The organism is Streptomyces sp. NPDC006309, assembly GCF_040613095.1.
GTDB lineage: Bacteria > Actinomycetota > Actinomycetes > Streptomycetales > Streptomycetaceae > Streptomyces.
On sequence record NZ_JBEXRO010000031.1, the window covers coordinates 1 to 56,824 of the forward strand.

The 56,824-nt window shown below is 73.6% G+C and carries 50 protein-coding genes and 2 pseudogenes (1 of these 52 cut by a window edge); 29 read left to right on the forward strand and 23 right to left on the reverse strand.

Annotation, left to right across the window (positions count from 1 at the left end):
- Together ABZ117_RS29915 and coxB are read right to left on the reverse strand one after the other, a co-directional pair.
- Nucleotides 1-263, reverse strand: a pseudogene (locus tag ABZ117_RS29915) (cytochrome ubiquinol oxidase subunit I); the annotation flags it as partial.
- On the reverse strand, nt 260-1,219 hold the full coding sequence (gene coxB, locus ABZ117_RS29920; protein WP_356825137.1) for a cytochrome c oxidase subunit II: 960 nt from the start codon (nt 1,217-1,219) through the stop codon (nt 260-262). The gene coxB and the pseudogene ABZ117_RS29915, both read right to left, overlap by 4 nt.
- A 328-nt stretch (nt 1,220-1,547) precedes the next feature.
- Between coxB and ABZ117_RS29925 the strand changes: the two genes are divergently transcribed.
- Nucleotides 1,548-2,930, forward strand: coding sequence for an aminotransferase class V-fold PLP-dependent enzyme (locus ABZ117_RS29925; RefSeq protein WP_356825139.1), 1,383 nt, complete (start codon nt 1,548-1,550; stop codon nt 2,928-2,930).
- A gap of 1,151 nt (nt 2,931-4,081) precedes the next feature.
- Here the strand turns inward: ABZ117_RS29925 and ABZ117_RS29930 are convergent.
- A complete protein-coding gene (locus ABZ117_RS29930) occupies nt 4,082-5,056 on the reverse strand; it encodes a carbohydrate kinase family protein (protein WP_356825141.1) in 975 nt (324 codons plus the stop codon).
- 130 nt (nt 5,057-5,186) lie between these two features.
- On the opposite strand from ABZ117_RS29930, the gene ABZ117_RS29935 reads away from it, so the two are divergent.
- Nucleotides 5,187-5,396, forward strand: coding sequence for a hypothetical protein (locus ABZ117_RS29935; protein ID WP_356825143.1), 210 nt, complete (start codon nt 5,187-5,189; stop codon nt 5,394-5,396).
- 265 nt (nt 5,397-5,661) lie between these two features.
- Nucleotides 5,662-7,173 (forward strand): hypothetical protein, encoded by a 1,512-nt coding sequence (locus tag ABZ117_RS29940; protein WP_356825145.1) that lies wholly within the window; start codon nt 5,662-5,664, stop codon nt 7,171-7,173.
- A 91-nt stretch (nt 7,174-7,264) separates the two neighbouring features.
- Here ABZ117_RS29940 and erpA read toward each other — a convergent pair whose 3' ends face one another.
- Complete coding sequence (erpA, locus tag ABZ117_RS29945) at nt 7,265-7,621, reverse strand: iron-sulfur cluster insertion protein ErpA (RefSeq protein WP_121789178.1); 357 nt, start codon at nt 7,619-7,621, stop codon at nt 7,265-7,267.
- Nucleotides 7,622-7,926: 305 nt separating this feature from the next.
- Here erpA and nadA point away from each other — a divergent pair, with 305 nt between their 5' ends.
- A complete protein-coding gene (nadA, locus tag ABZ117_RS29950) occupies nt 7,927-9,111 on the forward strand; it encodes a quinolinate synthase NadA (RefSeq protein WP_356825147.1) in 1,185 nt (394 codons plus the stop codon).
- Nucleotides 9,112-9,178: 67 nt separating this feature from the next.
- Here nadA and ABZ117_RS29955 read toward each other — a convergent pair.
- The 5 genes and pseudogenes from ABZ117_RS29955 to ABZ117_RS29975 form a co-directional block, all read right to left on the reverse strand.
- Nucleotides 9,179-9,717, reverse strand: a pseudogene (locus ABZ117_RS29955) (efflux RND transporter permease subunit); the annotation flags it as partial.
- A gap of 102 nt (nt 9,718-9,819) precedes the next feature.
- On the reverse strand, nt 9,820-10,500 hold the full coding sequence (locus tag ABZ117_RS29960) for a response regulator transcription factor (protein WP_356825149.1): 681 nt from the start codon (nt 10,498-10,500) through the stop codon (nt 9,820-9,822).
- Nucleotides 10,497-11,714: a sensor histidine kinase gene (locus ABZ117_RS29965; RefSeq protein WP_356825151.1), complete on the reverse strand. Its 1,218-nt coding sequence runs from the start codon at nt 11,712-11,714 to the stop codon at nt 10,497-10,499. Before ABZ117_RS29965 ends, ABZ117_RS29960 begins: the two co-directional genes overlap by 4 nt.
- A gap of 701 nt (nt 11,715-12,415) precedes the next feature.
- Complete coding sequence (locus tag ABZ117_RS29970) at nt 12,416-12,694, reverse strand: hypothetical protein (protein ID WP_356825153.1); 279 nt, start codon at nt 12,692-12,694, stop codon at nt 12,416-12,418.
- 32 nt (nt 12,695-12,726) lie between these two features.
- Nucleotides 12,727-13,518 carry a PspA/IM30 family protein gene (locus tag ABZ117_RS29975; protein ID WP_356825155.1) on the reverse strand — a complete coding sequence of 264 codons (792 nt, stop codon included), beginning with the start codon at nt 13,516-13,518 and terminating at the stop codon, nt 12,727-12,729.
- Between the two features lie 246 nt (nt 13,519-13,764).
- On the opposite strand from ABZ117_RS29975, the gene ABZ117_RS29980 reads away from it, so the two are divergent.
- The 3 genes from ABZ117_RS29980 to ABZ117_RS29990 all read left to right on the forward strand — a co-directional run bounded on the left by ABZ117_RS29980 (nt 13,765) and on the right by ABZ117_RS29990 (nt 16,339).
- The gene (locus ABZ117_RS29980; protein WP_356825157.1) at nt 13,765-14,394 is read left to right on the forward strand and encodes a DUF3043 domain-containing protein; all 630 of its coding nucleotides are present in this window, start codon (nt 13,765-13,767) and stop codon (nt 14,392-14,394) included.
- 77 nt (nt 14,395-14,471) lie between these two features.
- Nucleotides 14,472-15,209 (forward strand): class I SAM-dependent methyltransferase, encoded by a 738-nt coding sequence (locus ABZ117_RS29985; protein WP_356825266.1) that lies wholly within the window; start codon nt 14,472-14,474, stop codon nt 15,207-15,209.
- 56 nt (nt 15,210-15,265) lie between these two features.
- Complete coding sequence (locus tag ABZ117_RS29990; RefSeq protein ID WP_356825159.1) at nt 15,266-16,339, forward strand: trypsin-like peptidase domain-containing protein; 1,074 nt, start codon at nt 15,266-15,268, stop codon at nt 16,337-16,339.
- Nucleotides 16,340-16,372: 33 nt separating this feature from the next.
- Here the strand turns inward: ABZ117_RS29990 and ABZ117_RS29995 are convergent, their stop codons facing one another.
- Nucleotides 16,373-16,582, reverse strand: a complete 210-nt coding sequence (locus tag ABZ117_RS29995; RefSeq protein WP_121789169.1) for a hypothetical protein — start codon at nt 16,580-16,582, stop codon at nt 16,373-16,375.
- A gap of 79 nt (nt 16,583-16,661) precedes the next feature.
- On the opposite strand from ABZ117_RS29995, the gene ABZ117_RS30000 reads away from it, so the two are divergent.
- Complete coding sequence (locus ABZ117_RS30000; RefSeq protein ID WP_356825161.1) at nt 16,662-17,864, forward strand: bifunctional adenosylcobinamide kinase/adenosylcobinamide-phosphate guanylyltransferase; 1,203 nt, start codon at nt 16,662-16,664, stop codon at nt 17,862-17,864.
- A gap of 12 nt (nt 17,865-17,876) precedes the next feature.
- Here the strand turns inward: ABZ117_RS30000 and ABZ117_RS30005 are convergent, their stop codons facing one another.
- Nucleotides 17,877-18,860 carry a class I SAM-dependent methyltransferase gene (locus tag ABZ117_RS30005; protein ID WP_356825163.1) on the reverse strand — a complete coding sequence of 328 codons (984 nt, stop codon included), beginning with the start codon at nt 18,858-18,860 and terminating at the stop codon, nt 17,877-17,879.
- Nucleotides 18,861-18,993: 133 nt separating this feature from the next.
- Here ABZ117_RS30005 and cobT point away from each other — a divergent pair, with 133 nt between their 5' ends.
- The 3 genes from cobT to ABZ117_RS30020 all read left to right on the forward strand — a co-directional run bounded on the left by cobT (nt 18,994) and on the right by ABZ117_RS30020 (nt 22,854).
- Entirely contained in the window at nt 18,994-20,172 is a 1,179-nt protein-coding gene (gene cobT / locus ABZ117_RS30010; protein WP_356825165.1) for a nicotinate-nucleotide--dimethylbenzimidazole phosphoribosyltransferase, read from the forward strand.
- Between the two features lie 140 nt (nt 20,173-20,312).
- Nucleotides 20,313-22,109 carry a phosphatidylglycerol lysyltransferase domain-containing protein gene (locus ABZ117_RS30015; RefSeq protein WP_356825167.1) on the forward strand — a complete coding sequence of 599 codons (1,797 nt, stop codon included), beginning with the start codon at nt 20,313-20,315 and terminating at the stop codon, nt 22,107-22,109.
- A gap of 10 nt (nt 22,110-22,119) precedes the next feature.
- Nucleotides 22,120-22,854 carry a hypothetical protein gene (locus ABZ117_RS30020; protein WP_356825169.1) on the forward strand — a complete coding sequence of 245 codons (735 nt, stop codon included), beginning with the start codon at nt 22,120-22,122 and terminating at the stop codon, nt 22,852-22,854.
- Here ABZ117_RS30020 and ABZ117_RS30025 read toward each other — a convergent pair.
- The gene (locus ABZ117_RS30025; protein ID WP_356825171.1) at nt 22,794-23,558 is read right to left on the reverse strand and encodes a hypothetical protein; all 765 of its coding nucleotides are present in this window, start codon (nt 23,556-23,558) and stop codon (nt 22,794-22,796) included. The two genes, ABZ117_RS30020 and ABZ117_RS30025, sit on opposite strands and share 61 nt — an antisense overlap.
- Nucleotides 23,559-23,654: 96 nt before the next feature.
- Here ABZ117_RS30025 and ABZ117_RS30030 point away from each other — a divergent pair, with 96 nt between their 5' ends.
- The gene (locus ABZ117_RS30030; RefSeq protein WP_356825173.1) at nt 23,655-24,440 is read left to right on the forward strand and encodes an adenosylcobinamide-GDP ribazoletransferase; all 786 of its coding nucleotides are present in this window, start codon (nt 23,655-23,657) and stop codon (nt 24,438-24,440) included.
- A gap of 75 nt (nt 24,441-24,515) precedes the next feature.
- Here ABZ117_RS30030 and ABZ117_RS30035 read toward each other — a convergent pair whose 3' ends face one another.
- Nucleotides 24,516-26,552, reverse strand: coding sequence for a hypothetical protein (locus tag ABZ117_RS30035; protein WP_356825175.1), 2,037 nt, complete (start codon nt 26,550-26,552; stop codon nt 24,516-24,518).
- Nucleotides 26,553-26,892: 340 nt separating this feature from the next.
- Here ABZ117_RS30035 and ABZ117_RS30040 point away from each other — a divergent pair, with 340 nt between their 5' ends.
- From ABZ117_RS30040 to ABZ117_RS30075, 8 genes are all read left to right on the forward strand, one after another.
- The gene (locus ABZ117_RS30040) at nt 26,893-28,437 is read left to right on the forward strand and encodes a leucyl aminopeptidase (protein WP_356825177.1); all 1,545 of its coding nucleotides are present in this window, start codon (nt 26,893-26,895) and stop codon (nt 28,435-28,437) included.
- 299 nt (nt 28,438-28,736) lie between these two features.
- Entirely contained in the window at nt 28,737-30,125 is a 1,389-nt protein-coding gene (gene lpdA / locus ABZ117_RS30045) for a dihydrolipoyl dehydrogenase (RefSeq protein ID WP_356825179.1), read from the forward strand.
- Between the two features lie 60 nt (nt 30,126-30,185).
- Nucleotides 30,186-32,042, forward strand: coding sequence for a 2-oxoglutarate dehydrogenase, E2 component, dihydrolipoamide succinyltransferase (sucB, locus tag ABZ117_RS30050; RefSeq protein WP_356825181.1), 1,857 nt, complete (start codon nt 30,186-30,188; stop codon nt 32,040-32,042).
- A 181-nt stretch (nt 32,043-32,223) separates the two neighbouring features.
- Nucleotides 32,224-32,847, forward strand: coding sequence for a GntR family transcriptional regulator (locus tag ABZ117_RS30055; RefSeq protein WP_356825183.1), 624 nt, complete (start codon nt 32,224-32,226; stop codon nt 32,845-32,847).
- 259 nt (nt 32,848-33,106) lie between these two features.
- A complete protein-coding gene (gene aceE, locus ABZ117_RS30060) occupies nt 33,107-35,809 on the forward strand; it encodes a pyruvate dehydrogenase (acetyl-transferring), homodimeric type (RefSeq protein ID WP_356825185.1) in 2,703 nt (900 codons plus the stop codon).
- Nucleotides 35,810-36,023: 214 nt separating this feature from the next.
- A complete protein-coding gene (locus tag ABZ117_RS30065; RefSeq protein WP_356825187.1) occupies nt 36,024-37,010 on the forward strand; it encodes a WYL domain-containing protein in 987 nt (328 codons plus the stop codon).
- A gap of 56 nt (nt 37,011-37,066) precedes the next feature.
- Complete coding sequence (locus ABZ117_RS30070) at nt 37,067-37,585, forward strand: DUF4240 domain-containing protein (RefSeq protein WP_356825268.1); 519 nt, start codon at nt 37,067-37,069, stop codon at nt 37,583-37,585.
- Nucleotides 37,586-37,863: 278 nt separating this feature from the next.
- Entirely contained in the window at nt 37,864-39,048 is a 1,185-nt protein-coding gene (locus ABZ117_RS30075) for a MarP family serine protease (protein ID WP_356825189.1), read from the forward strand.
- Nucleotides 39,049-39,094: 46 nt separating this feature from the next.
- Here ABZ117_RS30075 and ABZ117_RS30080 read toward each other — a convergent pair whose 3' ends face one another.
- Nucleotides 39,095-39,580 (reverse strand): GNAT family N-acetyltransferase, encoded by a 486-nt coding sequence (locus ABZ117_RS30080; protein WP_356825191.1) that lies wholly within the window; start codon nt 39,578-39,580, stop codon nt 39,095-39,097.
- 74 nt (nt 39,581-39,654) lie between these two features.
- Between ABZ117_RS30080 and ABZ117_RS30085 the strand changes: the two genes are divergently transcribed.
- On the forward strand, nt 39,655-40,551 hold the full coding sequence (locus ABZ117_RS30085) for a TIGR01777 family oxidoreductase (protein ID WP_356825193.1): 897 nt from the start codon (nt 39,655-39,657) through the stop codon (nt 40,549-40,551).
- 181 nt (nt 40,552-40,732) lie between these two features.
- Nucleotides 40,733-42,106, forward strand: coding sequence for an NAD(P)/FAD-dependent oxidoreductase (locus ABZ117_RS30090; protein ID WP_356825195.1), 1,374 nt, complete (start codon nt 40,733-40,735; stop codon nt 42,104-42,106).
- A gap of 18 nt (nt 42,107-42,124) precedes the next feature.
- On the opposite strand, the gene ABZ117_RS30095 is transcribed toward ABZ117_RS30090, so the two are convergent.
- On the reverse strand, nt 42,125-43,600 hold the full coding sequence (locus ABZ117_RS30095; protein WP_356825197.1) for a regulator: 1,476 nt from the start codon (nt 43,598-43,600) through the stop codon (nt 42,125-42,127).
- A 239-nt stretch (nt 43,601-43,839) separates the two neighbouring features.
- Between ABZ117_RS30095 and lipB the strand changes: the two genes are divergently transcribed.
- The 4 genes from lipB to ABZ117_RS30115 all read left to right on the forward strand — a co-directional run bounded on the left by lipB (nt 43,840) and on the right by ABZ117_RS30115 (nt 46,934).
- Nucleotides 43,840-44,637 (forward strand): lipoyl(octanoyl) transferase LipB, encoded by a 798-nt coding sequence (lipB, locus tag ABZ117_RS30100; RefSeq protein ID WP_356825199.1) that lies wholly within the window; start codon nt 43,840-43,842, stop codon nt 44,635-44,637.
- Nucleotides 44,638-44,726: 89 nt separating this feature from the next.
- Complete coding sequence (lipA, locus tag ABZ117_RS30105; RefSeq protein WP_356825201.1) at nt 44,727-45,692, forward strand: lipoyl synthase; 966 nt, start codon at nt 44,727-44,729, stop codon at nt 45,690-45,692.
- Nucleotides 45,693-45,957: 265 nt separating this feature from the next.
- Nucleotides 45,958-46,155: a hypothetical protein gene (locus tag ABZ117_RS30110; protein WP_356825203.1), complete on the forward strand. Its 198-nt coding sequence runs from the start codon at nt 45,958-45,960 to the stop codon at nt 46,153-46,155.
- A 77-nt stretch (nt 46,156-46,232) separates the two neighbouring features.
- Entirely contained in the window at nt 46,233-46,934 is a 702-nt protein-coding gene (locus ABZ117_RS30115) for a DUF4191 domain-containing protein (protein ID WP_356825205.1), read from the forward strand.
- 155 nt (nt 46,935-47,089) lie between these two features.
- Here ABZ117_RS30115 and ABZ117_RS30120 read toward each other — a convergent pair whose 3' ends face one another.
- On the reverse strand, nt 47,090-48,283 hold the full coding sequence (locus ABZ117_RS30120) for a ferritin-like protein (protein ID WP_356825207.1): 1,194 nt from the start codon (nt 48,281-48,283) through the stop codon (nt 47,090-47,092).
- A gap of 193 nt (nt 48,284-48,476) precedes the next feature.
- On the opposite strand from ABZ117_RS30120, the gene ABZ117_RS30125 reads away from it, so the two are divergent.
- Together ABZ117_RS30125 and ABZ117_RS30130 are read left to right on the forward strand one after the other, a co-directional pair.
- Nucleotides 48,477-49,559, forward strand: a complete 1,083-nt coding sequence (locus ABZ117_RS30125; protein ID WP_356825208.1) for a right-handed parallel beta-helix repeat-containing protein — start codon at nt 48,477-48,479, stop codon at nt 49,557-49,559.
- 43 nt (nt 49,560-49,602) lie between these two features.
- Entirely contained in the window at nt 49,603-50,667 is a 1,065-nt protein-coding gene (locus tag ABZ117_RS30130) for a methyltransferase (RefSeq protein ID WP_356825210.1), read from the forward strand.
- Nucleotides 50,668-50,743: 76 nt separating this feature from the next.
- Here the strand turns inward: ABZ117_RS30130 and ABZ117_RS30135 are convergent, their stop codons facing one another.
- The 7 genes from ABZ117_RS30135 to ABZ117_RS30165 are packed head-to-tail and all read right to left on the reverse strand — an operon-like array spanning nt 50,744 to nt 55,980.
- Complete coding sequence (locus ABZ117_RS30135) at nt 50,744-51,076, reverse strand: TcmI family type II polyketide cyclase (protein WP_121789139.1); 333 nt, start codon at nt 51,074-51,076, stop codon at nt 50,744-50,746.
- Between the two features lie 21 nt (nt 51,077-51,097).
- On the reverse strand, nt 51,098-51,577 hold the full coding sequence (locus ABZ117_RS30140; RefSeq protein WP_356825212.1) for an SRPBCC family protein: 480 nt from the start codon (nt 51,575-51,577) through the stop codon (nt 51,098-51,100).
- A gap of 1 nt (nt 51,578) precedes the next feature.
- Nucleotides 51,579-51,836 carry an acyl carrier protein gene (locus ABZ117_RS30145; RefSeq protein WP_356825214.1) on the reverse strand — a complete coding sequence of 86 codons (258 nt, stop codon included), beginning with the start codon at nt 51,834-51,836 and terminating at the stop codon, nt 51,579-51,581.
- 54 nt (nt 51,837-51,890) lie between these two features.
- Nucleotides 51,891-53,135 (reverse strand): ketosynthase chain-length factor, encoded by a 1,245-nt coding sequence (locus ABZ117_RS30150; RefSeq protein ID WP_356825216.1) that lies wholly within the window; start codon nt 53,133-53,135, stop codon nt 51,891-51,893.
- Nucleotides 53,132-54,400, reverse strand: a complete 1,269-nt coding sequence (locus ABZ117_RS30155) for a beta-ketoacyl-[acyl-carrier-protein] synthase family protein (RefSeq protein WP_356825218.1) — start codon at nt 54,398-54,400, stop codon at nt 53,132-53,134. Before ABZ117_RS30155 ends, ABZ117_RS30150 begins: the two co-directional genes overlap by 4 nt.
- The gene (locus ABZ117_RS30160) at nt 54,397-54,861 is read right to left on the reverse strand and encodes a cupin domain-containing protein (protein WP_356825220.1); all 465 of its coding nucleotides are present in this window, start codon (nt 54,859-54,861) and stop codon (nt 54,397-54,399) included. Before ABZ117_RS30160 ends, ABZ117_RS30155 begins: the two co-directional genes overlap by 4 nt.
- A gap of 33 nt (nt 54,862-54,894) precedes the next feature.
- Complete coding sequence (locus tag ABZ117_RS30165; protein ID WP_356825222.1) at nt 54,895-55,980, reverse strand: SchA/CurD-like domain-containing protein; 1,086 nt, start codon at nt 55,978-55,980, stop codon at nt 54,895-54,897.
- Between the two features lie 201 nt (nt 55,981-56,181).
- Between ABZ117_RS30165 and ABZ117_RS30170 the strand changes: the two genes are divergently transcribed.
- On the forward strand, nt 56,182-56,824 hold the start of the coding sequence (locus tag ABZ117_RS30170) for an FAD-dependent monooxygenase (protein ID WP_356825224.1). The gene runs 1,004 nt beyond the window's last position; 643 of the gene's 1,647 nt are visible here — the first part of the coding sequence; the start codon lies at nt 56,182-56,184; its stop codon lies beyond the right edge, outside the window.

A 56,824-nucleotide genomic window follows, 5' to 3' on the forward strand; every position in this document is an offset into this window, starting at 1 on the left:
GTGAACGCCTGGTTGAACTGCTCGTTCGACATGATCTGGAGGCCCGGCCGGGCCAGCTCGGCGCGCATGAGCAGCGCCATCACGCCACCGATCAGGAAGAACGCGAACGACGTCGCCAGATACAGCGTGCCGATCGTCTTGTGATCGGTGGTCGTGAGCCACTTGATGACGACTTCGCCGCGGCGCTGGCGCCGGACCGGCAGCTCGTCCTCATAGTGGGACCCTGCTGCCGCGGCACCCTGGGGTTCGTTGAGGATGCTCACAGGATGTTCGACTCCCGGTTCTTCTCGTGGGTCGTCTGCTCGATGCCCGCGGGAATGTAACCGGTCTGCCCCTTCTTGACGAGGTCCTTGAGGTGCTGCTCGTAGCGCTCCGGAGAGACGACCTTCACGTTGAACAGCATGCGGGAGTGGTCGACGCCGCACAGCTCGGCGCACTTGCCCCGGAAGGTGCCCTCCTTGTTGGGAGTCACCTGGAAGGCGTTGGGGTGGCCCGGAATGACGTCCTGCTTCATCAGGAACGGCAGCACCCAGAACGAGTGGATGACGTCACGCGAGGTCAGCACGAAGCGGACCGTCTTGCCCTTGGGCAGCCACAGCGTCGGGCCGGGATTGCCGTTCTGCGGGTTGCGCGTACCGGGCGTACCGGCGTCGTAGACACCACCGGCGTGCGCCGGGAAGTACTTCTTGTACCGGTCCGGAACGCCGGCCAGGTTCGCGTCGGTCCGCGCGTCACCGGTGGAACCGGGGACATCGGCGATGTAGTTGAAGCCCCAGCTCCACTGGTAGCCGACCACGTTGACCGTGACGTCGGGCTTCTTCGACATGTCGAGGAGCTTGGACTCGTCCCGGGCCGTGAAGTAGAAGAGCACCGAGATGATGATGATCGGGACCACTGTGTAGAGGGCCTCGATCGGCATGTTGTACCGCGTCTGCGGAGGTACTTCGATCTTCGTGCGGCTGCGCCGGTGGAAGAAAGCACTCCACAGGATCAGGCCCCACACCAGCACGCCGACGGCGAGCGCGGCAGCCCAGGATCCCTGCCACAGGGAGAGGATCCGCGGAGCCTCTTCCGTGGTCGGGGTGGGCATGCCAAGGCGGGGGAAGTCCTTGTATGTGCAACCGGTTGCGGTCGCCAGGACCAGGCCCGCGGTCAGTGCCTGCAGCAGCTTCCGCCGCATCGGGCGCCGCGGCGAGCGGTCGGAGCCGTTGGGACTCACGTAGCGCCTTCCCGAGAGTCTCGCCCGCGCGGTCGGCTGCGGCCTTCTCGCTGGTCGGTCGCCGCCCTGCGTCGGGCAGGGGTTTGGATGTTTATGCGGACCAAACCCTAGCCGACGCCCTTCGGGGGTTCGCGGGGAGGGGGGCATACGCGCCGCCTGTCACTCCGACGGGGTGGAACCGGGTGCCTGATAGCCCGGGGTTGTCGCGTTTTGGGGCACCCCCGCGAAGGGCGTCGTGGCTGCTCACGCCGCGCGGCGGGCCCTTGTTCGGGCACGGCCGCGCGCCCCTGCGGCGGGCCGTGCCCGGACCACGTTCTACCGTGGCTGTGTGTCCTACTTCGACGCCGCCTCGGCCGCCCCGCTCCATCCCGTGGCCCGCCAGGCCCTGTTGGCCTCGCTGGACGACGGCTGGGCCGATCCCGCCCGGCTCCACCGGGAGGGACGCCGGGCGCGGATGCTGCTGGACGCCGCCCGGGAGGCGGCTGCCGAGGCCGTGGGATGCCGGGCGGACGAGGTCGTGTTCACCGCGTCCGGGACCCGGGCCGTGCACAGCGGGACGGCGGGAGCGCTGGCCGGACGGCGCCGGGCCGGACGCCACCTGATCGTGTCCGCGGTCGAACATTCCTGCGTCCTCCATTCGGCGGACGTGTTCGAGGCGGACGGGGGTACGGTCACCCGCGTGGCCGTCGGCCGGACGGGAGCCGTCGACCCGTCGGCCTTCGCCGCCGCGCTCCGCCCGGACACCGCGCTGGCCTGCCTCCAGTCGGCCAACCACGAGGTGGGCACCGTACAGCCGGTGGCCGAGGTGGCCGAGGCGTGCCGGGCGGCCGGGGTGCCGCTGCTGGTGGACGCGGCGCAGTCGCTGGGCTGGGGGCCGGTCGCGGGCGACTGGTCGCTGCTGGCGGCCAGCGCGCACAAGTGGGGCGGGCCGCCGGGCGCCGGGCTGCTCGTCGTGCGCAAGGGCGTGCGGTTCGCCGCCCAGGGGCCGGTGGACGAGCGGGAGTCGGGCCGGGCTCCCGGCTTCGAGAACCTCCCGGCGATCGTGGCGGCCGTGGCCTCGCTGCGCGCGGTACGGGCCGAGGCGGCCCAGGAGGCGGTACGGCTGCGGGAGCTGACGGAGCGGATCCGGGCGCGGGTGCCGGAGCTGGTGCCGGACGTGGAGGTGGTCGGCGACCCCGAGCATCGGCTCCCCGGGATCGTCACCTTCTCCTGCCTCTACGTCGACGGTGAGGCGCTGCTGCACGAGCTGGACCGGGCGGGCTTCTCGGTCTCCTCCGGCTCCTCCTGCACCAGCAGCACGCTGACGCCCAGCCATGTGCTGAAGGCGATGGGGGTGCTGAGCGAGGGGAACGTCCGGGTCTCCCTGGCACCGGGCACGGCGGAGGCGGACGTGGAGCGCTTCCTGGCGGTGCTGCCGGGGGCGGTGGCCGGGGTGCGGGAGAAGCTGGGGGCACCGGCTCCGGCTCCGGTGACGGCCGTCCGGGCGGCGGAACTCCTCGTCGACGCGCTCGGCAGGCGGTGTCCGATCCCGGTCATCGAGCTGGCCAAAGTGATCGGGGACGTACCGGTGGGCGGCACCGTACGGGTGCTGTCCGACGACGAGGCGGCCCGGCTGGACATCCCGGCGTGGTGCGAGATGCGCGGCCAGGAGTACGTCGGCGAGGAGCCGGCACAGCGGGGCACGGCGTACGTGGTCCGCCGGGTGAGCTGAGGGGGGTTCCGGGCGCGCGGTTCCGGGGAGCTGTCCCGGGGGCACGGTTCCGGCGGCGCGGTTCCGGCGGCGCGGTTCCGGGGGGGCGGTTCCGGGAGCGCCGTTCCGGGGAGCTGTCCCGGAGGCGCGGTTCCGGCGGCGCGGTACCGGGGGCGCGGCACCGGGGAGCTGTCCCGGGGGCGCGGTTCCGGGGGCGCCGTTCCGGGGAGCTGTCCCGGGGGCGCGGTTCCGGGGAGCTGTCCCGGCGGCGCGGTCCGGAGGGCGATCCCGGGGATGCGATCCCAGGGGGCGCCGGCCGTGGGGGCGGCCCGAGATGGCCGTATTCGGGAGCACCGTCTCGGGGGCGCCGTCCCAAGGGCGCCGCTCCCGAGGGCGCCGTCCCCGAGGGCGCCGTCCCCGAGGGCGCCGTCCCAAGGGCGCTGTCCCAAGGGCGCCGTCCCGGGGGGGGCGGCCCGAGGGCGCCGTACCAAGGGGTGTCGGCCCGAGAGGGCCCTATCCGGTAGCACCGTCCCGGGGGTGCCGGTCCGCAGCAGCGGCCTGGGGGTGCTGGCCCGGGGGCGCCGTCCCCAGGTGCCGGCCCGAGGGGCGGCCCGAGGGCGCCGTACCCGAGAGCACCGTCCCGGGGATGCCGCCCCGGGGTTGCTGGCCCGGATGTGCCGCCCCGGAGGCGCCGTCCCGGGGTTGCTGGCCCGGGGTGCCGTCCCCAGGGGGCGGCCCGAGGGCACCGTCCCAAGGGCGCCGTTCCCGAGGGCGCCGTTCCCGAGGGCGCCGTCCCGAGGGCGCCGTCCCAAGGGCGCCGTCCCAAGGGCGCCGTCCCAAGGGCGCCGTCCCGGGCGCCGTTCCCGAGGGCGCCGTACCGGGGGGCGGCCCGAGGGCGCCGTACCCAAGGGATGCCGGCCCGAGAGGGCCCTATCCGAGAGCACCGTCCCCGGGGTGCCGGTCCACGCACCGGCCTGGGGGCGCCGGCCTGGGGCGCGTCCCCGTGGTGCCGGCCCCGGGGGGCGGCCTGGGCGGCCCGGGGGCAGCCCGAGGGGCGGCCCGGGGGCGCCGTACCCGAGAGCACCGCCCCGGGGGGCGGGCCGAGGACGCCGGACCTAGAGGGCGTGGGGGCCGCTGGGGCGGGCCCCACGCGTCCCGGTCCGGGGCCGCGCTCAGCGCAGGTGGCCCCGCACCTCTTCGGCGGCCGGTTCCCCGTACGCCTTGACGAAGCGCTCCATGAAGGACTCCCGGCGCAGCCGGTACTCCTGCGTGCCGACGGTCTCGATGACGAGCGTCGCCAGCATGCAGCCCACCTGCGCCGCCCGCTCCAGGGAGACTCCCCAGGCCAGCCCTGAGAGGAAGCCCGCGCGGAAGGCGTCGCCGACACCCGTGGGGTCGGCCTTGCGCTCCTCGTCCGGGCAACCGACCTCGATGGGGTCCTCGCCGGCCCGCTCGATGCGCACGCCCCGCGAGCCGAGCGTGGTGACGCGGTGGCCGACCCTGGCCAGGATCTCGTCGCCGGTCCAACCGGTCTTGGACTCGATGAGGCCCTTCTCGTACTCGTTGGAGAAGAGGTAGGTGGCGCCGTCCAGCAGGATCCGGATCTCCTCACCCGGCATGCGGGCGATCTGCTGGGAGAAGTCGGCGGCGAACGGGATGCCACGAGAACGGCACTCCTCGGTGTGGCGGAGCATCCCCTCGGGGTCGTCGGCGCCGATGAGGACCAGGTCGAGGCCGTTCACACGGTCCGCGACCGTCTTCAGCTCGATGAGGCGCGCCTCGCTCATCGCACCGGTGTAGAAGGAGCCGATCTGGTTGTGGTCGGCGTCCGTGGTGCACACGAAGCGGGCGGTGTGCAGGGTCTCGGAGATGCGGACGGATTCGGTGTCCACGCCGTGCCGGTCGAGCCAGGCGCGGTACTCGTCGAAGTCGAAGCCGGCGGCTCCGACCAGGATGGGCCTGGTGCCGAGTTGGCCCATGCCGAAGGCGATGTTGGCGCCCACGCCGCCCCGGCGTACGTCGAGGTTGTCGACGAGGAAGGAGAGGGAAACCGTGTGCAGCTGGTCCGCGACGAACTGGTCCGCGAAGCGGCCGGGGAAGGTCATGAGGTGGTCAGTGGCGATGGAGCCGGTGACTGCGATGCGCACGACGCGAATTCTCCTGCGGGAGGCTGAGTTGACAGTTCACGCTACCCGCTCGGGGGCCGCCGCTGTAGTTGACGAAACTACCCGATAGTAGATCTTTCTTCGCAGCCGGTGACGTGCTTACGGTGCGGTCATGACGAACCCGAAGGTCACCTCCTCCGCCCCGGCCGACACCGACGGCGACCTGGCCGCACTCCGCGGCGACTGTGCCCGGATGGCCCCGCACTGGGCGCCCCCCGAGCACGCCGAGTCCCGGCCGGTGCCGCCGTCCCGCATCCACGGCGTGTCGGTGCCCGCGCGGTCCGCCCGGCTGCTGGACGCGATGTCCGACTACGGCGACTGATCCGCGGAACGCCGCCCGCAGGGGCGTGCCCCGGGGCGGGACCCCCGGGGCACGCCCCGGGAACCGTGCGCTCCCCTCCCGCGTCCCATCGGCGTCCCCCGCGCCGGGGACTGCGGGACACGACCCAGCGAGGAGCGATGCGGTGAACACCGAGCGGCCTGAGAACGCCGGGAACGCGGAGGTTCCCCCTCCGTCCGGGGAACGGCCGGCGAAGCCCTCCGGGGCGCCCGGACCCGAGGACAGTGCCTCCCGGCCCCCTGCGGAGGTGCCGGACATCTCCCCGGAGCCCGAGACCTCGGGGGCACCCGGAGCCCCGGAGACGGCGGGGCGACGGCGGCCGGCCGCCGTCGTGGTGTCCGTCGCCGCGGCCGTACTGCTGGCCGGGGGCGGCGGCGCCTACCTCGCCGCGAGCGACGGCGGCGGCCGTACGGACGGCCCGGCCGCGTCCGTCGGGAGCACCGCTCCCCCGCCGCTCGCCCTGGACGGCTGGACCACCGGCAGCACCGGCGGCACCGGCGGTATCGCGCCCGGCGAGCCGGACCCGTACGGCGTCCGGTACGTGGCGCGGGGGGAGCTGCCGGACGGGCCCGGTTCCGCGCCGGTGTACGAGCCGGGGGCCGGGGTCGGCCGGGATCGGGTGGTCCGGCTGGCGAAGGCGTTCGGCCTCACGGGCGGTCCGGTGGCCGAGGGACGGCTGTGGCGGGTCGGCGGCCAGGACGGCTCCGGTCCGGTCCTGGAGGTCAGCCGGGACGCACCCGGCAACTGGACCTTCACCCGGCTGGCGCCCGGCACCGACAACTGCCGGAAGGTGACCGTCTGCACGCACGACCCGGCCGCCCCGGCCGGCGGCCCGGTGAGCGTGGCCCGCGCCGAGAAGGCGGCGGCGCCGGTCCTGAAGGCGGCGGGGCTGGACGACGCGAAGACCGACGCGAGCGAGGTCATGGGCGACCAGCGGGTGGTCGACGCCGACCCGGTCGTCGGCGGCCTGCCCACGTACGGCTGGACGACCGGCCTGACCGTGGGCCGGCGGGGCGAGGTGGTCGGCGGGCACGGGCTGCTGGCCACGCCGGTGAAGGGCGACACGTATCCCGTGCTGGGCGCGCGCGCGACGCTGGCGCTGTTGAACGGGCCGGTGAAGGGCGGCCACCGGATGGGGATCGGCGGGTGCGCCACCCCGGTGCCGCTGAAGGACCGGCTGGAGCAGCCGTGCGGTACGGCCGCCACGGCGCCCGCGCCCGGGGCGGCCGATGGCACGGTGACCGTGGAGAAGGCGGTGTTCGGGCTGGCCGCGCACTCCGTCGGGGGCCGGCGGGCGCTGGTGCCGTCCTGGCTGTTCCAGGTACGGGGGTCCACGGCGGGCGGCGGGTTCACGGTGACGTACCCGGCGGTCGACCCGGCGTATCTGGCGTCGGCGTCCCCGTCCCCGGCGTCCGACGGACCCTCGGCGCCACGGACGTCCGGTGCGCCCGGGAAGAGCCGGAGCGTGCGGGTGAACGCCTACACCGCCGACGGGCGGACGCTGGACCTGAGCTTCTCCGGCGGGGTGTGCGCCGACTACCGGACGTCGGCGTCGGCGAGCGGCGGCCGGGTGACCGTGCGGGTCACCGAGACGCCCTGGCCGGGCCGGGTGTGCGTGCTGATCGCCAAGGAGTACGTGAAGACCGTACGGCTGGACGCCCCGCTGGACGGGCGGACGGTGGTCGGCACCGACGGCAGGAAGATCGCGAGGGCGGAGGCCGGCTCACTGCGGCCGGACGCGTCGGCCATGCCGCGCTGACCCGTCGCACGCGCGAAGGCGGCGGCCCCCGGAGCGGGGGCCGCCGCCTTCGTCACACCGCCGGCGGTCGCGCCGCCGGACGGTCACGGCATCAGCTGAAGGAGTCACCGCAGGCGCAGGAGCCGGTCGCGTTCGGGTTGTCGATCGTGAAGCCCTGCTTCTCGATGGTGTCCACGAAGTCGACGGTCGCGCCGCCCAGGTACGGAGCACTCATGCGGTCGGTGACGACCTTGACGCCGTCGAAGTCCTTCTCCACGTCGCCGTCGAGCGAGCGCTCGTCGAAGAAGAGCTGGTAGCGCAGGCCGGAGCAGCCGCCGGGCTGGACGGCGACGCGCAGCGCGAGGTCGTCACGGCCTTCCTGGTCGAGCAGGGCCTTCACCTTGGCCGCGGCGGCGTCGGTCAGGATGATGCCGTCGGTGACGGTGGTGGTCTCGTCCGATACGGACATCTACATCTCTCCCGGGTTGTACGGAGACTGCTTGCCGACGAGTGCAACCGGCGCTTCCGCGGATTCATTCCGGGCCGGGCAGTCACGTGGTCGCGTTCGTTGTTCCTCCTTCATGCTCGCACATGCCCCTGGGGGCGGACAGCGGCCCGCAGCGGGACTTCGGCGGGCGGCGAGGGACCGCAGAGGGCCGGAGAGAGCGCCGAGGGGATTCACGTCACATGGACGCTATGGCCGTCGTCAAAGTGACGTGAACCGGCTATGATAGATAGCGTCAGTTAGACGAAAAGCAGAAAGGGTCGCGTGTCGTGACCACCGCCCAGACCCCGGAACTCGACGTGCAGCCGACTCCGCTCGCCCTGCTGCTGCTCGGCCGTGAGGCCGACCCGAAGAGCGAGCGGGGCGTCGAGTGCCCCGGTGACCTGCCCTCCCCGTCCGACCCCGACCTGGTCGAGCGGGCCCGCGCCGCCAAGGAGAAGCTCGGAGACAAGGTCTTCGTGCTCGGCCACCACTACCAGCGCGACGAGGTCATCCAGTTCGCCGACGTCACGGGCGACTCCTTCAAGCTGGCCCGGGACGCCGCCGCGCGCCCGGAGGCCGAGTACATCGTCTTCTGCGGTGTGCACTTCATGGCCGAGTCGGCGGACATCCTGACCTCCGACGACCAGAAGGTCGTCCTCCCCGACCTCGCCGCCGGCTGCTCCATGGCCGACATGGCGACGGCCGAGCAGGTCGCGGAGTGCTGGGACGTGCTGACCGAGGCCGGGGTGGCCGACCAGGTGGTCCCCGTCTCGTACATGAACTCCTCCGCCGACATCAAGGCGTTCACGGGCAGGCACGGCGGCACCATCTGCACGTCGTCCAACGCAAAGCGCGCCCTTGACTGGGCCTTCGAGCAGGGCGAGAAGGTCCTCTTCCTGCCCGACCAGCACCTGGGCCGCAACACCGCCGTCCGTGACATGGGGATGTCCCTGGACGACTGCGTGCTCTACAACCCGCACAAGCCGAACGGCGGCCTCACGGCCGACGAGCTGCGCGCCGCCAAGATGATCCTGTGGCGCGGCCACTGCTCGGTCCACGGCCGGTTCAGCGTGGAGTCGGTGAACGACGTCCGCGCGCGTATCCCGGGCGTGAACGTCCTGGTCCACCCCGAGTGCCGGCACGAGGTCGTCGCCGCGGCGGACCACGTCGGTTCGACCGAGTACATCATCAAGGCGCTCGAGGCGGCCCCGGCCGGCTCCAAGTGGGCCATCGGCACCGAGCTGAACCTGGTGCGCCGCCTGGCGAACCGTTTCGCTCCCGAGGGCAAGGAGGTCGTCTTCCTCGACCGGACGGTCTGCTTCTGCTCGACCATGAACCGCATCGACCTGCCCCACCTGGTCTGGACCCTGGAGTCCCTGGCCGAGGGCAGCCTGGTCAACCGGATCGAGGTCGACAAGGAGACGGAGGCGTTCGCGAAGCTGGCGCTGGAGCGGATGCTGGCGCTGCCGTAGCCGGTACTGCCGCCGCACGCGCGAAAGGGCCGGGCCTCCCCGTGGGGCCCGGCCCTTCGTCATGCCGTCACACCCCGGCCGGCTCCGGCGCCTGCTGCGCCTTCGTCCGCCGCTTCGCCGCCCGCTCGTGCGCCCGGCGCTCCTTGCGCAGCTCCAGCATCGCGTGGGACGTCGGGACGAGGAGCAGGGTCAGCAGGGTCAGCAGGTTCAGCAGGGTCAGCAGGGTCAGCAGGGTGGAGGTGATCAGGCCGCCGATGACGACGACCGCCGGCGGCCGGCCGCCGGCATGGCCAGGCCCAGGTTCTTGACCGCGTCGTCCTGGTCGGAGGTGACCCCGCCGATCTCGGCCGTGGCGCCCGCGGGCAGCTTGAGGGCCTTGATCTCCGACCGGAGCCTGCTGCTGACCGCGCCGGTGTTGTCGCCCGTCGGCCTCGCCGTGACGGTGGCCGCGCGCCGCCCGTCGATGCGGGTCATGGACACCGGGCCGTCCACCGCCTTCACCGTGGCGACGTCGCCCAGCTTCACCGGGCCGAGGCGCAGCGCCTTCAGCCGGGCCGGGGTCGTGGCGGGTTTCGCCGACCGTACGACGACGTCGCGCTCGGTGTCGCCCACCCCACCACCCTGGACCGTCAGGGGGAGCCGCTCCGTAGCCCCAGGTCCCGTTCCTCGTCCGGCTCCTTCTCCGCACGCAGTACGCCCGGGTGGAGATCACTCCATCCGCGGACGGACCAGCCCCGACTCGTACGCGATCACGACGAGCTGGGCCCGGTCGCGCGCGCCCAGCTTGGCCATGGCCCGGTTGACGTGCGTCTTCACCGTCAGCGGGCTGACGGCGAGGCGCTCGGCGATCTCGTCGTTGGAGTGGCCGCCGGCGACCAGGCCGAGGACCTCCCGCTCCCTGCCGGTCAGCGCGCCGAGCCGCTCGGAACGGGCCGGATCCGGGCCGTCGCCGTCGTCGCCCCGGGCGAGGAAGCGGGCGATCAGACCCTTGGTGGCGGCCGGGGACAGCAGTGCCTCGCCGCCGGCCGCGACCCGGATGGCGTTGAGCAGTTCCTCGGGTTCGCTGCCCTTGCCGAGGAAGCCGGAGGCGCCGGCGCGCAGCGCCCGGACGACGTAGTCGTCCACCTCGAACGTGGTCAGGATGACCACACGGACCTGCCCGAGGGAGGGGTCGGCGCTGATCAGCCGGGTGGCGGCGAGGCCGTCGGTGCCGGGCATCCGGATGTCCATGAGGACGACGTCGGGGCCGTGCTCCCGGGCCAGCCGGACCGCCTCCGCCCCGTCGGCGGCCTCCCCCACCACCTCCATGTCGGGCTCGGAGTCGACCAGCACCCGGAACGCGCTGCGCAGCAGCGCCTGGTCGTCGGCGAGCAGGACACGGATCGTCATACGGGCTCCCCCTGGGCCGTCGCCGTCTGGACCGGCAGGATCGCATGGACGCGGAAGCCGCCGCCGGGGCGGGGGCCGGTGGTCAGGGTGCCGCCGAGGGCGGTGACCCGCTCCCGCATGCCGAGCAGCCCGTGCCCGCCGCCGGCCTCCGGCACGCCGGGTTCTCCCGGGCCGTCGTCGAGGACGGTGACCTCCACGTCCGGGCCGGCGCGGACGACGCTCACCTCGGCACCGGCCCCGGGACCCGCGTGCTTCTGCACGTTGGTCAGCGCCTCCTGCACGATGCGGTAGGCGGCCAGGTCGACGGCGGCGGGCAGTGCGGCGGCCCGGTCGGCGCCGACCAGCCGCACCGGCAGGCCGGCGCTGCGGAAGGTGGTGAGGAGGTCCTCCAGGCGGTCCAGGCCCGGGGCGGGCTCGGTGGGGGCCTCCGGGTCACCGCACTGGCGGAGCAGACCGACGGTGGCGCGCAGTTCGTTGAGCGCACTGCGGCCGGCCTCGCGGACGTGGGCGAGGGCCTCCTTGGCCTGGTCGGGCCGCTTGTCCATGACGTGCGCGGCGACACCGGCCTGCACGTTGACCAGGGCGATGTGGTGGGCGACGACGTCGTGCAGGTCACGGGCGATGCGCAGCCGCTCCTCGGCGACCCGGCGGCGGGCCTCCTCCTCGCGGGTGCGTTCGGCGCGTTCGGCACGGTCCCGCATGGCCTGGACGACCGCGCGGCGGCTGCGCACGGCGTCCCCCGCGGTGGCGCCGATACCGGTCCAGGCCAGGACGCCGAGGTTCTCCTGGGCGTACCAGGGCAGCGGGCCGGCGAACACGGCGGCGGCCGTCAGCACGGTCGTGGTGAGCAGGCCGAGGCGCCAGGTGGTGGCGCGGTCCGTGGTCGAGGCGACGGTGTACAGGGCGACGACGGCGGACATCGCGACCGGGGCGCGCGGGTCGCCGGTGACGCACTCGATCACGGAGACGGTGCCGGTGACGGCGAGGACCGCCTTGGCGTTGCGGCGGCGCAGGACGAGCGCCGCCGCGCCGGCCAGCATCAGCAGGAGGCTGAGGGTGTCCGGGACGCGTACGCCCCAGGTCACTCCGTTCTCGTTCCGGGGCACCACGAAGGAACCGGCGACCATGCAGACCAGCACGCCCGCGGCGAGCGCCGCGTCCAGCGCGAGGGGGTGGGCCCTGAGGCTGCACCGGGCGCGTTCGAGAGTGCTCACGGGGTGAACAGTACGGCCCGGCCCGGTGCCGGTCAGCCACACGGACGAACGCCGCGCACCGGCACGGGCGGGGCCCGCGACCGCGGGAACGCGGCCTCGGCGACAGCACCGGGGGCAGGCGCCGCACGCACCGTGGGGGCGGCAGGGACCCGGCCGGTCCGGGAGCCCCGGCCAGGCGGGCAGACCCGGCCGACCCGGGAGGCAGGGCAAGGCAGGCAGACTCAGGCAGCCCGAGCGACTCAGCACGGCAGAGGCGGGAGAGGCGCCGGCCGGCCGGGCCACCAACGGCACGGCCCGCAGGCCGCCGCCCGGCGAGCCCAGCTCCGGTGGCAGGCCGGCCGGTGCCGAGCGGGAAAGCCTCCGCAGTCGCGGGGCCAGGGTCACGCAGGACAGCACGAGAGCCGCCGGACGGGACGGGGGGCCACCGCGCCGGGGGCCGCCGGACGGCTCGGGGGCCACTGCCTCCGAGCCCCGTTCCGGAAGCACGACACCCAGAACCGCGCCATCCCGAGCCCCGTACCCCGACGGCACGACACCCAGAACCGCGTCACCCCCGAGGCCCGTACCCCGGCAGCCAGAATCGCTCCGCCCGGCAAGCCCCGTACCCCGGCAGCCCGGAGCCGCTGCTCCCGTGGCACCACCGCGCGGCCACAGCCGCGGCCGGGCGTGCCGGAGTCGCCGGCGTCCGGGGGGGGCTGGGGTCAGCTGGGGATCAGGCCGTCGTCGCCCAGCAGGTCCCGGACCTCCTCCAGCGTCGCGTCCGGCGACGGCAGGATCAGTTCCGAGGGTTCCAGCGCGTCGTCCGGCAGCGGGGTGCCGAGCCGGCGGACGGCGTCCAGGAGTGCGGACAGCGTGCGGCGGAAGCCCTCGCCGTCACCGCTCTCCATCTCGTCGAGCAGGTCGTCGTCCAGCCTGTTCAGCTCGGTGAGGTGGACGTCGTCCAGCTCGAACTGGCCCTCCCCCATGATCCGTACGATCACGTCGGCCTCCTCGGCTCGGTCCCGGCGCGGAGCTACTGCTTGTCGAAGCGCGGGGTGTCCTGCGGCTGCTGCCGGGTCTGTCCCTGTCCGGTGCCGCCCTCGATGGCCTGCTGCGGGGAACCGCCGGCCAGCTCCGCCTTCATGCGCTGGAGTTCCAGCTCTACATCCGTACCACCGGAGAGCCGGTCCAGCTCGGCCTGGAGGTCGTCCTTCTGCATGCCGGAGGGGTCGTCCAGGGCGCCGGAGGCGAGCAGTTCGTCGATGGCGCCGGCCCGGGCCTGGAGCTGGGCGGTCTTGTCCTCGGCACGCTGGATGGCCAGGCCGACGTCGCCCATCTCCTCGGAGATGCCGGAGAAGGCCTCGCCGATCTGGGTCTGGGCCTGGGCGGCGGTGTAGGTGGCCTTGATGGTCTCCTTCTTCGTGCGGAAGGCGTCCACCTTGGCCTGGAGGCGCTGGGCCGCGAGGGTGAGCTTCTCCTCCTCGCCCTGGAGGGTGGTGTGCTGCGTGTCCAGGTCCGTCACCTGCTGCTGGAGGGCGGCGCGCCGGGACAGCGCCTCGCGGGCGAGGTCCTCACGGCCGAGCGCGAGCGCCTTGCGGCCCTGGTCCTCCAGCTTCGAGGACTGCTGCTGGAGCTGGTTGAGCTGGAGCTCCAGGCGCTTGCGGCTGGTCGCCACGTCGGCGACGCCGCGCCGCACCTTCTGGAGCAGCTCCAGCTGCTTCTGGTAGGAGTAATCGAGGGTCTCGCGCGGGTCCTCGGCCCGGTCAAGGGCCTTGTTCGCCTTCGCGCGGAAGATCATCCCCATACGCTTCATGACACCGCTCATGGGCTTCGCGCGCCCCCTTCTGACGGACTCCAGCTCACCGAACCTGCGACAGGACCCACAGTACGGGCCCTGCCTCCATTACCGCACTGTTCGGGGAGTGATGCGCTCATCCCCGAGGACGACTGCGGTGTGCACCGCTCCGGCGTGAGGAGTAGGTGATCGCACCGGAGCGCCCGCTCCCGTGTCCTCTCTGTCCCTCTGAGGACGTCCGGTGTTGCCGGATCGTTCCCCGCCGGGCGGGGGAGCATGCCGGCGCAGCGCTTACCCTTGGGTTTTGTGTTCCGTAGCCGTGCCAAGGAAGAGAAGGCCCCGACCGCCGACAAGGCGCAGGTGACCCTCTCCAAGCAGCCCCGTGACCCGCAGGCCCCCAAGGGTCGGCCCACGCCCAAGCGCAGTGAGGCCCAGTCCCAGCGCCGCAGCGTGGCCAGTACCCCGACGAACCGCAAGGAGGCCGCGAAGCGGCAGCGCGAGGAGCGGCGCCAGGCCCTGGAACGGCAGCGCCGCGCGCTGGCGGGCGGGGACGAGCGTTATCTGCCGGCCCGGGACAAGGGCCCGGTCCGCAAGTTCGCCCGGGACTGGGTGGACTCGCGGTTCAACGTGGCGGAGTTCTTCCTGCCGTTCGCCGTCGTGATCCTCGTGCTGAGCGTGGTCCGGGTGCCCGCGATCCAGACCGTCGCGCTGCTGCTGTGGCTGATCGTGATCGTGCTGATCGTGCTGGACGCGACCGTCAGCGGCTTCCGGCTGAAGAAGCGGCTCAAGGAGCGCTTCCCGGACGGGAACACGCGCGGCGCGGTCGCCTACGCCCTGATGCGGTCCCTTCAGATCCGTCGGCTCCGGATGCCGAAGCCGCAGGTCAAGCGCGGAGAGCGGCCCTGAGCGCAGAGGCTTTCACCGGGAAGGCGGCCCGGCCGGCCGGCCCCGGCGGGCTGCGTGCGGTCGTACGGCGGGAACTGCTGTCCCGGCAGCTGGACGAGCAGATAGCCGGGCGGTTCCCGGTCGGGCGGCGGCTGCGGGTGCTGGACGTGGGCATGGGCCGGGGCGCGCAGGCGCTGCGGCTGGCCCGGCTCGGCCACCAGGTGACCGGGGTCGAGCAGAACGCGGCACTGCTCGCCGCCGCCCGTGAGGCGCTCGGCCGGGAGCCGGAGGGAATCCGGGAGCGGGTCCGGCTGGTGCAGAGCGACGGCCGGGACACGGGTGTGCACTTCCTGCCGGGCAGTTTCGACGTGGTGCTGTGCCATGGCGTGCTGATGCACGTGACGGAGCCCGATCCGCTGGTGGCGGGTCTGGGCCGGATGCTGGCCCCGGGCGGTCTGCTCTCCCTGCTGGTCCGCAACGGCGACGCGCCGGCCATGCGGCCGGGTCTCAGCGGGGACTGGGCGGGCGCGCTGGCCGCCCTCGACACCGCCGCGCACGTCCCCCGCGCCCGGACGGATGCGGACGAGGAGACTCCCGTCCGGCTCGGTACGGACGTCCGGGCCGACCGGCTGGCGACCCTCAGCGCCACGCTCGACGGCATCGCGGCCCCGCTGCACGCCTGGTACGGCGTGCAGGTCTTCACGGACACGGTGCCGGACGGCGCGGCGGTCCCGGAGGACCTCCAGTCGCTGCTGGCGGCCGAGGAGCGGGCGGGCCGCACGGACCCCTACCGCGGGGTGGCGGCGCTGCTGCATCTGTGCGGCGTACGCGGCTGAGCCCGTTCGGGGCAACAGCGCGGGCCGGGTGATCACCGCGCGGTGAGACTCGGGACATGAACGCTTCTCCTGCCTGTGCCCCGCGCACGGCCGCGGTCCGGGCCGTCGCGCTGGCGTGCTGCGCGGCCCTGGCCGCCGGCTGCTCCGGTCCCGCCCGGGCCGGTGCGGACACCACGGCGGTCACCCCGGTGGCCGTACCGGCGTCCGCGGCCGGCCTGGAAGGCCAGTACCTGAAGGTCATCGGGGAGGTCCTGCCGTCGGTCGTGCAGATCCGGGCGAGCAACGACCTGGGCTCCGGGGTGGTGTACGACGGTGACGGACACATCGTCACCAACGCGCACGTGGTCGGCTCCGAGAAGACCTTCCAGGTGACCACCGCCCACAACCAGGAGCCCCTCACCGCGACGCTGGTGTACTCCTATCCCGAGCAGGACCTCGCGGTGATCAGGCTGGACCGGCCGCCGAGCGGGCTCAGGCCCGCGGTGTTCGGGGACTCCGAGAAGGTCCAGGTCGGCCAGATCGTGCTGGCCATGGGTTCGCCGCTCGGGCTGTCGTCCAGCGTCACCCAGGGGATCGTCTCGGCGACCGGACGGACCGTCAGCGAGGGCAGCACCGGCGGCGGTACGGGCGCGACCATCGCGAACATGGTCCAGACGTCGGCCGCCATCAACCCCGGCAACAGCGGCGGCGCCCTGGTCGGCCTGAACGGGCGGGTCGTCGGCATCCCGACGCTGGCCGCGACCGACCCGGACCTCGGGGGCGGCGCGGCGCCCGGCATCGGGTTCGCGATCCCCGCGTCCATGGTGCGCACGGTCGCCGACCAGATCATCGAGAAGGGCAGGGTCGTCGACTCGGGGCGGGCCGCCCTCGGCATCACCGCGCGGACGGTGGTGGACGACCGCTACCGGCCGGCCGGGGCGGCGGTGGTCAGTGTGCGCGGCGGCGGCCCGGCCGCCCGGGCGGGCCTGCGTCCCGGTGACGTCATCACCCGGCTCGGTGACCAGCCCGTCACCTCCATCACCTCGCTCTCGGAGGCGCTGGCGGCGGGCCGCCCGGGGCAGCGGACCACGGTGACGTACCGGCGGGACGGCGCGGAGCGGACGGCTCAGGTCACGCTGGGCGAGCAGTGAGGAGGGAGGCGGCCCTCCTCACCGCCGGCCGGCTCACGCGTCGGCGTGCAGGCTCATCGGCCCGTAGATCTCACTGGTCTCCTCGAACAGCCGCACCTGGTCGGCCCCGCCCTCCTTGAGGCTCTTCCAGTGCTCGCCGATCCAGGACTCGGCATCCCCCTGCGTGGTGAAGTCCTCCGGCTGCACGGCCGGCTGGACCTCCGTCCCGTCGGCCGTCTCGAACCGCCACGTCCATGCCGTCATGTGGTCCTCCTTCGATCCAACACCTGTCGGCAGCCTAACCGGAAGCGCAAGACCTGCGGGGACAGGCGAAAATCGGTGCGTGGAAATCACTCTGCTCGGTACCGGTGCCCCCGCGGGACTGCCTCGCCCCGACTGTTCCTGTGCCGCCTGTGCGAGCGCGCTCGGGCCGGACGCGCGGGCCGCGACCGCGGTCCTCGTGGACGGGACGCTGCTGCTCGACCTGACGCCGGGCGTGGCGTTCGCGGCGGCCCGCGCCGGGCATTCGCTGGGCGGGGTGCGGCAGGCGCTGCTGTCGCACCCGCACGACGGCCCGGCGGTGGAGGTGCCGGCCGGGCTGCCGCAGCCCGGCCGGGTCGCGGACGGGCGGGAGCTGGCGCTGCTGACGGGGCATCGGGTGCGGGCCGTGGCGATGGACGCGGGCGGCACCGGGTACGCGGTGACCGGGCCGGACGGGCAGCGCCTGCTGTATCTGCCGCCGGGCGGGGCGCCGGCCGGTCTCCAGGGGACGGCGGCGGAGTCGTACGACCTGGTCCTCGCGGACGTCGTGGGCCGTCCCGACGCGCTCGCCCGGCTCCGCGCGGCCGGCTCGGCCGGTCCGGCGACGGACGTGCTCGCCGTCCACCTCGACCACGACGTGCCGCCGGGCGCGGAGCTGCGGCGCCGGCTCGCGGCGGCCGGGGCGCGGGCGGTCCCGGACGGTACGACGCTGACGGTCGGGGCGTACGAGGACGTGCCGGACGTGCCGCGCCGGACACTGGTGCTGGGCGGGGCCCGTTCGGGGAAGTCGGTGGAGGCGGAGCGGCGCCTGGAGTCGTTCCCGGGCGTGCTGTACGTGGCGACCGGCGGCACACGCGGCGGGGACACCGAGTGGGCGGAGCGGGTGGCCACGCACCGGGAGCGGCGGCCGGGTTCGTGGCGTACGGCGGAGACGACGGACCTGGTGCCGCTGCTGGCCGGGGAGGGACCGCCGCTGCTGATCGACTGTCTGTCGCTGTGGCTGACGGACGTGATGGACGCCGTCGGGGCGTGGGACGACTCGGAGTGGGCGGGCGGGGCGCAGAAGGCGCTGCGGGAACGGGTGCTGGAGCTGACGTCCGCGGTGCGCGCCGCGCGGCGGACCGTGGTGGCGGTGTCGAACGAGGTGGGGTCGGGGATCGTGCCGGCGACGGCGTCGGGCCGGCGCTACCGGGACGAACTGGGGCGGCTGAACGCGGCGTTCGGGGCGGAGTGCGAGCAGGTCGTGCTGGTCGTGGCCGGGCAGGCGCTGGTCCTCAGGGGCTGAGCGGCGCCCGGCTCACCGCGTGTCCTTCCGCGCGACGATGCGGTACGCGTTGGCGAACGGCGTACGGCGCAGCAGGGGCGCCAGTGTGCGGTCCACGGCCCCGGCCAGCGCCGGCACGGGCTCGGCCATGCCTCTCAGCAGCGGGTTGACGTGGGCCAGGGCGAGGACGGCGGCCGCCGACAGGTCGTACGGCTGGTGCGGGGTCGTGCGGTCGGTGACGAGCACCGTGCAGCCCCGGGCCCGCAGTTCGGTGCGGAGGTTGGCGAGCGGGACCAGGTGCAGATGGCGGGGCTGGCCGTACGGGAGCCACCATCTGCCGAGGAGCGTGGCGAAGAGGCAGCGCGGGTCGGGGACTTCGACGACCAGGTGGCCGCCGGGGCGCAGCACCGTGAGGGCGGCGTGGAGTTCGGCGCGCGGGTCGGGGGTGTGCGGCAGATGGTGGAACATGCTGACGACGTCGTAGCGGGCGCGCAGCCGGGCCGCCGTCCCGGGAGTGGTGAGATAACCGCGGTGCGCCTCCTCCACGCGGCCCTCCAGCAGCGCCTGTTCCACGCGGGCCGTCGGGTCCAGGCCGTCGAAGCTGGTGTACGGGAAGAACTCCTTCGCCGCCTCGGGGAAGCGGCCGTGGCCGGTGCCGACGTCCAGCCAGCTCTCCGGTTCGCGCAGTGCCGACAGGCGCCAGGCGGTGGCGCGGTGCCGGCGGCGGGCCACGTGGGCGGGGACGACGCGTTCTGTGAGCTGTTCCAGCCGGCGCTCGTAGAAGTCACGGTGGAAGAAGGCGAGCCCCTCCGCGCTGAGCCGGGGGTTCTGGAAGGCGTGGCCGCAGTCACGGCATCCGTCCAGGGTGAACGTGCCCGGCCGGTGCCGCAGCGGGTCGGGGGCGCGCAGCCGGGTGCGCAGGCGCCGGGAGCCGCACCAGGGGCAGTCCTCGCGGCGCGGCTCCTGGAAGGGGTCGGTGGGGGTGGTGGTCCGGGGGACGAGAGGCGAGGTCGGCATGGGCGGCTCCCTGTGCGACATTCCGCTGCAAACCGGAACGTATGGGATACCGCCGTGAGGTGCAATGACGTCGCGGGTGTGTGGTGGCGATGTGGCGCCTCGGCGTTCGTCCGCCGGCTGTACTGTTCGGCGAATGAGCAGGTTTGATCTGGACGACTTCAGCGATCTGATCGAGCGCCCGGACGGGGGCGTGCGCCGTGACGCCGAGGCCCGGCGGGAGCATCGGACCGTGCCGCCCGGGGCACTGGGCCGGCTGGACGAGCTGGGCGAGTGGCTGGCCGCCGCGCAGGGTGCCGTACCGGTGCGGCAGGTCGAACGGCCGCGTGTGGTGCTCTTCGCCGGCGACCACGGCATCGCCGGGCTGGGCGTCTCGGCACGGCCCGCGGGCGGGGCGGAGCGGCTGGTGCGGGCGGTGCTGGAGGGCGCGAGCCCGGTGGCCGTGCTCGCCCGCCGGCTCCAGGTGCCGGTACGGATCGTGGACATGGCGCTGGACTGCGATCCGGGGACGCTGCCCGAGGACGTGGTGCGGCACCGGGTGCGGCGGGGCAGCGGCCGTATCGACGTCGAGGACGCGCTCACCGTGGACGAGACCGAGGCGGCCCTGCGCGCGGGGGTCGCGGTCGCCGACGAGGAGGCCGACTCGGGCACCGATCTCGTGGTGCTCGGTGACATCAGCGTGGGCGGGACGACGGCGGCGGCGGTGCTCGTCGCCGCGCTGTGCGGCACCGACGCGTCGGTGGTGACCGGGCGGGGCGGCCTGGCGATCGACGACCTGGCGTGGATGCGCAAGTGCGCGGCCGTCCGGGACGCGCTGCGGCGGGCGCGGCCGGTCCTCGGCGACCAGACGCAGTTGCTTGCGGCCGTGGGCGGGGCGGACCTCGCGGCGATGACCGGGTTCCTGTTGCAGTGCGCGGTGCGCAAGCTGCCGGTGATCCTGGACGGCGTCGTGGCCGCGGCGTGCGCGCTGGTCGCGCAGCGGGTGGCGTTCCGGGCGCCGGACTGGTGGCTGGCCGGCCACGACAGCGGGGAGCCCGGGCAGGGCAAGGCGCTGGACCGGATGGCCCTGGAGCCGCTGCTGGAGCAGGGTGTGAAGGTCGGCGAGGGCGTCGGCGCGCTGCTGGCCCTGCCCCTGGTCCGCAGCGCCGCCGCCCTGGCCGCGGAACTGCCCGAACGCCCGGAGGACCCGGAGGACCCGGAGGACCCGACGTCCGGGGACACCGCTCCGCACCCGGAGCACCCGGCGTCCGGGGACACCGCTCCGCACCCGGAGCACCCGGAGACCGGGACCGCTCCCCTCGCGCGGCCGGAGTAACCGCCTCCCCCGCGGCCCTGCCTCGCCCCGTCGCCCGGGTCCCGATGGGGTGGTGTTGTGGGGGGAAAAGCCGGGTGGATGGTGTCGGTCGGGTGGAATGGGTCTGGTTCTCCGGGGTGACGCCCATATGATCCTGCCCCATGGGAGATGCCCGGATTGCCGTGGAGCAGCGTGCCGAGTCGCAGCGGTCGGACGGGCGGACGCGGTGGTCCGCCGGGGCTTCCCGGAGGGCCGCCGCCTTCGCCGTCTGGTACCTGCGGACGGTCGCGTTCATCAACTTCCTCAGCGGGGTGTGGGTCTCGCTCGGCCAGGACGTGCGCCGGCACAACCAGGACGACTTCTTCACGCCCTACCTGCTGACGGCCGGCTTCGCCTCCGGGGTGTTCACCGCCTTCCTGGCGATCACCATGCGGCGCCGGAAGCGGGCCGCGTGGATCCTGAACCTGGTGGTGAGCGGCCTCTTCCTGGCCCTGTTCGCGTTCGCCATGACGTTCCCGGACATCCGGCGGTACCCGCAGAACTGGGTCTCCCTCGCGCTGACGGCCGCCTTCGTCGGCGCACTGCTCGCCGGCCGCCGGGAGTTCTACGCCAAGGGCGACCGGTCCAACCCCCGGCTCGCGGCCACGGTGGCCGTCGTCGGGGGGCTCGCCGCGAGCCTGCTGGCCGGGCTGCTGGTGACGGTCACCAACCAGGCGCCGGACGCGGCCCGTTCGACGTTCATGGAGCGCTGGCACTACGGCACCCTGCGCCTGGTGTCGGTGGCCGCACAGGAGTCCCGCTTCCCGGGGATCGAGCCGCCCAACTGGACCAACGTCACCGTCAACGTCCTCAGCACGGCCCTGGTCCTCGCCGTGTTCTACGCCGCCTTCCGTTCCCGGCGGGCCGTCGACCCGCTCACCGAGGACGACGAGAAGCGGCTGCGGGCCCTGCTGGAGCGGCACGGCGACCGGGACTCCCTCGGCTATTTCGCGCTGCGCCGGGAGAAGAGCGTGGTGTGGTCGCCGACCGGGAAGGCCGCCGTGGCCTACCGGGTCGTCGGCGGGGTGAGCCTGGCGTCCGGGGACCCGATCGGGGACCCGGAGGCCTGGCCCGGGGCGATCGTGCCGTGGCTGGCGGAGGCACGGACGCACGGGTGGATCCCGGCGGTGATGGGGGCGGGCGAGGAGGCCGGCACCGTCTACGCCCGGCACGGTCTGGACGCCCTGGAGCTGGGCGACGAGGCGATCGTCGAGGTCGCCGAGTTCACCCTGGAGGGCCGGGCGATGCGCACCGTCCGGCAGGCGCACAACCGGGTGGGGCGGGCCGGGTACCGGGTGCGCATCCGGCGGCACGAGGACATCCCGGCCAACGAGATGGCGCACCTCGTGGAGCGCGCCGACGACTGGCGGGACGGCGCGACCGAGCGCGGCTTCAGCATGGCGCTGGGCCGGCTCGGGGACCCGGAGGACGGCCGGTGCGTGATGCTGGAGTGCACGGACGCGCAGGGCCGGCTGCGGGCGCTGCTCTCCTTCGTGCCGTGGGGGCCGCACGGGCTGTCCCTGGACCTCATGCGGCGGGACCGGGACTCCGACAACGGGCTGATGGAGTTCGCGGTCATCGAGCTGCTGCGGCGGGCCGGCGAGATCGGGATCACGCAGGTCTCACTGAACTTCGCCATGTTCAGGTCGGTCTTCGAACGTGGCGCGCGCCTGGGGGCCGGACCGGTGCTCAGGCTGTGGCGGTCGCTGCTCAGCTTCTTCTCCCGCTGGTGGCAGATCGAGTCGCTGTACCGCGCCAACGCCAAGTACCGGCCCATCTGGGAGCCGCGGTTCCTGCTCTTCGAGAAGAGCGCGGACCTGCCGCGCATCGGCCTCGCCTCGGCCCGCGCGGAGGGCTTCCTGGAGGCGCCGGGACTGCCGAAGTGGCTGCACCGCAGGCACCTGGACACGCACCGGTGAGGAACGTCCGATGAGAACGCTCGCCCGCTGGGCCCGCGCCGAGTGGGGGCTGCTGTACGACACCGTGCGCACGCCCCTGCGGGAGCGGGGCCCGGCGGCGCTGCCGATGACCGTCGGGGTGGTGTGCCTGACGGCGTTGCTCCAGTACGTGCAGAACCAGCCGTGGGGGTACCGGGTGGTGCAGGACCTGGGTGCCGTGCGGGCCCAGGACCCGCTGTGGGCGGCCCTGCTGCGCACTCCCCTGTCGCTGTTCGTGCCGGCGCTGGACCTGCCGGTGTGGGGGGCGCTGGCGCAGCTCCTGCTGGTGTTCGGGGTCGCCGAGCTGTGTCTGGGCTGGTGGCGGACGCTGGTCATCGCGTACGTCGCCACGCTCGCCGGGACCCTGTACGCGCGTGCCGGCATCACGCTGGGCGCGCACGCCCCGTTCGGGCTGCCGTGGACCGACGCGCAGGTGGTGGACACCGGCCCGTCGGCGGCCGTCGTGGGGCTGGCGGTCTTCGTGAGCTGGCGGTTCGGCGCCTACGGGACGGCGGGCGCGGTGACCCTGTCGATGGTCGTCGAGGTGCTGGTGAAGGAGAACCTGGCGGGCAAGGAGCATCTGGCCGCGCTGATGGCGGTGGGGCTGCTGTGCCTGCTGGTGGCGGTGCGGCACCGGCACGGCCGCGTGCCGCCCCGGGCCCTGCCTCATCTGTGGCCGGGCAGGCGCGCCGGGCGGGGGTCGGGCTTGCCGCCGATCCAGTCCTGAACGGCGCGGCGCGGCCGGGCCCAGCGGCGGTCGTGGTGGTAGGCGCGCAGGGCCGCCCTGGCGCGGGCGCGGGGACGGCCGCCGTAGAAGCGGCGGGCCCACGCGGAGCCGGGGCGGGCCAGCCGGACGGCGCCGACGAGCGCGACCAGCGGCACGATCGCGCCGAAGATCGCGGTGCGGGTCTTGCCCTTGCCCAGGGCGATGAGCGAGAAGAGGAAGTTCCCGGCGATGGTGGCGATGACGCTGCCGCGGTCCGCCAGTTCCTGCTGGGTCAGGTCGTTGACGCCGAACGGGGAGAAGCCGGCCAGCAGCAGGCCGACCAGGGCGGCGGTGAGCACGACGACCTCGACGCTCTTGCGGCCGTCCTCGGTCCAGTAGACGTCGTTCAGGTGCAGGATCAGCGCGAACTCGTCCAGGACCAGGCCCACGCCGATGCCGAACACGACGGCCGCGACGGCCCCGCCGGCGCCGTGCCGGTCACTGGCCACCGCGCCGAAGCCGCCGACGACGGTGAGGACGACCCCGGGGACGGCGTGGTGGATGTGCACGCCGCCCGCCTTGACGTTGCCGAACGGGCCCCTGCCGGCGCGGATCAGGCGGGTGATGACGCGGGTGACGACGAAGGTCAGCACGAAGGCGGTGAGGGCGAGCAGCAGGGGCAGCTTGCCCGGCTCGACGATGTTCCGCACCCACCAGTGCCCCATAGGCGCACATTACCCGGATATGCCCGGCTGTCTCGGTAGGACCGGGTGCGCCCGGGGGCGGGAGGCGGCCCCGTGGGCGCCGGGTAACCTGCGCCGGTGCTCACGTCCTCCCCTCTCGACGGTCTCCGCTTCGCCTTCGGCACCCTGACCGTGCTGCCCGTCCGGGTGCGCCGGTGGGACCGGGAGGCCGCCCGCGGGGGCATGCTGTGCGCCCCGATGGCCGGTCTCGTCGTCGGCGGCTGCGCGGCCGGACTCGGCCTGCTGCTGCTCCTGCTCGGCGCGGGACCGCCGCTCGCCGCCGTGGCCTCGGTCGCCGTACCCGCCGCGCTGACCCGGGGGCTGCACCTCGACGGGCTCGCCGACACCGCCGACGGGCTGGGCAGCGGCAAGTCCGCCGAGGACGCGCTGAGGATCATGAAGCAGTCGGACATCGGGCCCTTCGGGGTGCTCACCCTGGTGCTGGTGCTGCTGGCCCAGGTGGCCGCGCTGGCCCAGCTCTACGGCGGTTCCTGGGCGCGGGGCGCGCTGGCCGCGGTCGTCTCGGCGACCGCCGCCCGTCTCGCGCTCACCCTGGCCGCCCGCGCCGGGGTGCCGGCCGCCCGCCCGGAGGGGCTGGGGGCGGCGGTGGCCTCGGTGGTGCCCGGGGGCGCGGCGCTGGGAGTGGCGGCCGGGGTGGTGGTGGCGGCCGGCGCGGCGGGGGCCTGTCTCGGCGGGTACGACGGGGTGCGTACCGCCCTCGCCGTCGTCGCCGCCACCGTCGCCGCCGAACCACTGCTGCGGCGCTGCGTCCGCCGGTTCGGCGGGATCACCGGGGACGTGTTCGGCGCGCTCGCGGAGACGGCCGCGACGGCCGCGCTCGTCGTGCTGTGCCTCGGCCGTTAGCCGCCGCCCACGGCGTACGGCGGCGTCCGAAGGGGGCGGGACCGTACCCGTTACCGCGCCCCCTCGGCATCTCCCCTACGGCAGTTCCAGTGTGAGTGCCGTCTGGAGGGCGCCCGGTGTCCCCCACGCCGAGCGCGTGCCCGCGTACGGCTTGCCGAAGGCGGCGGAGGAGAGCAGGAACTGCTGCTCGGTGCCCTCCGGTGCCGTGACCGGGATCTTCGTCCCCGACGGGGCGGTGACCGTCACGGTGTTCCCGACGCGGTAGGCGGTGACCTTGCCGGCGTCGAGGGCGGTCTGCCACCGGGCCCGGTGCTGGAGTTCGGCGCCGATCGCGCTCTGGCGGAGGTTCACGACGGGGGTGTCGTCGGCGAACAGTGCCTGGTGGTCGGCGAGGACCCGGTCCAGCACCGGGTACAGGACGCGGTCCTCGGCCAGGTTGGACTGGTGGGCGTAGTGCGGGCGGGGGTCGTTGCTCAGCACGTGCCCGAGGTCGGTGTGCGCCTCGGCCGGCACGATGCGGTCGGTGAACCCGGTGGCGGTGTCCAGCGGCTCGGACAGGCAGGTGGAGGCCGGGTTGTCCGTGCAGACGCCGCTGCCGCCGTCGGCCTCAGCGGTGTGGATCCAGTTGTACTCGTCGGCCATCTCGGCCTTGGTGCCGGCGTTGTAGTACACGTTCATCGGGTAGCGGGGCACGGTGAGCGCGCTGCCGCCGACGGCGCGCTGCCCGGACTCGCGGGAGTTGTCGGAGGCGGTCCACCTCACCCCGTCGGCGGCGAGCGCCGGCCCGAGGTTCGGGTTGTCCTGCGGCTGCTGCGGCAGGGTCCTCAGACCGGAGTGCTCACCGGTGACCAGCTCACTGCGGTCGACGGACAGGCCGTGCGAGAGTGCCCAGCCGGCGTTGGCGGAGATCTCGCCGGAGATGTCGGAGCGGCTCACCCACCTGGTCGTGCCGTCGGCGTTCTTGGCGCAGCTCCACGGCACGGCCGAGGTGTCCTGGACGCAGCCGAGGAAGAGGTGGGTGTAGGTGTGGTTCACCCAGCGGTAGGCGGCCTTGTCCTTCAGGAGCTGGTCGGCGAGCGGGTCCTTGCCGCCGTTGCCGCTCCTCCACTCCTCGCCGGAGCCCGCGTTGAACGCCAGGTCCAGGGTGAAGCCGTGGCTCTTCTCCCACTGGGCCGCGTACTGCGCGTCGGCCGCGGTCATGCGGATCGGTGTCCCGGTGTCCTCGCCACCGCCCGCGCAGTCGATGTCGCCGGGCGTGCAGTTGCGCTCGGTGTCCCAGCGGGCGTCGGGCGCGAGGACGTCGTCGACGTGGACGGCGAAGTAGTCGCGGGCCTGGCCGAGGTGCACGCCCTGGGTGAGCCACTCGACCATGCCGCGGGCCAGTACCCGGAACTGCTGCTGGTACCGGTTGTAGGCGAAGGTGACGACCAGCTCGCGGCGGCCGTCGTGCGCGTACTCGCCGAGCAGGGTGCCGGTGCCGGAGCCGCCGGGCACGGGGGTGTCGACGTAGCTGGTGAAGCCGGTGCGGGGCTGGGCGACGAAGCCGTAGCTCTCGTCCGCCGAGGGCGTGTCGTCCTCGAAGGAGAAGGAGCCCCGCAGATAGCCCAAGGGGCCCGTCCGGCCGGCCGGGGTGACGGTGGCGCTGCGGCCGTCCAGCGGGCCGATGTACCCGTCGTGGTCGGCGTAGTCGAGCCCGACCTCGGGGTGGGCCCAGGTGTAGGCGTCGACCTGCGGGATGCCGTAGGTCCTCTCGTACGTCTCCAGGGCCGTCCGCTCGGCGGAGTCCGCGCCGAACGGGGCCTCGTCCGGCAGGACCACGCCCTGGAACCTGGCCCGGGGCCGGCCGCCGACGGTGTCGCTCAGCAAGGCGCCGGTGATCGTGGGGCGCCCGGGGTCACCGAGGTCGAGCACGGTGTACGGGACGCCCTCGCTCCTCAGCTGGGCGGCGATCGCCCCGGCCGGGCCCGCGCCGTCGTCGACGACCAGCACCCGGAGGTCGACGCGCGGCTCGGCCGCCGCCGACGCGCCGGGTGGGGCGAGCCCCAGCGTGAACAGCCCCGCGGCCGTGACGGTGACGCCGGCCGCTCTCCAGCGGTGCGCGCGGTGGGCCATGACAGGTTCCTCCCCCGGAGGACCCGCCGCGGTGAGCCCGTGGCGGATCGGTGGCAATCTTGCGAACCGGTGGGTCGTCACCCCGTCGGAACCCGTCGAGTGTGGCCCAGGTCACGTGTGCGCGGGGCGAGAAATGGCCATGTCGCCACGCGCGGGTGAACGCCCGAAGGAATGAGCGATCGGGGGTACGCGCGTAGTCTCGTCCCGGGTGTTCGCCGACAGGGTGAAGGCCCCGGTGCCACCTGCCTCCGGGCCTGGACCTAGGGTCGGCTCTCGGGCCCGGTCGACCCACCCCGTATCGGCCACAGCAACTTCACATCGGAAGCGAGATCTCACCACCGTGACTGCTCTGACTCTCAGCACCGCCGCGGCGCCCGGCCTGCGGGCCGACGCGATCGTGATCGGTGTCGCCAAGGGCGCCCAGGGGCCCGTCCTCGCGCCGGGCGCCGAGGCCGTGAACGAGGCGTACGACGGCAAGCTGGCCGGCCTCCTGGAGACCCTCGGCGCCTCGGGTGCCGAGGGCGAGCTGACCAAGCTGCCCTCTCCGGCCGGCTTCCGGGCCCCGCTCGTGGTGGCGGTGGGCCTGGGCGCCGAGCCCGGGACCGGGGACGCCGAGGACGCCGAGGACGGTTACGACGCCGAGGCGCTGCGCAGGGGGGCCGGCGTGGCCGCCCGCGCGCTCGCCGGGGCGCGGAAGGCCGCGTTCGCGCTGCCCGTCGACGGCCCCGGCCCCGTCGAGGCGATCGGCGAGGGCGTGCTGCTCGGCGCCTACTCCTTCGACACCTACAAGGGCGGGGCCGAGGACCCGAAGGCCAGGAACGGCAAGGCGCCGCTGGCCGAGGCCACGCTGCTCGGCGGCAAGCCGCGCGACGCCGCCCACAAGGGCGCGCTCGCCCGCGCGGTCGCGATCTGCGAGGAGCTGAACCGGGCCCGCGACCTGGTCAACACGCCGCCGAACGACCTCACCCCCGCCGACTTCGCCGGCATCGCGCAGACCGCGGCCAAGGAGCACGGCCTCAAGGTGCAGGTGCTCGACGAGAAGGCGCTGGCCAAGGGCGGCTACGGCGGCATCCTGGGCGTCGGCGGCGGCTCGGAGGCGCCCCCGCGCCTGGTGAAGCTGTCGTACACGCACCCCGATGCGGACAAGCACCTGGCCTTCGTCGGCAAGGGCATCACCTACGACTCCGGCGGCATCTCGCTGAAGCCGGCCGGGCACAACGAGACGATGAAGTGCGACATGGCGGGTGCGGCCGCGGTGTTCGCCGCGGTCGTCGCCGCCGCCCGCCTGGGCCTCGCCGTCAACGTCACCGGCTGGCTGGCGCTGGCCGAGAACATGCCCTCGGGTTCCGCCGTCCGTCCGGGTGACGTCCTGCGCATGTACAGCGGCAAGACCGTCGAGGTCCTCAACACCGACGCCGAGGGCCGTCTCGTCCTCGCCGACGCGCTGTGGGCGGCCTCGCAGGAGAACCCGGACGCGATCGTGGACGTCGCCACCCTGACCGGCGCGATGATGCTGGCGCTGGGCAGCCGGACGTTCGGCGTGATGGCCAACGACGAGGCGTTCCGCTCCGCCGTGTACGAGGCGGCCGAGGAGGTCGGCGAGCCGGCCTGGCCGATGCCGCTGCCGGAGCACCTGCGCAAGGGCATGGACTCGCCCGTGGCCGACATCGCGAACATGGGCGAGCGCTGGGGCGGCGGGCTGGTCGCCGGCCTGTTCCTGCGCGAGTTCGTGGGCGAGGACATCGCCTGGGCGCACCTGGACATCGCCGGTCCCGCGTTCAACGAGGGCGGCCCGTTCGGTTACACCCCCAAGGGCGGCACGGGTACGGCCGTGCGGACGCTGGTGCGGCTGGCGGAGCTGACGGCCGCGGGCGACCTCGGCTGACGTCCGCCCGACCGCCCGGCGCGATCCGCCGGGCGCGGGCCCGCGGGGCGCGGGGAGCCGTTCGCACGGTTCCCCGCGCCCCTTCCGCGTGCCCCGCGTCTCCCGGGGGACGTGGGGTGCGTCACACCCCGGCCCGGCGTCTCGTCCGCCTCGAACAAGTGCAAAGATGGAGCCCGGCAGGACAGGGCCCCCACCGAAGGGCCGAAGCATCAAGCGGCCGCACACCAGCCGACCGGCCGGTCACCTCCCGAAATGGACAGGGTGCCCGGCGCGCGGCACACATGCATGGAGGACGTGACGTGGCGAACGACGCCAGCACCGTTTTCGACCTAGTGATCCTCGGCGGTGGCAGCGGTGGTTACGCCGCGGCCCTGCGCGGGGCGCAGCTGGGCCTGGACGTCGCTCTGATCGAGAAGGACAAGGTCGGCGGCACCTGCCTGCACCGGGGCTGCATCCCCACCAAGGCCCTGCTGCACGCGGGCGAGATCGCCGACCAGGCCCGCGAGAGCGAGCAGTTCGGTGTCAAGGCCACCTTCGAGGGCATCGACGTCCCGGCCGTCCACAAGTACAAGGACGGTGTCGTCGCCGGCCTGTACAAGGGCCTCCAGGGTCTGATCGCGTCCCGCAAGGTGACGTACATCGAGGGCGAGGGCCGGCTGTCCTCCCCCACCTCCGTCGACGTCAACGGTCAGCGGGTCCAGGGCCGCCACATCCTGCTGGCGACCGGCTCCGTGCCGAAGTCGCTGCCGGGCCTGGAGATCGACGGTGACCGGGTCATCTCCTCCGACCACGCCCTCGTCCTGGACCGCGTGCCGAAGTCCGCGATCATCCTGGGCGGCGGCGTCATCGGCGTCGAGTTCGCCTCGGCGTGGAAGTCCTTCGGCGCGGACGTCACCGTCATCGAGGGCCTGAAGCACCTCGTCCCGGTCGAGGACGAGAACTCCTCGAAGCTGCTGGAGCGCGCGTTCCGCAAGCGGGGCATCAAGTTCAACCTGGGCACCTTCTTCGAGAAGTCCGAGTACACCCAGGACGGCGTGAAGGTCACCCTGGCGGACGGCAAGGTGTTCGAGGCCGAGATCCTCCTCGTCGCCGTCGGCCGCGGCCCGGTCTCCCAGAACCTGGGCTACGAGGAGGCCGGGGTCGCCATGGACCGCGGTTACGTCCTCGTCGACGAGTACATGCGGACCAACGTTCCGACCATCTCCGCCGTCGGTGACCTGGTCCCGACGCTCCAGCTCGCGCACGTCGGTTTCGCCGAGGGCATTCTGGTGGCGGAGCGTCTGGCCGGTCTGAAGACCGTCCCGATCGACTACGACGGCGTGCCGCGGGTGACGTACTGCCACCCGGAGGTCGCCTCCGTGGGTATCACCGAGGCCAAGGCCAAGGAGATCTACGGCGCGGACAAGGTCGTCGCTCTGAAGTACAACCTGGCGGGCAACGGCAAGAGCAAGATCCTGAACACCTCGGGCGAGATCAAGCTCGTCCAGGTGAAGGACGGTGCCGTGGTCGGCGTCCACATGGTCGGCGACCGCATGGGCGAGCAGGTGGGCGAGGCCCAGCTGATCTACAACTGGGAGGCGCTGCCGGCCGAGGTCGCCCAGCTCATCCACGCCCACCCGACGCAGAACGAGGCGATGGGCGAGGCCCACCTGGCGCTGGCCGGCAAGCCGCTGCACTCCCACGACTGAGCCTTCGGTCACGGGCGCGACGACACAGACTTCCGCAATTCGTTAGGAGCAACCGAAACCATGGCGGTTTCCGTAACCCTTCCGGCGCTCGGTGAGAGCGTCACCGAGGGCACTGTCACCCGCTGGCTGAAGGCCGAGGGAGAGCGCGTCGAGGCCGACGAGCCGCTGCTCGAGGTGTCGACCGACAAGGTCGACACCGAGATCCCCTCGCCCGCCGCCGGCGTGCTGGCCTCCATCAAGGTCGCCGAGGACGAGACCGTCGAGGTCGGCGCCGAGCTGGCCGTGATCGACGACGGCACGGGCGCGCCCGCCGCCGCCCCGGCCCCCGCCGCCGAGCCCGAGCCGGCCGCCGAGCCGGAGCCGGCGCAGGCCGAGGCGTCCGTCCCGGCCGCCCAGGCCGCTCCCTCCACGGAGCAGGCCGCCCCCGCCCCGGCCCCGACGGCCGAGGCCGCCGCCGGCGGTTCGTCCGCCGAGGGCACGGACGTGGTCCTGCCCGCGCTCGGTGAGTCCGTCACCGAGGGCACCGTCACCCGCTGGCTGAAGTCGGTGGGCGACTCCGTCGAGGCCGACGAGCCGCTGCTCGAGGTCTCCACGGACAAGGTCGACACCGAGATCCCGGCGCCCGCCTCCGGCGTGCTGCTGGAGATCGTGGTGAACGAGGACGAGACCGCCGAGGTCGGCGCCAAGCTCGCCGTCATCGGCGCTCCGGGCGCCGCTCCGGCCGCCGCCCCGGCTCCGGCCGCCCCGGCCGCGGAGCCCGCCGCCGCTGCCCCGGCTCCGGCGCCCGCCCCGGCTCCCGCTCCCGCCCCGGCTGCTGCTCCGGCTCCGGCGCCCGCCCCGGCCGCCCCGCAGGCGCCGACGGCCCCGGCTCCGCAGCAGGTCACGGCCCCGGCCCCCGACCCGGTGCCGTCCGCGCCGGCTCCGGCGCCCGCCCCGGCCCCGGCTGCCGCCCCGGCCGCTCCGGCGCCCGCCGCCCAGGCGAGCGACGAGGGCGCGTACGTGACCCCGCTGGTGCGCAAGCTCGCCGCGGAGAACGGCGTCGACCTGTCCGGCGTCAAGGGCACCGGCGTCGGCGGCCGTATCCGCAAGCAGGACGTCATCGCCGCCGCCGAGGCCGCGAAGGCCGCCCCGGCTCCGGCCGCCGCCGCGCCCGCCGCGCCCGCCGCGAAGAAGGCCCCCGCCCTGGAGGCCTCCCCGCTGCGCGGCCAGACCGTCAAGATGCCCCGCATCCGCAAGGTCATCGGCGACAACATGGTCAAGGCGCTGCACGAGCAGGCCCAGCTGTCGTCGGTCGTCGAGGTCGACGTCACCCGCCTGATGCGCCTGCGCGCCCGGGCCAAGGACTCCTTCGCCGCGCGCGAGGGCGTCAAGCTCTCCCCGATGCCGTTCTTCGTCAAGGCGGCGGCCCAGGCGCTGAAGGCCCACCCGGCCATCAACGCCCGGATCAACGAGGCCGAGGGCACGATCACCTACTTCGACACCGAGAGCGTCGGTATCGCGGTGGACTCCGAGAAGGGCCTGATGACCCCGGTCATCAAGCACGCGGGCGACCTCAACATCGCCGGCATCGCGAAGGCCACGGCGGAGCTGGCGGGCAAGGTCCGCGCCAACAAGATCACCCCGGACGAGCTGTCCGGCGCGACCTTCACCATCTCCAACACCGGTTCGCGCGGCGCGCTGTTCGACACGATCATCGTGCCCCCGAACCAGGTCGCGATCCTCGGCATCGGTGCCACGGTCAAGCGTCCGGCCGTCATCGAGACCGAGGAGGGCACGGTCATCGGCGTCCGCGACATGACCTACCTGACCCTCTCCTACGACCACCGCCTGGTGGACGGCGCCGACGCGGCCCGTTACCTGACGGCGGTCAAGGCGATCCTGGAGGCGGGCGAGTTCGAGGTCGAGCTGGGCCTGTAGCGCCGTCCGGCCGCCACACGCTGGTGCCCCCGCCCGGGAAGATCCGGGCGGGGGCACCGGCGTTGGGGGCGCCCACACCGTGTGCGCCTCGTCTCACCTGCGCCGAAGCACCCCCGCGCGCCCTGCCCACGGAGCGAACCCGCCGTATTGTCTACACGTCAGCCCTCCCGAAGGAGCCCTCATGACCGCGCCCGTCGTCCACTCGCTGCGCGAACAGATCCGCGAGCACATCGTGGAGGGGATCGTCAGCGGGCGCTGGCAGCCGGGTGAGCGCATCGTGGAGCGCCGGATCGCCACCGAGCTGGAGGTCAGCCAGACCCCGGTCCGGGAGGCCCTGCGCGAGCTGGAGTCCCTGCGCCTGATCGAGTCGGCCCCGAACAAGGGCGTACGCGTCCGCAGTCTGAGCGCGGCCGACCTGGAGGAGAGCTACCCGGTCCGGGCGGGCCTGGAGGCCATCGCGGCGGAGCTGGCCGTGGAGCGGCTCGCGGAGGACTGCTCGGCCCTGGAGCCGCACGTGCTGGCCCTGTACGAGGCCGACCGCGAGGCCGACGGCACGGCGCAGGTGCGCCACACGGTCGGCTTCCACCGCGAGCTGGTGCGCGCGGCGCAGAACTCCGTGCTGCTGCACACGTGGGAGGGCCTGGGCATCGAGGTCTTCACGGCGCTGTCCATCCGCTGGCTGGGCACGGTCCAGCAGTCGTACGCGGAGGAGCACGAGGAGCTGGTGCAGGCGTTCAAGCGCCGGGATCCGCGGATCGCGGAGCTGGTGAAGGCGCACGTCCTGGGGTGCGCCCCGCGCGCCTGACGCACCCGAGCATTCCCCCGCTCACCTGCGAAAACTCTCCCGGAACGCGTCACCGGGTGCCAGTACCGAAGGCACCGCGTGCCGACTTTCTCCAAATCAAGAGGTTTTCGCACTCAACCCTTTGATCGATCATCGATCAGGGAGTTAAAGTCGCCGACGGACTTCTACCGGAGTCCGCTGCCCTGTCCTGCCAAAGACCAAGGGCAACCCCGAACCCTTACCGATGAGGGAACCCCCTTCGACCGAGGAAGGCGGCGACATGACCGACCCCCAGGCCATCCAGCCGAGCGCGCTCGACCAGCTCCCGGACCGCGACCCGGAGGAGACCGCCGAATGGCAGGCCTCCCTGGACGCCGTCGCCCGGGAGGCCGGACCGCACCGCGCCGCGTACCTGATGCGCCGCACGCTGGAGCGCGCCGAGGCGGGTGGCATCGCGCTGCCGAAGCTTCTCGAGACCGACTACGTCAACACCATCCCGACCGCCGCCGAGCCGTCCGTGCCCGGCGACCCGGAGATGGAAGCCAGGATCACCGCCTGGAACCGCTGGAACGCGGCCGCCATAGTGACCCGCGGCGCGAAGCACGGCGTCGGCGGCCACATCGCCACCTTCGCCTCCGCGGCCTGGCTGTACGAGACCGGCTTCAACCACTTCTTCAAGGGCAAGGAGGGCGACGGTTCCGGCGACCAGCTGTACATCCAGGGCCACGCCTCCCCCGGCATCTACGCCCGCGCCTTCCTCGACGGCCGCCTGGACGAGCACCACCTGGACAACTTCCGCCAGGAGGCCGGCGGCAGCGGCCTGCCGTCGTACCCGCACCCGCGCCGGCTGCCCTGGCTGTGGGAGTTCCCGACGGTGTCGATGGGCCTCGGCCCGCTCTCCGCGATCTACCAGGCGCGCTTCAACCGCTACCTGACCAACCGCGGCATCAAGGACGTCTCCGCCTCGCACGTGTGGGCGTTCCTCGGCGACGGCGAGATGGACGAGCCGGAGTCGACGGCGGCCCTCGCGCTCGCCGCCCGTGAGGAACTGGACAACCTCACCTTCGTCATCAACTGCAACCTCCAGCGCCTCGACGGCCCGGTCCGCGCCAACTTCAAGATCGTGCAGGAGCTGGAGGCCCAGTTCCGCGGCGCCGGCTGGAACGTCGTCAAGACGCTGTGGGGCTCCGCCTGGGACGAGCTGTTCCAGCTGGACACCACGGGCGCGCTGGTACGCCGGCTGCGTCAGGTACCGGACGCGCAGGTCCAGACGTACCAGACCCGCGACGCCGCCTACATCCGCCAGGACTTCTTCGGCGCCGACCCGGCGCTGGCCCGGATGGCGGAGCTGCTGAGCGACGACAAGATCCTCGAGTGCTTCCACCTCTCGCGCGGCGGTCACGAGTCCCGCAAGGTGTACGCCGCGTACAAGGCCGCCGTCGAGCACAAGGGCGCGCCGACCGTGATCCTGGCCCAGACGGTCAAGGGCCACACCCTCGGTGAGGGCTTCGCGTCGAAGAACGCCAACCACCAGATGAAGAAGCTCTCGGTGGACGAGTTCAAGGCGATGCGCGACCTGCTGGAGCTGCCCATCAAGGACAGCGACTTCGTCGACGGCGTGGTCCCCTACGGCCACCCGGGCGCCGACTCCCCCGAGGTCCGCTACCTCCAGGAGCGCCGCGCGGCCCTCGGCGGCCCGGCCCCCGCCCGCCGCATCCACGCGCCGGCCCCGCTGCCCGCCCCCGCCGAGAAGGCCTTCGCCTCCTTCGACAAGGGCTCCGGCTCCCAGAACGTGGCCACCACCATGGCCTTCGTCCGCCTGGTCAAGGACCTGGTCCGCGACAAGGAGACGGGCCGGCGCTGGGTGCCGATCGTCCCCGACGAGGCGCGCACCTTCGGCATGGAGTCGCTGTTCCCGTCCCTGGGCATCTACTCCCCCAAGGGCCAGACGTACGAGCCGGTCGACCGCGACCAGCTGATGTACTACAAGGAGGCCGAGAACGGCCAGATCCTCAACGAGGGGATCACCGAGGCCGGTTCCATGGCCGACTTCATCGCCGCGTCGACCGCGTACGCGACGCACGGCGAGGCGATGATCCCGTTCTACATCTTCTACTCGATGTTCGGCTGGCAGCGCACCGCCGACCAGATGTGGCAGCTCGGCGACCAGCTCGGCCGCGGCTTCCTCATCGGCGCGACGGCCGGCCGTACGACCCTGACGGGCGAGGGCCTCCAGCACGCCGACGGGCACTCCCCGGTCATCGCCGCCACCAACCCGGCCGCCCTGAGCTACGACCCCGCGTTCGCCTACGAGATCGCGGTGATCGTCCGCGAGGGTCTGCGCCGGATGTACGGCGAGGCCAGGCCGGGCGAGGACCAGGACGTCTTCTACTACCTGACGGTCTACAACGAGCCGCTGCCGCAGCCCGCCAAGCCGCAGGGCCTGGGCATCGACGAGGGCATCGTCAAGGGCCTGTACCGCTTCAACACCGCCGAGTCCGCGGGCGTGGCCGTGCCCGCCGACGCCCCGCGCGTCCAGCTGCTCGGCTCCGGTACGGCGATCCACTGGGCCCTCCAGGCACAGCGGCTGCTCGCCGAGGAGTGGGGCGTGGCCGCCGACGTGTGGTCGGCGACGTCCTGGACGGAGCTGCGCCGGGACGCGCTGGAGGCCGACGCGGCGCTGCTGCGCGGCGAGGAGCGGGTGCCGTTCGTCCGCCAGGCGCTCCAGGGCGCCGAGGGCCCGGTGCTGGCCGTGTCCGACTACATGCGTCAGGTTCCCGACCAGATCGCGCAGTGGGTCGAGCAGGACTACTCGTCCCTGGGCGCCGACGGCTTCGGTCTGTCGGACACCCGTGAGGCCGCCCGCCGCCACTTCGGCATCGACGCCCCGTCGATCGTCGTCGCGGCCCTGGCCCAGCTCGCCCGCCGCGGCGAGGTGAAGGCCACGGCCGTCAAGGAGGCCCGCGAGAAGTACGGCCTGTAGAGGGCCTGTAGGCGCCTGTGGACACCGGGCACCGCCGTCGCGGCGGACCGGGGACGCTTACCGCGTCCCCGGTCCGCCGCGTTCGTCTTCCACGGCGTGCGTATTCCACGGCGTGCGTCCTCCGCCGTGACGGCGCCCGGCCCGCGCGGCGGTGACCGGCCGGCGGCGGACCGGGGCCGGCCCGGCTGTCGGCCGGCTCCGGCATCATGAGTCCATGCGTGCGGCCCGGCTCATCAGAATGGTTCTCCTGCTCCAGTCCCGGCCCGCCATGACCGCCGCCGAACTCGCGCGGGAGCTGGAGGTGTCGGAGCGGACCGTGGCGCGGGACGCGCAGGCGCTGTCGGAGGCCGGGGTGCCGGTGTACGCCGACCGGGGGCGCGCCGGCGGATACCGGCTGGCCGGCGGGTACCGGACGCGGCTGACGGGCCTGGCACGCGGCGAGGCGGAGGCGCTGTTCCTGAGCGGGGTGCCGGGCGCGCTGCGGGAGATGGGGCTGGAGGACACCGCCTCGGCGGCCCGGCTGAAGGTGGCGGCCGCGCTGCTGCCCTCGCTGCGGGACGCCCCGGCCAGCGCCGCCCAGCGGTTCCATCTGGACGCCCCGGCCTGGTTCCGGGAGCCGGTGACGCCCGACCGGCTGCCCGTGATCGCGGAGGCGGTGTGGGAGGACCGGCGGATCGACGCGGTCTACCGGCGCGGGGAGAGCGTCGTGAAGCGGCGGCTGGAGCCGTACGGGCTCGTGCTGAAGGCGGGTGTCTGGTACCTGTGCGCGCGGGTGGCCGACGGCGGCTCCCCGCGGACGTACCGCGTCGACCGGTTCGACACCGTCGACGCCCTCGGCGAGCGGTTCGCCCGCGACCCGGACTTCGACCTGCCCGCCCACTGGGCGGACCAGGCCGAGCGCTTCGCCCGGTCGATCCTGCGCGCCGAGGTCGTCGTACGGCTGTCCCCGCGGGGTGTGCGCGGGCTGCCGCACGCCGTCGACCCGCTCTCCGCGCGCCGGGCGCTGGCGGGCGCGGGGGCGCCGGACGCCGGCGGGTGGGTGACGGTGACGCTGCCCGTGGAGTCGGAGGAGGTCGCGCACGCCCAGCTGACGGCGCTCGGGCCGGAGGCGGAGGTACTGGCTCCGGCGAGCCTGCGGGAGCGGTGCGCGGCCGACGCGGCCCGGCTCGCACAACTGTACGGGCGGGCGGACGCCGGGTAACGATCCGCGGTACTCCACGTGCGGCCCACCGGCCGAGGCCCGATGCTGGTGGCGTGATGGACGAGACGGAGTTCTGGGAGCTGATCGACGCCGCCCGCGAGGCCGCCGGGGGCGACCCCGAGGAGCAGGCCGACCTGCTCGTGGAACGGCTGCTCCGGCTGGACCCCGATCTCGTCCTGGACTTCGCCCGGCATTTCGAGGCCCGCTACAACCGCGCCTACCGGTGGGACCTGTGGGGCGCGGCCTGGGTGCTGCTGGACGGGTGCAGCGACGACGCGTTCGACTTCTTCCGGTGCTGGCTGATCGGCCAGGGCCGGGAGGTCTTCGAGGGCGCCCTGCACGATCCGGACGCGCTGGCCGGGCTGCTGGGCGAGTTCGACGAGGAGATCGACGGCGACGGCGAGGAGCTCGGTTACGCGGCGGACGAGGCGTACGAGCAGCTGACCGGGACCGTCGCGCCCGATCTCGGCATCGCCCCGGCGCCCGCGGAGCCCGAGGGCACGCCGGTGGACCTGGAGAACGAGCGGGCGCTCGCGCAGCGGTATCCGCGTCTGTGGGAGCGGTTCAAGGACTGACCCCGGCACCGGTCCGCGCGGCGGCACGGCCGGCGACGGCCGCGTACCGCCCGTGGCGTGGCGTGGGCGTACGCCCCGCCGTGGAGCGCCGGCGGCCGGCCCGTCCCCGGTGGAACCGTCCGGTCGGACCGTCCCGGTGGAACCTCGCCAGGGTCCTGGACGTTTCCGGGGTACACACGTACGTGAGCCGGTTTCGCCGCCGGGTGCGCTCGCGCACGGGTGGCCGGCCGGCGGACCCGCCCCGGCCGTGCGGACGGTCCGGGAGAGAGGCGGCTGGCGTGGACCTGCTCGACCTGCTGCTCGCGCTGGTGATCGCCGTGTACGCGGTGTCCGGCTACCGGCGCGGACTGGTGGCCGGATGCGTCTCGCTGGCCGGGTTCGTGGGCGGCGCCGCCGTCGGGGTGTGGGCGCTGCCGTGGGTGACGGGCCAGGTGGAGCGGGGGACGTCGGCGGCGACGGTGCTCGCGGTGCTGACGGTGCTGGTCCCGGCGGTAGTGGGGCACGAGCTGGCGGGCCGGCTGGCCCTGCGGCTGCGCGGGGAGCTGGACCGGGGGCCGCTGCGGGTCGCGGACGGGGCCGGGGGCGCGGCGGCGAACGCGGTGGCGGTGCTGATCGTGGCCTGGGTGGCGGGGAGCGTGCTGGGCGCGGCCCCGGCGCGGACGCTGACGACGCAGATACGCGACTCGGCGCTGCTGGGCGCGGTGCAGCAGGCGATGCCCGAGACGACACCGGCGTGGTTCTCGCGGGCGACGTCCGCGCTGGCCGATGCGGGCTTCCCGCAGGTGTTCAACCCGTTCGAGAACGAGTCGACGGCCCGGGTGGCCCGGCCCTCCGGTGACAGTGTGACGCCCGCGGCGTCGGAGGCGGCCCGCAGGAGTTCGGTGAAGATCGAGGGCGCCGCGGGCAACGAGGGCCGGGAGGGCAGCGGGTTCGTGTACGCGCCGGAGCGGGTGATGACCAACGCGCACGTGGTGGCGGGCATCGACCGCCCGGGCGTCCGGGTCGGCGGGGTCGGTCCGTCGTACGAGGCACGGGTGGTGCTGTTCGACCCCGACCGGGACGTGGCCGTGCTGTACGTGCCGGGGCTGCGCGCCCCGGTGCTGCGGTTCGGCGGCGGTGCCGTGCGCGGGGACTCGGCGGTGGTGGCCGGCTATCCGCAGGACGGGGGCCTGGACCTCCAGGCGGCGACGGTCGCGAACCGGGTGCGGGCGCTGGGGCAGGACATCCACAACGACCGCACGGTCACCCGGGAGGTGTACTCGATCCGGTCCACGGTCCGGCCGGGCAACTCCGGCGGTCCGCTGCTGACGACGGGCGGCCGGGTGTTCGGGGTGGTCTTCGCCCGCTCCACCTCGGACGCCGAGACGGGTTACGCGCTGACGGCGGCCGAGGTGGCGGCCGACGCCCGGCACGCGGCCACGGCGACGGCGCCGGTGGACACGGGCGGGCTGGTCGGCTCCTGACGGGGGCGGCCGGTGGCCGCGGCCCGGTCGGCCGGGTGCGCGGGGCTCACAGCCGGCGGCCCATGAGGATGTCGTCGACGTAGGTGCCGTCCAGGCAGAACTCTTCGGGGAGCACGCCCTCGACGGCGAACCCCTCGGACGCGTAGAGCCGGCGTGCCGGGGTGTTGTGTCCGAGGACGCGCAGGGTGAGGCGCCGGGCGCCGCGTCCCCGGGCCTCGGCGACGGCGGCCCGGATCAGGGCGCGCCCGGCACCCTGCCCGCGCGCTTCTTCGGCGACGACGAAGCCCTGGACCGCCAGGACGTGCGCGTTGGAGGCGAGCGGGGTCGGGCGGACGAGGCGGATGTAGCCGAGGAGGCGCCCGCCGGCCTCGGCGACCAGGTGATCCCGCGGGTCGTGCCGCTCGAAGAACGGCGCGTAGGGCGGCTCGGGCGCGGGCACCACCTCGTGCAGGGGGGACCAGGCGGCCCGGTCGAGGCGGGCCAGTTCGGCGTCGTCGTCGGGGCGGGCGGCGCGCAGGGACAGCTCAGGCATGGTGATCACCCTATGGCGGGCCGTCCGGGGCGCCCACCGGGTTTCCCGGCGGCTGTGCGGTCATGCTGGTGGGCATGGAACGTTCACGCATCGCGGTGGCCGGCGCGTCCGGCCTCATCGGCAGCGCTCTGGTGCGGTCCCTGACCGCGGACGGGCACGAGGTGGTACGCCTGGTGCGCCGTGCGCCCCGGGGCGCGGACGAGGTCCGCTGGGACCCCGGGCGGGGTCACGTCGACCCGGCCGGGCTGACCGGCTGCGACGCGGTGGTCAACCTGGCGGGGGCCGGGGTGGGTGACCGGCGCTGGACGCCGGAGTACAAGCGGCTGCTGCGGGACAGCCGGGTGCGGGGCACGGCCGCGCTCGCCGAGGCGGTGGCCGCGCTCCCCGAGCCGCCGCGGGCGTTCCTGAACGGCAGCGCGATCGGCATCTACGGCGACACCGGCGACCGGGTGGTGGACGAGGACGCCCCGCCGGGCGACGGCTTCCTGTCCGGGCTGTGCGTGGAGTGGGAGGCGGCGGCGGCCCCCGTGCGGGAGGCGGGGGTGCGGACGGTGTTCCTGCGCACCGGGCTGGTCGTGGCCCGGGGCGGCGGGGCGTGGGCGCGGCTGTTCCCGCTGTTCCGGGCGGGGCTCGGGGGGCGGCTGGGCGACGGGCGGCAGTACTGGTCGTACATCGCGCTGCACGACGAGGTCGCCGCGATCCGGCATGTCCTGGACACCGCCACGCTGTCCGGGCCGGTCAATCTGACGGCGCCCGAGCCGCTGACGAACCGTGAGATCACGGCGGCGATGTCCCGGGTGCTGCGCCGGCCGGCGGTGTTCGCGGTGCCCGCGCCGGCGCTGCGGGCGGCGCTCGGGGAGATGGCCGGGGATGTGCTGGGCAGTCAGCGGGTGGTGCCGAAGCGATTGCTGGAGTCGGGGTTCCGGTTCGCGTTCCCGGGCATCGAGGAGGCGATCCGTGCGGCGGGATGAGCCGACTGGCAACCTGGGCGAACAGAAGTGACCGTATGCGACCTCTATGCGACCGTGCTCTGTTGATGCGCGACTCCTTCTGACCGAACGCGACCCCTACCCTCGACCCGAACTCCGGTATCCCGGGGGCCAGTTGGGGGCATGACGTCTCCACCGGCCGCGCAACCACAGGAGGGGCCTCGTGCTTGAGCCCGCGTACCAGGTGGACGTCGTCGTCGTGGGAGCCGGAGTCGCCGGCCTCTCGGCGGCTCACCGGCTGACCAGCGCAGGACTGACGACCGCGGTCCTGGAGGCCGCCCCGTCCGTCGGCGGCCGTATGTCGACCGAGAAGGTCGACGGCTTCCGGCTCGACCGCGTCGGACAGCTGCTGTCCACGTCCTACCCCGAACTCCGGCCGACCCCGGGCCCCGGCGCCCTGGCCGTGCGCCGCTTCGCGCCCGGCGTCCTGCTGCACCGCGACGGCCGCACCCAGCGCGCGGGCGCGCCGTCGCCCGGAGGGAGCGCGCGGGGCGCACGGGGCGCACTTCACGTGGTGCGCGCCCTCGCCGGCACCCCCCGGGGCCCGGTGCCCCCGCCCGGCCGGGCCGGCGCGCCGGTGGGCGGCGCCGTGGACCAGGCCCGGCTGGGCGCCGCGCTCGGCCGGATCGCGGCCACGCCCGTCGAACGCCTCCTGGCCCGCCCCGAACTGCCGGCCGCGCTGGCCCTCGCCCGGCGCGGGGTGCCGGCGCGCACCATCGAGGGCTTCCTGCGCCCGCTGCTCGCCGCGCTGCTGTGCGACCCGGAGCTGATCACGTCCAGCCGGTGTGCCGACCTGGCACTGCACGCCTTCGCGAGCGGACGGCTGTGCGTGCCCGAGGGCGGCGCTCAGACGCTGCCCGAGCTGCTGTCCCGGGCGCTGCCACCGGACACCGTGCACACCGGGGTGCGGGTCACCTCGGTGTCCACGACGTCGGTGGCCACCGCCGAGCACGGGGAGATCCGGTGCCGGGCGGTGCTGCTCGCGACCGACGCGCGGGCCGCGGCGGAACTGCTGCCGGGGCTCAGGGTGCCGGACTTCCACCCGGTGACCGTGCTCCACCACACCACCGACGAGCCCGGGGCGGCCTTCCCGACCGGGACCTCGCTGCTGCTGGACGCCGACCGGGGCGGGCCGGTGGCGCACACGGCGGTGCTCAGCAACGTGGACCCGAGCCGGGCGCCGGCCGGCCGGACGCTGATCTCCTCGACCGTGCTGGGCACCCCGCCACAGGGCGTGGACACGGCGGTCCGCATCCACCTCGCCCGGCTCTACGGCACCTCGACGCGCCGCTGGGAGACGCTGGCCGTGCACCACACGCCGGAGGCGGTCCCGGTGATGCGCCCGCCGCACGATCCGCGCCGGCCCGTGCGGCTGCTGGCGGGTCTGTACGTCTGCGGGGACCACCGGGACTCCGGCACCGTCCAGGGCGCGCTGCACTCCGCCCGCCGGGCGGCGACGGCGATCCTCTCCGACCTGGGCATGGCGGGCTCCCTCCACCGGGCCGACCCGGTCCCGACGCTGCCGCGGGCGGCCTGAGCCCCGGCCGGGGCGCGCTCAGCCCAGGGCCGCCACCTTCTCCCGGTAGGTGCGGACCGGAAGCGCGTCCCGGTAGGGCTCCAGCCGGCGTTCGAAGTCCCGGACGTACTCCACCGCGCGGGCGGAGCGCATCTCGGCCGCCTGACGCGCGGCCTCCGCGCCGAGCGCGCAGGCCTGGTCCAGTTCGCCGAGGGCGAGGCGGGCGGTGGCCAGGACGACCCGGCAGAACAGGCGGCTGCGGGCGTACGCGGGGGCGCGCAGCTGGAGCGCGCGCTCGGCGTGCTGGGCGGCGGCCCGGAACTGCTGGAGATCGCGGTGGCAGTGTCCGAACTCGTCGGCGAGCTGCGCCTCGTCGAAGAACGCGGCCCAGTACGGCACGTCGTCCCCGGCTCGCGCCGCGTCCAGGGCGCGTTCGGCCCGCACGAGCGCCGCGGTGCACGCCCGCACCTCGCCCAGGACGCCGTGCGCCCGCGCCTCGGCGGCGTGCAGCAGCGCCTGCACGACCGGCGGGGCGCCCGTGCCGACGCCCTGCTGGGCGACCCGCGCCAGCTGCACGGCCTCCCTGCCGTGGCTGAGGTAGACGGCCTGGCGGCTCATGGTGACCAGGACGAAGGAGCCGTACGCCCGGTCGCCGGCCGCCTGCGCGAGCCGCAGGGCCTGTACGAAGTACCGCTGGGCCAGTCCGTGCGCGGCGATGTCGTACGACGTCCAGCCCGCGAGCCGGGTCAGGTCGGCGGCGGCGCCGAACAGCCGGCGGCCGGTCTGCTCGTCGTAGCTGCCGCGGAGCATCGGCTCGCACTCGTGCTCCAGATAGCGCACCAGTGCCTGCCGGGCGTGGCCGCCGCCGAACCGGTCGTCGAGGGTGCGGAACAGTTCGCCGACCGAGCGGAGCGCGGAGATGTCGCCGCCGGTGACCCGGTGGCCGGGGCCGTGCCCACCGGCCCCCCGCGCCCGCGGCGGCACCGGCACCCCCGGCTGGGGCTGCGGCTGGGGCCTGGCCGCGCCGGGGCGCCCCTGGGCGGGCACCCGGGGTGCCGGGTCCCGGGCCACCCGGTCGTCGGGCTTGCCGATCAGCCAGTCCCGGCTGGGCACGACCAGCCCGGCCGGGGTGAAGGCGATCTTGCGCAGCTCGGCGTGGCTGCCGGAGTCCTTGCGCCACAGCCCGCTGACGATGTCCACCGCCTCCTCGGGGCCGGCCGCGAACTCCAGCCCGGCGTAGACCGGCGCGCACGCGTCCAGACCGAGGTCCTGGGCGCTGAGCCGACGCCCGAGCCGGCGGGTGAACACCTCGGCGATGAGGGCGGGCGTCGTGCCGCGCGGCTGCTGTCCGCGCAACCAGCGGGTGACCGAGGTCTTGTCGTATCTGAGGTCCAGCCCGTGCTCCAGGCCGAGCTGGTCGACCCGACGAGCCAGACCCGCGTTGGAGAACCCCGCCTCTGCGATGAGCGCGGCGAGCTGGCGGTTGGGGGTGCGCTGCGCGGGTCGGTCCGTCATCTGCGGTGCGGTCTCCTGCCTTCCGGGCCTCTGAAGTGCCCGGATTGCCTTTCAGCAGCCCATATGGCCTCACGAACGGCGCGAATGTAGCGGAGAGTGAGCGGGCGGTCGCATCTTTCGCCGGGCATTCATCCGATCGTGTGAGGAACGCCCGCAGGGCTGACGTACTCCGGTCGGACGTACAGTGGCGTGGGCGCTTCACGCGCCTGACACACCGGTCGCTGAGGGAGGCGCTTGCCGTGAGTGAGTTGCGGTTCGTCCGTATGGGGTTCGGCGCGGATGCCGTCGAGTACCAGCAGGCCTGGGACGAGCAGCGCCGGGTGCACGCGGCCCGGTTCGCCGACGAGGTCCCGGACACCGTGCTCCTCCTGGAACACCCCCCGGTGTACACGGCGGGCCGCCGCACACAGGACAACGAGCGCCCGCTGGACGGCACCCCGGTCATCGACGTGGACCGCGGCGGCAAGATCACCTGGCACGGGCCGGGCCAGCTGGTGGGGTACCCGATCCAGAAGCTGCCCCGCCCGGTGGACGTCGTCGCGCACGTGCGGCGCCTGGAGGAGGCCCTCATCCGCACCTGCGCCGAGTTCGGTCTGGAGACCACCCGGGTGGAGGGCCGCAGCGGCGTGTGGGTGCTCGGCGACCCGGTCGAACGGCGCCCCGCCCTCGGCGGCCTCTCCCTCGACTTCGACCCGCGGCTGACCGACGAGGAGTTCGATCCCCGCCTCGACGGCCCGGAGTACGCCCCCTCCAACGCCGGCCAGCGGCGCGAGGACCGCAAGATCGCCGCGATCGGCATCCGCGTCGCCAAGGGCGTCACGATGCACGGCTTCTCCTTCAACGTGAACCCGGACAACGTCTGGTTCGACCGGATCATCCCGTGCGGCATCCGCGACGCGGGCGTCACCTCGCTCGCGGCCGAACTGGGCCGTGACGTCACGGTCGAGGAGGTCCTGCCGGTGGCCGAGAAGCACCTGAGGGACATCCTGGAGAACGCGGACCTCAAGCCGCGGGACATCGAGAGGACACCCGCGTAGCGCCTTCGAGGACGGCGCCCGCACCGGGCCATGAAATCAACGGGCGTACCCTGGGGAACGCCGAAGAATCAATCGCTAGGGAGCCGGTCGTGTCCGCAGTCGCACCCGACGGACGCAAGATGCTGCGCCTGGAGGTCCGCAACAGCCAGACCCCCATCGAGCGCAAGCCCGAGTGGATCAAGACCCGGGCGAAAATGGGCCCCGAGTACACGAAGATGCAGAGCCTCGTGAAGAGCGAGGGCCTGCACACGGTCTGCCAGGAAGCCGGCTGCCCGAACATCTACGAGTGCTGGGAGGACCGCGAGGCGACCTTCCTCATCGGCGGCGACCAGTGCACCCGGCGCTGCGACTTCTGCCAGATCGACACCGGCAAGCCCGAGGCGCTGGACCGGGACGAGCCGCGCCGCGTCGGTGAGTCCGTGGTCACCATGGACCTGAACTACGCCACCATCACCGGCGTCGCCCGCGACGACCTGGCGGACGGCGGAGCCTGGCTGTACGCCGAGACCGTGCGCCAGATCCACCTCCAGACGGCGGACCGGGAGGGCGGCCGGACCAAGGTCGAACTGCTGGCGCCCGACTTCAACGCGGTCCCCGAACAGCTCGCGGAGGTCTTCTCCGCCCGGCCCGAGGTCTTCGCGCACAACGTCGAGACGGTCCCGCGGATCTTCAAGCGGATCCGCCCCGGCTTCCGTTACGAGCGCTCCCTGAAGGTGATCACCGAGGCCCGCGACGTCGGCCTGGTCACCAAGTCCAACCTGATCCTCGGCATGGGCGAGACCCGTGAGGAGGTCAGCGAGGCGCTGAAGCAGCTGCACGAGGCGGGCTGCGAGCTGATCACCATCACCCAGTACCTGCGTCCGTCCGTGCGCCACCACCCGGTCGAGCGCTGGGTCAAGCCGCACGAGTTCGTGGAGCTGAAGGAGGAGGCCGAGCAGATCGGTTTCTCCGGTGTGATGTCCGGCCCCCTGGTGCGGTCCTCCTACCGCGCCGGCCGCCTCTACCAGATGGCCGTGGAGAAGCGCGGCTCCTACAGCGCGGCCCAGGCCGTCTGACAGGCCGTCCGCCAAGCCGTCCGTCAGCCCGTCCGACGGCCCGTGTGAATTCACGCACAAGCACTTACCGGCCGGTAATGGCCGAACCGACGCGGTCCTGACCGTCCTCGCTGATGAGGGCGTACGTCAGGGCCGCGTCGGCGTTCACGGCACGACGCATTCGGGTTCATGGGCGTTTGACCGGTCGGACACGCCCTGGTAACACCAAACAGTGACTCTGGTATCACGCCCCGTACACCATCCGCTTCCAGGGGGGACCCCGCCCATGCAGGCCGCGCCGGTACACGCCACCGCGATCCCGTCCTTCACCGACGCCCTCCGGGCCGTCGAGTCGCTGCTGATGAGCGGCGGTCAGCGCACCGCCCGCCGCAACGCCTGGACCTCCGTCCTGGAGGACCGCCGCCGCGCCAAGGACCGGGTCGAGGCGCAGCGGTTCCTGGAGCAGGCCGCCACCCGCTCCTGACGCCCGCGCCGGTCCCGGGCGGTCCCCGCCGGGCACTGCCGTCGTCCGCGCTCCCGGGGGCACGTAGACTTCGTGGCATGGCGAGGAAGGAACCCGCGGCGGACGCCGCGAATGCCGGGCGACTGAAGCAGATCGCCCTCACGTACAAGATGACCCGCAAGGCCGACAAGACGATCGGCCTGGTGCTCGCGGCCGTCGGCATCGGCACGCTCGGTGTCTTCCTCGCGATCGGCTTCCTGATCGGCCACCCGGTCTACCTGGGTGTCTTCGGTCTGCTGATCGCCCTGCTGGCGACGGCCGTCGTGTTCGGCCGCCGTGCCGAGCGGGCCGCCTTCGGCCAGATGGAGGGCCAGCCGGGTGCCGCTGCGGCCGTGCTGGACAACGTCGGCCGCGGCTGGACGACCACTCCGGCGGTGGCGATGAACCGCAGCCAGGACGTGGTGCACCGGGCGGTCGGCAAGGCCGGCATCGTGCTGGTCGCCGAGGGCAACCCCAACCGGGTGAAGAGCCTGCTGGCCGCCGAGAAGAAGAAGATGAACCGCATCGTCGCGGACGTCCCGGTGCACGACCTGATCGTCGGCACCGGTGAGGGCCAGGTCGAGCTGAAGAAGCTCCGCACGACCATGCTGAAGCTGCCGCGCGTGCTCACCGGCCCCCAGGTCACGGCCACCAACGACCGGCTGCGCGCGCTGGGCGACCTGATGAGCAACATGCCGCTGCCCAAGGGTCCGATGCCGAAGGGCATGAAGCTGCCCAAGGGCGGACCGCGGGGACGCTGAGCACTCGGCCGCACCACCCCGGACCGCCACCGGCGGTCCGCACGACAGTCAGGCCCCGCACGCCACGCCGGCGTTGCGGGGCCGACGTCGTCCAGGGCCGGTGTCGCCCCGGGCCGGTGACGCCCGGAGCAGGCGTCGTCCAGGGCAGGCCTCGTCTAGGGCAGGCGGAACTGGGGGCCGTAGTTGCCCGGGGCGTCCGGGATCGTGATCTCCATCAGCTCCACGGCGGGCTCCTCCATCGCGCGCATGGCGTGGACGGCCGCGCCCATGGCGCTCGCACCGCCCCCGGACCAGGCCGCGTCGAGCTTGTCCAGCACGGTGGCGTACGTGCCGTCGAACCGGGCCAGGAGCTGCCGGACCCGCTCCGGCGGATGCGGCCAGCCGCCGGCCGGAACCCGCGCCATGGGGCGGGCGTCGGGGAAGGGCACGGGCGCGCCGGTGAAGTGCCAGCCGTGGTCGGTGCGGCGCAGCTGCCGGCCGTGGTAGATCTCGGCGAAGGCGTAGTAGTGCGCCGGATGGTCGTCCTGGAAGGAGTCGGCCGGGGAACTCGCGGTCCCTTCGCCCTGCTCCTTGACGATCGCGATACAGCGCTCGACGTCGCCGAGGGTGCGGACCGGCGTCAGCTCGTCGGAGCCGATGCGGCTGGACAGCTGTCCGCGCGCCGACAGCTCCGGTGCCGCCGCGCGGAACGCCTTCAGCAGGTCGCCGTAGAAGTCGCCGATGCTGGGCGAGCGGTCCGCCGCCCGGGCCAGCGGTGTGTCGGGGGCCTCGATCGCCATCATCACGTCGTGCACGAAGGACCGGGTGAGCCCGGACAGGTACACCTTCAGCCCGCTGCGCACACCGCCGGGCAGCCGGCCGGGATAGGTGGGCGCCGACTCCCTGATCCGGGGCCGGCCGCCCACGGCCACGAGCAGGTTGCAGACCACGCCCAGGTGGTACATCTCGTCGCCGATGATGCGCCGGATCAGCCGGGCGGCCTCGCTGCGGCGGTCCCCGACGGACCACCAGGCGCACAGGTAGGGCGGGAGCGTGGCGAGTTCCAGTGCCACGGCCACCTCCAGGGCCTGCCTGAGCCAGCCGACCCCGCGGTCCGCCTCCGGGACGGCGAGCAGTCCCGCCACGGACCGGCAGCCGGGCCCGGCGGGCGGCCCGCACTCCGGCAGCGCGCCGGCCTGCCCGGGACCGCCGGCCGGATCGGGACCCCCGGCCGGGTCGGGATCGGCGGCCCGCACCGGATTCGCGGCCGGGACCTGGGCGGCGGCCACCAGGGCCGCCGATGCCAGGAGACTCCGGCGCCGGAAGGGGTTGGCTGCCGAACCGTGCGCGTCTTCCGTGGTACCGGTCACCGTTGCCTCCGCTCGCGGCCATGGCCCCGTACCGCCCCGGGACGCCCGGGGCCCTCGGACCGCTCGCGAAGCTAGCAGCCCGCACGGCCGTTCCCCGGACGCCCGCGCGGGACGCTCCCCCGTCTCCGGGAGACACGCCACCGAACGGAGCATCCACCAGGTGATCGGGTCATGTGCTCTTAGCCTTCACAATGTGAAAAAACGCCATATCTCGTACCTCGCGTGCACCGCGGCCCTCCTCGGCACGTTCGCCGGCACCACCCCGGCGTCGGCCGCCCACCGGACCCTCGTGGTGCATCCGGGTGAGTCGATCCAGAAGGCGGTGAACGCCGCCCGGTCCGGCGACACCGTGCTCGTGCTCGCCGGCACCTACCGCGAGAGCGTCACGGTGCGGACAGCGGGACTGACGCTGCGCGGTGCCGGGCACCGCACGGTGATCCGGCCGGCCGCGAAGACGCCCGCCGCCACCTCCGGGAAGGCAACGGTCAGCTGCCTCGGGAACGGCAACGGCATCTGTGTCGTCGGCGGCAAGAACAAGGCCCTGCGGGACGTCACCGTCGCCGACCTGAAGGTGGCCGGCTTCGCCCGGACCGGGCTGTGGGCCATGGGCACCGACCACCTGACCGTGCGCCGGGTGACCGCCGACGACAACGGGCAGTGGGGCATCGCCCAGGAGCACTCCACCCGCGGCGTCTTCGAGGAGAACACCGCCCGGGGCAACGGTGACGCGGGCCTGTTCCTCGCCAACAACGTCAAGGCCGAGCAGGGCGCCGCCGACAGCAAGGGCGCGCTGGTCGAGCACAACCACCTCGAGGACAACCGCATCGGCATCACCGTCCGCCGGCTGCGCAACCTCACCGTCACCGGCAACTACCTCACCGCCAACTGCGCCGGCGTGTTCGTCGTCGGCGACGAGAACAAGCCGCGGGCGGGCGCCCTGACCGTGAGCGACAACCGCCTGGAGCGGAACAACAAGTACTGCCCCAAGACGGCGCGGCTGCCCTACCTGAAGGGCTCCGGCATCGTGCTGACCGGCACCGAGAAGGCACTGGTGACCGGGAACACGGTGATCGGTCACTCGGGCAGATCCCCGCTGTCGGGCGGCATCGTCCTGTTCAAGAGCTTCGTGGGTGCCCCGAGCGAACAGAACCGGATCACCGGCAACCACCTGGAGAACAACACCCCGGCGGACCTGGTGAACCAGGAGGCCGCCAAGCGCCGGAACGCCTTCGACGGCAACTCCTGCCGGGCCTCCAAGCCCGCGGGACTGTGCTGACCGGACGGCCGGACCCCACCCACACAAGGAAGGAAGGCGGCACATGACCGCACCATCCCCCGAGCTGTCGGCACCGGCCGGGCAGGGGGCGGCCCCTCCCCCTCCGCCGTCGATGCGGCTGAGAGAGCTCGTGTTCGGGGCGGCGTGTGCCGCCGCCGTCCGCGCCGCCGCGCGGCTGGGCGTCGCCGACGTACTCGGCGACGCACCCCTGACCGTGGAGCACCTCGCGGCGGCGGTGCGGGCCGAGCCCAAGCCGCTGCGCCGGCTGCTGCGCGCCCTGTCCTGCTACGGCGTCTTCACCGAGCGGCCGGACGGGACGTTCGCCCACACCGACATGTCCCGGCTGCTGCGCGAGGACGACCCGAACAGCCTGCGCTACATCTCCCTGTGGTGCACCGAGCCGTGGACCTGGGACGCCTGGCCGAGGCTCGACGAGGCGGTCCGCTCCGGCCGCAACGTCGTCGAGGACCTCTACGGCAAGGAGTTCTTCGTCTACCTGAACGAGGACGCCCCCGAGTCGGCGGACGTCTTCAACCGGGCGATGACCACCTCCAGCGAGCAGTCGGCGCGCGATGTCGCCGCGCTGCTGGACCTGTCCGGCGCCTCGTCCGTCGCGGACCTCGGCGGCGGTCAGGGCCACGTGGTGGCGAGCCTGCTGGACAAGTACCCGGCGATGCGGGGCTACCTGCTCGACCTGCCCCGGGTGGTGGAGAACGCCGTGCCGCGGCTGCGCGAGGGCGGCGATCTCTCCGGCCGGGCGCGCATCGTGCCCGGCGACGTCCGTGTGTCCGTCCCGGTCGAGGCCGACGTCTACATCATCAAGAACATCCTGGAGTGGGACGACGAGTCCACGACCAGGCTGTTGCGCAACGTGGTGGAGGCGGGCGGCCCCGGCACCCGGGTCGTGGTCATCGAGAACCTCGTCGACGACACCCCGTCGATGCGGTTCAGCACCGCCATGGACCTGCTGCTGCTGCTCAACGTCGGCGGGGCCAAGCACACCACCGCCAGCATGGTCGCGCGGCTGGAGGGCGCGGGCCTGACCGTCGGTGACATCCGGCCGGTCAACCCGTATCTGCACGCGTTCGACTGCACGGTCTCCGCGTGAGCGGACGCCCGCGCGCAACACCGGTGCCGGGCCCGCGTCGTGACGCGGGCCCGGCACCGGTGGCCGGACGGGGGTCTCACGCTCCGGCGTCGCGCTCCCAGAGATAGAAGCGCTGCGCCATCGCGTCCTTCGGGGACCGCCAGGTCTCCGGGTCGTACGCGCTGACGTACGCCGAGAGGCGCTCGCTGACCTCGACGAAGTCGGGGTGCGAGGTGACCTTGGCGATGGCCGGTCCCGGCTCCCGCTCGGACTCGACGAGGTGCATGTACACATCGCCGAACTGGAAGAGGCTGCGCCGGACGACGCCGACGAGGTGCGGCAGCTCTCCCCGGTCGGACTCCGCGAACACCTTGGCGATGTCGGAGGCGGAACCCGGGGCCATGCGGGCGACGATCAGGGCCTGGTGCACGGTCTTCTCCTGTCCTGCGGCTCAGTCGGCCAGGGCCGGGGCGGGCCGGTGGCCGGCGGCCGCCTTCTCGATCCGGTCCCGGATCAGTGCCAGCTGGACCTTGGAGTTCTTGTTGATGTTGTCGGTCATCCAGGCGTCGTCGACGGGCGCGTCGGGCTTCATCGCGAAGTCCTGCGTCCAGATCATCCGGGTGCCTTCCGGGACCTCCTCGTACTCCCAGCGGATGTCCATGTGGGCGAAGGGACCGGTCTCGATGCGGCGCGCCGTGACGCTCAGCCGGTCACGGTCGGTCTCCCGTTCCGAGACCCAGCTCCACACCGTGCCGTTCTCGTCGGGGTGCATGGTGAGACGGAAGGTGACCTTGTTCCCCTCCTGCGAGAGGATGTCGGCCCGGGCGTACTCGCTGAACAGCTGCGGCCAGTTCGCGACGTCGTTGGTCATGTCCCAGACCAGGTCGACGGGTGCCGCGATGGTGATCTCGTTCCGGGTGTGTCCGGTCATGTCAGGCTCCCGCGGGCAGTGCGCTGTTGACGAGGTCGAGGAACTGGCGGGGCGTCCTGGAACGCTCCGCGTCGGTGGGCATCGGGGCTCCGTGCCGGTTCTCCAGCTCGCCGACGATGCCGAGCAGGCCGAGCGAGTCGACGCCGAGGGCGTCGAAGCCGGAGTCGTACCGCTGCTGGAGCTCCTCCGCGGAGAGGGTCACTCCGGCGGCCTTCTTCATGAGTTCGGACAGCTCTTCCACGGTGATGCGGTCACTCATGGCGATTGCTTCTCCTTTGCTGCTGGGGTGCTGCTGGGCGGGCGGGGGTGCGGGTCACCCGTCGGCGCCGTGGCGGACGACGAGTGCCGAGTTCGACCCCATGAGGCCCCGGCTGAGGACCAGCGCCGCACGCAACTCGGCGGGGCGGGCGCGGCCGGTCACGAGGTCGAGGTCGTAGCAGGCGGCCACGACACCCGGGGTGGGCGGGATCAGGCCGTGCTCCAGTGCGAGCACGGCCGCCGCGGTGTCCAGCACCGGTGCCGCGCAGTAGCCGCGGCCGGTCCCGGTCTTGGGCGCCGTGACGGGCACGCGCCGGCCGTGCCCGCCGAGGACGTCGGCGATGGCCAGCGCCTCGGCGCGGTCGGCCTCCGGTACCCCGAGGGCGTCGGCGAAGACGACGTCGATCTCCTCCGGGGCGCAGTCCGCGTCGGCCAGGGCGCCGCGGATCGCCTGGGCGAGCCCCTCGCGGGACGCCGCCCAGCGGGAGGCGCCGGTGAAGGTCGCCGCGTGTCCCGCGAGGTGGGCGCGGATGTCCGCGCCGCGTTCCCGGGCCGTCGTCTCCGCCTCCACCACGAGCATCGCGCCGCCCTCGGCCGGCACGAACCCGCAGGCGTCCTCGGTGAACGGCCGGTAGGCGCGGGCCGGGTCGGCGACGGTGCTCAGCTCCTCGTAACCGAGCTGGCACACCACCGAGTACGGCGCCAGCGGCGCCTCGGTGGAACCGGCCACGATCACGTCGGTGCCGCGCCGCACGGCCCGTGCCGCGTGCGCCAGGGCGTCCAGGCCGCCGGCCTCGTCGGAGGCGACGACCGAGCAGGGGCCCTTGAACTTGCGGCGGATGGAGATCTGGCCGGTGCTGGCGGCGTAGAACCAGGCGATGGACTGGTAGGGGCCGACGAACCGGCTGCCCTTGCTCCACAGCTGCTGGAGTTCGCGCTGGCCGAACGCGCCACCGCCGGAACCGGCCGCCGTCACCACGCCGATGGAGTAGGGCGACTCGGCGGCGTCGGCCTGCCCGAGCCGTGCGTCGTCCAGGGCGAAGTCGGCCGCGGCCATGGCGAAGTGCGTGAACCGGTCGGTCTGGACGAGGAAGCGCTCCTCGATCGTCGCCGCCGGATCGAAGCCGCGGACCTCGCCGGCCACCTTCAGCGGAAGGTGCTCGCAGCCCTCGCGGGTGACCGGGCCGAGGACGCTGAGGCCTTCCTGGGTGGCCTTCCAGAAGGTCTCGGTGCTGGTGCCGTTCGGCGCGACCACCCCGATGCCGGTGATGACCGCGCGCCGGTCGTGCGGTTCGCTCATGGTGTCCTCTCCCTCGTCCGGGTCAGGACCACGGCGGACTGGAACCCCCCGAACCCGCTGCCCACGGACAGGACGCTGGAGAGCTTCCGTTCGCGGGCGACACGCGGGACGTAGTCCAGGTCGCACTCGGGGTCGGGGGTGTCGTAGTTGGCGGTCGGCGGTACGACCTGCTCGGCCAGGGCCAGCACACAGGCGACGACCTCGATCGCCCCGATCGCGCCGAGGGAATGACCCACCATCGACTTGATGGAGCTCATCGGGGTGTCGTAGGCGTGCGGGCCGAGCGCCCGCTTCACGGCCGCCGTCTCGTGGCGGTCGTTCTGCCGGGTGCCGGAGCCGTGCGCGTTGACGTAGTCGATCGCCGTCGGGTCCAGCCGGGCGTGGTCGAGGGCCAGTTCGATGGCTCGCGCCATCTCCAGGCCCTCGCTGGTCAGGCCCGTCATGTGGTAGGCGTTGCCGAAGGTGGCGTAGCCGCCCAGTTCGCAGTACACGTGGGCGCCGCGGGCCCGGGCGTGTTCCAGTTCCTCCAGGACGAGCACCGCGCCGCCCTCGCCCATGACGAAGCCGTCACGGTTGTTGTCGAAGGGCCGGGAGGCGTGTGCGGGGTCGTCGTTGTTGGAGGACGTGGCCTTGATCGCGTCGAAGCAGGCCATGGTGATCGGGGAGATCGGGGAGTCGGAGGCACCCGCTATACAGATGTCCGCCCGGCCCTCCTCGACGCTGTGGAAGGCGTACCCGACCGCGTCCAGGCCGGAGGTGCAGCCGGTGGAGACGGTCTGCACCGGTCCCTGGGCGCCGAACCGTTCCGCCACCGCGGAGGCGACCGTGCTGGGCGAGAACGCCCGGTGCAGGTACGGCTCCGCCTGCCGGTGGTCGACGTCCCAGTGCTCCCCGCGGTTGCTGACCAGGACGTAGTCGTGCTCCAGCCGGGTGGTGCCGCCGACCGCGGTGCCCAGGGACACCCCGACCCGCCACGGGTCCTCCCGGGCCAGGTCCAGGCCCGAGTCCCGGACCGCCTCCGCCCCGGCGACCAGCGCGAACTGGATGTACCGGTCCGCGCGTGCGGCCTGCTCCTCGTCCAGCCCGTGTGCTGCCGGGTCGAAGTCGCACTCCGCCGCGATGCGCGACCGCAGCCCCGAGGGATCGAAGAAGGTGATGCCCCGCGTCGCGGTCCGGCCGTTGGCGAGCAGATCCCAGAAGGCCGGTACGCCGATGCCGCCCGGGGCGACGATGCCTATGCCAGTGACCGCCACGCGCCGGGTCATGACCGGACCTGACCCCGGGCGGGGGCGGCACCCGCCGCAGCGGGCTCCGTGACCACCGCGGCGGCCCCGATGACCTCCGTCTCCTCCGTGTCGACGTGTCCCAGGCTGGGGCGCGGGGCCAGCGGGCCCAGATGGAAGACCATCCGCGCCTCCACGTCGCCCACGTTGCGGAAGCGGTGGCGCATGTTGAGGGGGATCATCAGCCCCTGCTCCGGCCGGAGCGGGTGCGGCTCGCCGTCGAGGTCCACCTCCAGCTCCCCGCAGACCACGTACACGAACTCCTCGGAGTACGGGTGGTAGTGCTCACCGATGCGCTCGCCGGGCTGGATGAGGGCCACGCCCATGAATCCGCTGGTGGAGCCCACCGTGGCCGGGGTGAGCATGGCGCGCAGATCGCCGCCGCGCCGGGTGTTGTGCTCGACCTCGCTGAGGTCCACGATCTTCGGAAGGGGTTTGATCACGACGTTCCTCCGTGGGTGTGCTGCGCCTGACAGTCAGGCGACCGGCGAGCGGCGGTCGGTGATGAGTTCCATGCGGACGGCGTCGCCGTCCAGCAGGGCGTCCAGCGGGGCCTGCGCCGCGCGTCGCGGCAGGGCTGCGTCGGCGCCCGGGCCGGGGCGCACGTCGATCAGCCGGACGACGACGTCGTCGCGCTGGAAGATCGTGCTGCGCAGGACCGGGCTGTCCGGGTCCTCCGCCGCCTCCTCGTCCTGCCGGGCGAGCAGCTCGGCCAGCTGCATCCCGCTGCCCGGCCGGGCGGGGTAGTACAGCGCGTGCCGCTCGCCCTCGGGCAGTTCGTCCGCGCTGACGTGGTGGACCGCCGGCAGCGCCGCCCGGGTGAAGAACACCCGCGCGGACTCCTGGTCGTCGAGGTCCCGCTCCTGCTCCAGGTACGGGTTGATGGCCTCCTCGACGGCCCGTACCTCGGGCTGCCGGGCGACGTGGCGCAGGGCGGCGAGCAGGTCGCCGCGGACCTCGATGGCCCGTACCACCCGGTTGCCGTGCATGAACAGGGAGGTGCGCATCAGACGGGTGGTCTCGTCGACCCGCGCCTCGGGCGAGGCGTAGTCCGCGAGGATCCTCGCGACCTCCGGCTCGCTGCCCGGCTTCACGGTGAAGGTGAGCGCGTGCCGGATCACGCCGTCGCCGATCCGCGGGGACGTCTGGAGCCGGCGCTGGGCCGCGCTGGCCGCGGCGGCGTCGCCGCCCGTCTCGCGGACGACGTGGAAGCGCAGCGAGCGGGTGTCCCGTACGCAGCTGTGGAGCGGCTCCACCATCCGCACGTGCTCCTCGCTGTTCACCCAGGCGAGGAACGGCGGGGCGCTCTCCCACTCGCTGGTGATGAGCCACTGGGAGGGGTTCTCGATCGACTGGCACAGCTGGTCGCTGACGTGCCCGGGCACGGACGCGACCTGGCTGCACAGTTGTTCGTAGGCCTCCAGGAACTGCTGCTGGGCGCCGTCGTGTACGTCCACCAGCAGGACGACCCGGAGGCGGGAGCCGTCGAACACGGACTGGGAGACCCGCTTCGACGCGTGTCGCGTCAGCTGTTCCGAAACCTTTTCCGATGTGGTGGTCATACTGCGCACATCTCCTTCACGAAGAGCAGAGCCGAACGCCGGCCGCCGATGACGCGACGTCAGCGCTTTCTGATCCTGTGCCGGTCCCCCGATGCGCGCGACTCGCGTGAACCACGCGGGTGATTGCGGACGCGGAACCCCTCCCACCGGGCATGGACACTGCGACACGCCCCACACCCCACCTCTGCCTCAGGAGCCTCGATGCAGCAGAAAGCCGATCACCAGGTTCCCGTCCTCGTCGTGGGCGGCTCTCTGGTGGGCCTGTCCATGTCCCTGTTCCTGGGCCGTCTCGGCGTACGGCACCTGCTCGTCGAGCGGCACTCCGGGACCTCGGTCCACCCGCGCGGACGCGGCAACAACGTGCGGACGATGGAGCTGTTCCGGGGGGCCGGTGTCGAGCCCGGCATCAAGGAGGCGGCCGCGCTCCTCGCGGACAACCACGGCATCCTCCAGACCCCGAGCCTGGTCGGTGACGCCGGCGAATGGCTGTTCAAGGAGATCGATCCGGGCGGCGGGCTCGCGAGATTCAGCCCCACGGGGTGGTGCCTGTGCAGCCAGAACGACCTGGAGCCGGTCCTCGTGAAGGGGGCCCGCGCGCTCGGCGGCGACCTGCGGTACTTCCACGAGCTGGAGTCGTTCGCGCAGGACCCCGAAGGAGTGACGGCGTACGTCCGGGACCGCGACAGCGACCGCATGTACACCGTCCGCGCGGACTACCTGGTCGCGGCCGACGGTCCGCGCAGCCCCGTCCGGGGCCGGCTCGGCATCGGGCAGGACGGCCCCGGCGACCTCTTCGCCAACGTGAGCGTCACCTTCCGCTCCAAGCTGCTCGCCGACATCGTCG

Coding starts and splice junctions, on each gene's coding strand:
- ABZ117_RS30150 (WP_356825216.1), bottom strand. CDS start 53,135: ATGAGCGAACCGCACGACCGGCGCGCGGTCATCACCGGCATCGGGGTG.
- ABZ117_RS29980 (WP_356825157.1), top strand. CDS start 13,765: ATGCCGGCGCAGCGCTTACCCTTGGGTTTTGTGTTCCGTAGCCGTGCC.
- aceE (WP_356825185.1), top strand. CDS start 33,107: ATGACCGACCCCCAGGCCATCCAGCCGAGCGCGCTCGACCAGCTCCCG.
- ABZ117_RS29995 (WP_121789169.1), bottom strand. CDS start 16,582: ATGACGGCATGGACGTGGCGGTTCGAGACGGCCGACGGGACGGAGGTC.
- ABZ117_RS29975 (WP_356825155.1), bottom strand. CDS start 13,518: ATGAGCGGTGTCATGAAGCGTATGGGGATGATCTTCCGCGCGAAGGCG.
- ABZ117_RS30095 (WP_356825197.1), bottom strand. CDS start 43,600: ATGACGGACCGACCCGCGCAGCGCACCCCCAACCGCCAGCTCGCCGCG.
- cobT (WP_356825165.1), top strand. CDS start 18,994: ATGAGCAGGTTTGATCTGGACGACTTCAGCGATCTGATCGAGCGCCCG.
- sucB (WP_356825181.1), top strand. CDS start 30,186: ATGGCGGTTTCCGTAACCCTTCCGGCGCTCGGTGAGAGCGTCACCGAG.
- ABZ117_RS30145 (WP_356825214.1), bottom strand. CDS start 51,836: ATGAGTGACCGCATCACCGTGGAAGAGCTGTCCGAACTCATGAAGAAG.
- ABZ117_RS30110 (WP_356825203.1), top strand. CDS start 45,958: ATGCAGGCCGCGCCGGTACACGCCACCGCGATCCCGTCCTTCACCGAC.
- ABZ117_RS30020 (WP_356825169.1), top strand. CDS start 22,120: ATGAGAACGCTCGCCCGCTGGGCCCGCGCCGAGTGGGGGCTGCTGTAC.
- ABZ117_RS30155 (WP_356825218.1), bottom strand. CDS start 54,400: ATGACCCGGCGCGTGGCGGTCACTGGCATAGGCATCGTCGCCCCGGGC.
- ABZ117_RS30005 (WP_356825163.1), bottom strand. CDS start 18,860: ATGCCGACCTCGCCTCTCGTCCCCCGGACCACCACCCCCACCGACCCC.
- ABZ117_RS29990 (WP_356825159.1), top strand. CDS start 15,266: ATGAACGCTTCTCCTGCCTGTGCCCCGCGCACGGCCGCGGTCCGGGCC.
- ABZ117_RS30165 (WP_356825222.1), bottom strand. CDS start 55,980: ATGACCACCACATCGGAAAAGGTTTCGGAACAGCTGACGCGACACGCG.
- ABZ117_RS30025 (WP_356825171.1), bottom strand. CDS start 23,558: ATGGGGCACTGGTGGGTGCGGAACATCGTCGAGCCGGGCAAGCTGCCC.
- erpA (WP_121789178.1), bottom strand. CDS start 7,621: ATGTCCGTATCGGACGAGACCACCACCGTCACCGACGGCATCATCCTG.
- ABZ117_RS30085 (WP_356825193.1), top strand. CDS start 39,655: ATGGAACGTTCACGCATCGCGGTGGCCGGCGCGTCCGGCCTCATCGGC.
- ABZ117_RS30140 (WP_356825212.1), bottom strand. CDS start 51,577: ATGACCGGACACACCCGGAACGAGATCACCATCGCGGCACCCGTCGAC.
- ABZ117_RS30070 (WP_356825268.1), top strand. CDS start 37,067: ATGGACGAGACGGAGTTCTGGGAGCTGATCGACGCCGCCCGCGAGGCC.
- ABZ117_RS30130 (WP_356825210.1), top strand. CDS start 49,603: ATGACCGCACCATCCCCCGAGCTGTCGGCACCGGCCGGGCAGGGGGCG.
- ABZ117_RS30115 (WP_356825205.1), top strand. CDS start 46,233: ATGGCGAGGAAGGAACCCGCGGCGGACGCCGCGAATGCCGGGCGACTG.
- ABZ117_RS29935 (WP_356825143.1), top strand. CDS start 5,187: ATGACGAACCCGAAGGTCACCTCCTCCGCCCCGGCCGACACCGACGGC.
- ABZ117_RS30080 (WP_356825191.1), bottom strand. CDS start 39,580: ATGCCTGAGCTGTCCCTGCGCGCCGCCCGCCCCGACGACGACGCCGAA.
- ABZ117_RS30055 (WP_356825183.1), top strand. CDS start 32,224: ATGACCGCGCCCGTCGTCCACTCGCTGCGCGAACAGATCCGCGAGCAC.
- ABZ117_RS30065 (WP_356825187.1), top strand. CDS start 36,024: ATGCGTGCGGCCCGGCTCATCAGAATGGTTCTCCTGCTCCAGTCCCGG.
- ABZ117_RS29960 (WP_356825149.1), bottom strand. CDS start 10,500: ATGACGATCCGTGTCCTGCTCGCCGACGACCAGGCGCTGCTGCGCAGC.
- ABZ117_RS30035 (WP_356825175.1), bottom strand. CDS start 26,552: ATGGCCCACCGCGCGCACCGCTGGAGAGCGGCCGGCGTCACCGTCACG.
- ABZ117_RS30015 (WP_356825167.1), top strand. CDS start 20,313: ATGGGAGATGCCCGGATTGCCGTGGAGCAGCGTGCCGAGTCGCAGCGG.